This window comes from Glycomyces buryatensis, from assembly GCF_004912275.1.
Taxonomy (GTDB): Bacteria; Actinomycetota; Actinomycetes; order Mycobacteriales; family Micromonosporaceae; genus Glycomyces; species Glycomyces buryatensis.
Genome location: NZ_STGY01000009.1, coordinates 1 through 56,079, shown reverse-complemented (window position 1 = coordinate 56,079; position 56,079 = coordinate 1). Strand labels below are relative to the sequence as shown.

At 66.7% G+C, this 56,079-nt stretch carries 54 protein-coding genes (1 of these 54 only partly in view); 21 read left to right on the top strand and 33 right to left on the bottom strand.

Annotated features, from left to right (window positions below):
- The 3 genes in view from FAB82_RS03425 to FAB82_RS03415 are tightly spaced (at most 5 nt apart) and all read left to right on the top strand, a layout consistent with a single transcriptional unit that may run on beyond the window.
- Positions 1-487, top strand: partial view of a restriction endonuclease subunit S gene (locus FAB82_RS03425; protein ID WP_136533149.1) — the 3' end only. 713 nt of this gene lie to the left of the window's left edge; only the last 487 of its 1,200 coding nucleotides appear in the window; its start codon lies off the left edge, out of view; the stop codon is at positions 485-487.
- Entirely contained in the window at positions 484-3,636 is a 3,153-nt protein-coding gene (locus tag FAB82_RS03420) for a type I restriction endonuclease subunit R (protein ID WP_136533148.1), read from the top strand. Before FAB82_RS03425 ends, FAB82_RS03420 begins: the two co-directional genes overlap by 4 nt.
- A 5-nt stretch (positions 3,637-3,641) precedes the next feature.
- Positions 3,642-5,249, top strand: a complete 1,608-nt coding sequence (locus FAB82_RS03415) for a serine/threonine-protein kinase (protein ID WP_136533147.1) — start codon at positions 3,642-3,644, stop codon at positions 5,247-5,249.
- A gap of 114 nt (positions 5,250-5,363) precedes the next feature.
- Here FAB82_RS03415 and FAB82_RS26855 read toward each other — a convergent pair whose 3' ends face one another.
- A complete protein-coding gene (locus FAB82_RS26855; protein ID WP_168801397.1) occupies positions 5,364-5,528 on the bottom strand; it encodes a hypothetical protein in 165 nt (54 codons plus the stop codon).
- A gap of 322 nt (positions 5,529-5,850) precedes the next feature.
- Here FAB82_RS26855 and FAB82_RS03410 point away from each other — a divergent pair, with 322 nt between their 5' ends.
- A complete protein-coding gene (locus tag FAB82_RS03410) occupies positions 5,851-6,621 on the top strand; it encodes a restriction system modified-DNA reader domain-containing protein (RefSeq protein ID WP_246039431.1) in 771 nt (256 codons plus the stop codon).
- Between the two features lie 189 nt (positions 6,622-6,810).
- On the opposite strand, the gene FAB82_RS03405 is transcribed toward FAB82_RS03410, so the two are convergent.
- Entirely contained in the window at positions 6,811-8,895 is a 2,085-nt protein-coding gene (locus FAB82_RS03405; RefSeq protein ID WP_168801396.1) for an AIPR family protein, read from the bottom strand.
- Positions 8,896-9,102: 207 nt separating this feature from the next.
- On the opposite strand from FAB82_RS03405, the gene FAB82_RS03400 reads away from it, so the two are divergent.
- The gene (locus FAB82_RS03400; protein ID WP_136533144.1) at positions 9,103-9,696 is read left to right on the top strand and encodes a 3'-5' exonuclease; all 594 of its coding nucleotides are present in this window, start codon (positions 9,103-9,105) and stop codon (positions 9,694-9,696) included.
- A 148-nt stretch (positions 9,697-9,844) separates the two neighbouring features.
- Positions 9,845-10,786 (top strand): DUF6528 family protein, encoded by a 942-nt coding sequence (locus tag FAB82_RS03395; RefSeq protein ID WP_136533143.1) that lies wholly within the window; start codon positions 9,845-9,847, stop codon positions 10,784-10,786.
- A gap of 59 nt (positions 10,787-10,845) precedes the next feature.
- Here the strand turns inward: FAB82_RS03395 and FAB82_RS03390 are convergent, their stop codons facing one another.
- From FAB82_RS03390 to FAB82_RS03370, 5 genes are all read right to left on the bottom strand, one after another.
- The gene (locus FAB82_RS03390; RefSeq protein ID WP_136533142.1) at positions 10,846-11,868 is read right to left on the bottom strand and encodes a hypothetical protein; all 1,023 of its coding nucleotides are present in this window, start codon (positions 11,866-11,868) and stop codon (positions 10,846-10,848) included.
- Between the two features lie 9 nt (positions 11,869-11,877).
- Positions 11,878-12,660 carry a hypothetical protein gene (locus tag FAB82_RS03385; RefSeq protein ID WP_136533141.1) on the bottom strand — a complete coding sequence of 261 codons (783 nt, stop codon included), beginning with the start codon at positions 12,658-12,660 and terminating at the stop codon, positions 11,878-11,880.
- Between the two features lie 11 nt (positions 12,661-12,671).
- Positions 12,672-13,604 carry a hypothetical protein gene (locus FAB82_RS03380; protein ID WP_136533140.1) on the bottom strand — a complete coding sequence of 311 codons (933 nt, stop codon included), beginning with the start codon at positions 13,602-13,604 and terminating at the stop codon, positions 12,672-12,674.
- 123 nt (positions 13,605-13,727) lie between these two features.
- A complete protein-coding gene (locus tag FAB82_RS03375; RefSeq protein ID WP_136533139.1) occupies positions 13,728-14,891 on the bottom strand; it encodes a hypothetical protein in 1,164 nt (387 codons plus the stop codon).
- A 125-nt stretch (positions 14,892-15,016) separates the two neighbouring features.
- The gene (locus FAB82_RS03370) at positions 15,017-15,391 is read right to left on the bottom strand and encodes a nuclear transport factor 2 family protein (protein WP_136533138.1); all 375 of its coding nucleotides are present in this window, start codon (positions 15,389-15,391) and stop codon (positions 15,017-15,019) included.
- A 118-nt stretch (positions 15,392-15,509) separates the two neighbouring features.
- Here FAB82_RS03370 and FAB82_RS03365 point away from each other — a divergent pair, with 118 nt between their 5' ends.
- Positions 15,510-16,517, top strand: a complete 1,008-nt coding sequence (locus FAB82_RS03365; RefSeq protein ID WP_136533137.1) for an RNA polymerase subunit sigma-70 — start codon at positions 15,510-15,512, stop codon at positions 16,515-16,517.
- Between the two features lie 76 nt (positions 16,518-16,593).
- Here FAB82_RS03365 and FAB82_RS03360 read toward each other — a convergent pair whose 3' ends face one another.
- From FAB82_RS03360 to clpB, 4 genes are all read right to left on the bottom strand, one after another.
- Entirely contained in the window at positions 16,594-17,307 is a 714-nt protein-coding gene (locus FAB82_RS03360; protein WP_136533136.1) for an Rv1352/Rv1906c domain-containing protein, read from the bottom strand.
- 430 nt (positions 17,308-17,737) lie between these two features.
- Entirely contained in the window at positions 17,738-18,697 is a 960-nt protein-coding gene (locus tag FAB82_RS03355) for a bile acid:sodium symporter family protein (RefSeq protein ID WP_136533135.1), read from the bottom strand.
- A 243-nt stretch (positions 18,698-18,940) separates the two neighbouring features.
- Positions 18,941-19,585 (bottom strand): alpha/beta fold hydrolase, encoded by a 645-nt coding sequence (locus FAB82_RS03350; RefSeq protein ID WP_281276843.1) that lies wholly within the window; start codon positions 19,583-19,585, stop codon positions 18,941-18,943.
- The gene (gene clpB / locus FAB82_RS03345; RefSeq protein ID WP_136533133.1) at positions 19,554-22,154 is read right to left on the bottom strand and encodes an ATP-dependent chaperone ClpB; all 2,601 of its coding nucleotides are present in this window, start codon (positions 22,152-22,154) and stop codon (positions 19,554-19,556) included. Before clpB ends, FAB82_RS03350 begins: the two co-directional genes overlap by 32 nt.
- A gap of 262 nt (positions 22,155-22,416) precedes the next feature.
- On the opposite strand from clpB, the gene FAB82_RS03340 reads away from it, so the two are divergent.
- Positions 22,417-22,785, top strand: coding sequence for a hypothetical protein (locus FAB82_RS03340; protein ID WP_136533132.1), 369 nt, complete (start codon positions 22,417-22,419; stop codon positions 22,783-22,785).
- Here the strand turns inward: FAB82_RS03340 and FAB82_RS03335 are convergent.
- From FAB82_RS03335 to FAB82_RS03255, 16 genes are all read right to left on the bottom strand, one after another.
- Positions 22,772-23,680 (bottom strand): hypothetical protein, encoded by a 909-nt coding sequence (locus tag FAB82_RS03335; RefSeq protein WP_136533131.1) that lies wholly within the window; start codon positions 23,678-23,680, stop codon positions 22,772-22,774. The two genes, FAB82_RS03340 and FAB82_RS03335, sit on opposite strands and share 14 nt — an antisense overlap.
- Before the next feature lie 6 nt (positions 23,681-23,686).
- On the bottom strand, positions 23,687-23,995 hold the full coding sequence (locus FAB82_RS03330; protein ID WP_136533130.1) for a hypothetical protein: 309 nt from the start codon (positions 23,993-23,995) through the stop codon (positions 23,687-23,689).
- Positions 23,995-24,732: a hypothetical protein gene (locus FAB82_RS03325; RefSeq protein WP_136533129.1), complete on the bottom strand. Its 738-nt coding sequence runs from the start codon at positions 24,730-24,732 to the stop codon at positions 23,995-23,997. The genes FAB82_RS03330 and FAB82_RS03325 overlap by 1 nt, the downstream gene beginning before the upstream one ends.
- Positions 24,733-24,854: 122 nt before the next feature.
- Positions 24,855-25,415, bottom strand: a complete 561-nt coding sequence (locus FAB82_RS03320; RefSeq protein WP_136533128.1) for a hypothetical protein — start codon at positions 25,413-25,415, stop codon at positions 24,855-24,857.
- 120 nt (positions 25,416-25,535) lie between these two features.
- On the bottom strand, positions 25,536-25,775 hold the full coding sequence (locus FAB82_RS03315) for a hypothetical protein (protein WP_136533127.1): 240 nt from the start codon (positions 25,773-25,775) through the stop codon (positions 25,536-25,538).
- 380 nt (positions 25,776-26,155) lie between these two features.
- Positions 26,156-26,362 carry a hypothetical protein gene (locus FAB82_RS03310; protein WP_136533126.1) on the bottom strand — a complete coding sequence of 69 codons (207 nt, stop codon included), beginning with the start codon at positions 26,360-26,362 and terminating at the stop codon, positions 26,156-26,158.
- Between the two features lie 287 nt (positions 26,363-26,649).
- Entirely contained in the window at positions 26,650-27,369 is a 720-nt protein-coding gene (locus tag FAB82_RS26850; protein ID WP_168801395.1) for a hypothetical protein, read from the bottom strand.
- 275 nt (positions 27,370-27,644) lie between these two features.
- Complete coding sequence (locus tag FAB82_RS03295; RefSeq protein WP_136533124.1) at positions 27,645-32,558, bottom strand: DNA repair ATPase; 4,914 nt, start codon at positions 32,556-32,558, stop codon at positions 27,645-27,647.
- 102 nt (positions 32,559-32,660) lie between these two features.
- Positions 32,661-34,709, bottom strand: a complete 2,049-nt coding sequence (locus tag FAB82_RS03290; RefSeq protein ID WP_136533123.1) for a flotillin family protein — start codon at positions 34,707-34,709, stop codon at positions 32,661-32,663.
- A gap of 150 nt (positions 34,710-34,859) precedes the next feature.
- Positions 34,860-35,528 carry an OB-fold-containig protein gene (locus tag FAB82_RS03285; RefSeq protein WP_136533122.1) on the bottom strand — a complete coding sequence of 223 codons (669 nt, stop codon included), beginning with the start codon at positions 35,526-35,528 and terminating at the stop codon, positions 34,860-34,862.
- Positions 35,529-36,093: 565 nt separating this feature from the next.
- On the bottom strand, positions 36,094-36,492 hold the full coding sequence (locus tag FAB82_RS03280; protein WP_136533121.1) for an Imm10 family immunity protein: 399 nt from the start codon (positions 36,490-36,492) through the stop codon (positions 36,094-36,096).
- A gap of 12 nt (positions 36,493-36,504) precedes the next feature.
- On the bottom strand, positions 36,505-36,969 hold the full coding sequence (locus tag FAB82_RS03275) for a hypothetical protein (RefSeq protein WP_136533120.1): 465 nt from the start codon (positions 36,967-36,969) through the stop codon (positions 36,505-36,507).
- A 12-nt stretch (positions 36,970-36,981) separates the two neighbouring features.
- On the bottom strand, positions 36,982-37,503 hold the full coding sequence (locus FAB82_RS03270; protein ID WP_136533119.1) for a hypothetical protein: 522 nt from the start codon (positions 37,501-37,503) through the stop codon (positions 36,982-36,984).
- A 30-nt stretch (positions 37,504-37,533) separates the two neighbouring features.
- Entirely contained in the window at positions 37,534-38,139 is a 606-nt protein-coding gene (locus FAB82_RS03265; protein ID WP_136533118.1) for a hypothetical protein, read from the bottom strand.
- A gap of 5 nt (positions 38,140-38,144) precedes the next feature.
- On the bottom strand, positions 38,145-38,501 hold the full coding sequence (locus FAB82_RS03260; RefSeq protein WP_136533117.1) for a type VII secretion target: 357 nt from the start codon (positions 38,499-38,501) through the stop codon (positions 38,145-38,147).
- A gap of 71 nt (positions 38,502-38,572) precedes the next feature.
- Positions 38,573-40,048, bottom strand: coding sequence for a YbaB/EbfC family nucleoid-associated protein (locus FAB82_RS03255; RefSeq protein WP_136533116.1), 1,476 nt, complete (start codon positions 40,046-40,048; stop codon positions 38,573-38,575).
- A gap of 180 nt (positions 40,049-40,228) precedes the next feature.
- On the opposite strand from FAB82_RS03255, the gene FAB82_RS03250 reads away from it, so the two are divergent.
- From FAB82_RS03250 to FAB82_RS03235, 4 genes are all read left to right on the top strand, one after another.
- Positions 40,229-42,661 carry an FtsK/SpoIIIE domain-containing protein gene (locus tag FAB82_RS03250; protein ID WP_136533115.1) on the top strand — a complete coding sequence of 811 codons (2,433 nt, stop codon included), beginning with the start codon at positions 40,229-40,231 and terminating at the stop codon, positions 42,659-42,661.
- Positions 42,658-43,284, top strand: coding sequence for a hypothetical protein (locus tag FAB82_RS03245; RefSeq protein ID WP_136533114.1), 627 nt, complete (start codon positions 42,658-42,660; stop codon positions 43,282-43,284). Before FAB82_RS03250 ends, FAB82_RS03245 begins: the two co-directional genes overlap by 4 nt.
- Positions 43,285-43,446: 162 nt before the next feature.
- On the top strand, positions 43,447-45,021 hold the full coding sequence (locus FAB82_RS03240) for a hypothetical protein (RefSeq protein ID WP_136533113.1): 1,575 nt from the start codon (positions 43,447-43,449) through the stop codon (positions 45,019-45,021).
- A 15-nt stretch (positions 45,022-45,036) separates the two neighbouring features.
- The gene (locus FAB82_RS03235) at positions 45,037-45,369 is read left to right on the top strand and encodes a hypothetical protein (protein WP_136533112.1); all 333 of its coding nucleotides are present in this window, start codon (positions 45,037-45,039) and stop codon (positions 45,367-45,369) included.
- A 43-nt stretch (positions 45,370-45,412) separates the two neighbouring features.
- Here FAB82_RS03235 and FAB82_RS03230 read toward each other — a convergent pair whose 3' ends face one another.
- Both FAB82_RS03230 and FAB82_RS03225 read right to left on the bottom strand, forming a co-directional pair.
- The gene (locus FAB82_RS03230; RefSeq protein WP_136533111.1) at positions 45,413-45,835 is read right to left on the bottom strand and encodes a hypothetical protein; all 423 of its coding nucleotides are present in this window, start codon (positions 45,833-45,835) and stop codon (positions 45,413-45,415) included.
- Complete coding sequence (locus FAB82_RS03225; protein WP_136533110.1) at positions 45,822-46,193, bottom strand: hypothetical protein; 372 nt, start codon at positions 46,191-46,193, stop codon at positions 45,822-45,824. The genes FAB82_RS03230 and FAB82_RS03225 overlap by 14 nt, the downstream gene beginning before the upstream one ends.
- A 52-nt stretch (positions 46,194-46,245) precedes the next feature.
- On the opposite strand from FAB82_RS03225, the gene moaC reads away from it, so the two are divergent.
- Genes moaC through FAB82_RS03205 form a run of 4 tightly spaced genes read left to right on the top strand, consistent with a single transcriptional unit; the run spans position 46,246 to position 49,075 of the window.
- Entirely contained in the window at positions 46,246-47,022 is a 777-nt protein-coding gene (moaC, locus tag FAB82_RS03220; protein ID WP_136533109.1) for a cyclic pyranopterin monophosphate synthase MoaC, read from the top strand.
- The gene (locus tag FAB82_RS03215; protein WP_136533108.1) at positions 47,019-47,507 is read left to right on the top strand and encodes a MogA/MoaB family molybdenum cofactor biosynthesis protein; all 489 of its coding nucleotides are present in this window, start codon (positions 47,019-47,021) and stop codon (positions 47,505-47,507) included. Before moaC ends, FAB82_RS03215 begins: the two co-directional genes overlap by 4 nt.
- On the top strand, positions 47,508-48,665 hold the full coding sequence (locus tag FAB82_RS03210) for a molybdopterin molybdotransferase MoeA (RefSeq protein WP_136533107.1): 1,158 nt from the start codon (positions 47,508-47,510) through the stop codon (positions 48,663-48,665).
- Entirely contained in the window at positions 48,662-49,075 is a 414-nt protein-coding gene (locus FAB82_RS03205) for a molybdenum cofactor biosynthesis protein MoaE (RefSeq protein ID WP_136533106.1), read from the top strand. Before FAB82_RS03210 ends, FAB82_RS03205 begins: the two co-directional genes overlap by 4 nt.
- 91 nt (positions 49,076-49,166) lie before the next feature.
- On the opposite strand, the gene FAB82_RS03200 is transcribed toward FAB82_RS03205, so the two are convergent.
- The gene (locus FAB82_RS03200) at positions 49,167-49,811 is read right to left on the bottom strand and encodes a copper resistance CopC family protein (RefSeq protein WP_168801394.1); all 645 of its coding nucleotides are present in this window, start codon (positions 49,809-49,811) and stop codon (positions 49,167-49,169) included.
- 181 nt (positions 49,812-49,992) lie between these two features.
- Between FAB82_RS03200 and FAB82_RS03195 the strand changes: the two genes are divergently transcribed.
- Positions 49,993-50,991, top strand: coding sequence for a Gfo/Idh/MocA family protein (locus FAB82_RS03195; protein WP_136533104.1), 999 nt, complete (start codon positions 49,993-49,995; stop codon positions 50,989-50,991).
- Between the two features lie 67 nt (positions 50,992-51,058).
- Here FAB82_RS03195 and FAB82_RS03190 read toward each other — a convergent pair whose 3' ends face one another.
- From FAB82_RS03190 to FAB82_RS03180, 3 genes are all read right to left on the bottom strand, one after another.
- Complete coding sequence (locus FAB82_RS03190; protein WP_136533103.1) at positions 51,059-52,027, bottom strand: hypothetical protein; 969 nt, start codon at positions 52,025-52,027, stop codon at positions 51,059-51,061.
- 122 nt (positions 52,028-52,149) lie between these two features.
- A complete protein-coding gene (locus FAB82_RS03185; protein WP_136533102.1) occupies positions 52,150-52,485 on the bottom strand; it encodes a hypothetical protein in 336 nt (111 codons plus the stop codon).
- Positions 52,482-53,366, bottom strand: coding sequence for a hypothetical protein (locus FAB82_RS03180; RefSeq protein ID WP_136533101.1), 885 nt, complete (start codon positions 53,364-53,366; stop codon positions 52,482-52,484). The genes FAB82_RS03185 and FAB82_RS03180 overlap by 4 nt, the downstream gene beginning before the upstream one ends.
- A 414-nt stretch (positions 53,367-53,780) precedes the next feature.
- On the opposite strand from FAB82_RS03180, the gene FAB82_RS03175 reads away from it, so the two are divergent.
- From FAB82_RS03175 to FAB82_RS03160, 4 genes are all read left to right on the top strand, one after another.
- Positions 53,781-54,110, top strand: coding sequence for a type VII secretion target (locus FAB82_RS03175; RefSeq protein WP_136533100.1), 330 nt, complete (start codon positions 53,781-53,783; stop codon positions 54,108-54,110).
- 3 nt (positions 54,111-54,113) lie between these two features.
- Entirely contained in the window at positions 54,114-54,635 is a 522-nt protein-coding gene (locus tag FAB82_RS03170) for a hypothetical protein (RefSeq protein ID WP_136533099.1), read from the top strand.
- 13 nt (positions 54,636-54,648) lie between these two features.
- The gene (locus FAB82_RS03165) at positions 54,649-55,227 is read left to right on the top strand and encodes a GH-E family nuclease (RefSeq protein WP_136533098.1); all 579 of its coding nucleotides are present in this window, start codon (positions 54,649-54,651) and stop codon (positions 55,225-55,227) included.
- A gap of 63 nt (positions 55,228-55,290) precedes the next feature.
- Positions 55,291-55,875: a suppressor of fused domain protein gene (locus tag FAB82_RS03160; RefSeq protein ID WP_136533097.1), complete on the top strand. Its 585-nt coding sequence runs from the start codon at positions 55,291-55,293 to the stop codon at positions 55,873-55,875.
- Positions 55,876-56,079: the final 204 nt, after the last annotated feature.

Sequence of the window (56,079 nt, the reverse complement as noted above, 5' to 3'; positions counted from 1 at the left end):
AAAGGTTCCTGTGGTTACGACCGCAGGGATCAATGGGTACCACGATAAGAGCATTGTCCGCGGCCCGGGAGTTGTAGTTGGTAGATATGGGTCCGCTGGCTCGGTTCACTGGATCGAGACCGACTTCTGGCCCCATAACACAACGCTTTATGTAAAGCAATTTAACGGCAACCTACCCAAGTATTGCTATTACGTACTAAGAAGTATTCCATATGAAATGGAACAGGCAAGAGCCGCAGTACCCGGCATCAATAGGAACGATATCCATAAGCGACTGATGCCACTCCTCCCGCTTGACATGCAGCAAGATGTCGCCAGTCAGATTGATTCGTACACTGACCATACGAATACGGTGATTGCGGCAATCAGAAGGAGTATTGACCTTCTCGTTGAACAATGCCACGCACTCATAACTGCTGCCGTTACAGGGAAGATCGATGTCACTACAGCTCGCGGATTCTCCCCTACTGGAGGTGTTTCCGCATGAGCCCTGGTCCTCATACTGAACTGCCCTTCGAGGCGCGCGTCGAGTTCGAGATGGTTTCGCGCGGTTGGACTCGTGCCGAAGGCACTTTCGATGTCGAGCTGAGCATCGATACCGGTGCCATGTTCGAATTCATCAGTGCCACACAGCGGAAGCGCTGGGATCGGCTGGTCGGCTTCTATGGTGGTGACGCACCGACCGCCCAACGCCAATTCGCACAACGCGTGGCCTCCGAGATCGACGCGCGCGGCACCCTTGACGTACTGCGCCAGGGCGTCAAAGACCGCGGGGTGCAGATCGAGCTCGCCTACTTCCGGCCCGGCCACACGCTCGCCGTCAATGCCCTCGCTGAGTACGACGCGAACCTCCTCACCGTCGCTCGTCAGCTCCACTTCAGCTCGCGCGACCCGCAGAAGTCGGTCGACATGGCTCTCTTCCTGAACGGTCTTCCCGTCGCCACCGCCGAACTGAAGAACCCGAACACCGGTCAGAACGCCGACCACGCCGTCTTCCAGTACCGGAACAACCGGGACCCGAACGACGTGTTCTTCGCCAAGCGCACCCTCGTCCATTTCGCGGTCGACCCCGACCGGGCCTTCATCACCACCCGCCTCCACGGCGCAGACACGCAGTTCCTGCCATTCAACATCGGCTCCAACGGCCCCGGCATCTCCGGCGGGGCCGGGAACCCCGACGCCGCGCCCGGCTCCTACAGCGTCGCCTACCTGTGGGAGCAGATCTGGCAGAGCGACAACTGGCTCGAGATCCTGCACCGGTTCATCCACGTCAAGGTCCCCGACCGCAAGGGCGTCAAGGAGAACCCGCACACCTCGCCCAAGATCTTCCCCCGCTTCCACCAGTGGCACGCCGTGCAGCAGATGATCGACCACGCCCGCTCGAACGGCGCCGGGTCGAACTACCTCATCCAGCACTCAGCCGGCTCGGGCAAGTCGAACACCATCGCGTGGCTGTCGCACCGCCTGTCAAACCTGTTCGACGCCGACAACCGGCCGGTGTTCCACAAGACCATCGTCATTACCGACCGCGTGGTCCTCGATCGCCAATTGCAGCGGACCATCTACCAGTTCGACCACACCCCCGGCGTAGTCAAGAAGATCGACGAGGACTCCGCGCAGCTCGCCGCGGCCCTCGAGGACGCCACCTCGAAGATCATCATCTCGACCTTGCAGCTCTATCCGTTTGTGCTCGGCAAGATCGCGGAGAAGGGCTATACCGACCTGGCCGACAGGCGGTACGCGGTCATCATTGACGAAGCGCATTCCTCCCAAGGCGGCGAAACCCCGACCAAGATCAAGCAGGCCGTCGGAGCGAACGCCGTCCGCGAGGAGGACGAGGACGAGGCGACGTACCTGACCCGGGCCCGTGGCCCGCAGCCGAACCTGTCCTACTTCGCGTTCACCGCCACGCCCAAGTCGCCCACCTTGAAGCTGTTCGGGGGCTTCGACCCCGAGCGGATCCACCCACGCACCGGCGACAAAGGCATGCACGTGCCCTTCCATGTCTACTCGATGCGCCAGGCCATCGATGAGGGCTACATCCTCGACGTCCTGGCGAACTACATCACCTACGACACGAAGTGGCGGCTGCGCAACGCCGCAGTGGAACAAGCCGAGTCGCGCGCCGCCAACCCCGAGGTGGACGCCGCCAAGACCCGGAAGAAATTTGTCCGCTACGCCGAGCAGCACCCGACGTCAATGGAGCAGAAGGCGAAGCTGATCGTCGACGACATCCGGGAGGACCTTGTCGGCCGACTCGGGGGCCGCGCGAAGGCAATGGTCGTGACCAACGGCCGCGAGCACGCCTTGCACCTCTACCAGGCGATCCGAACCTATGTGAGCCAGTGCGGGTTCACCGACTGCGGCACCCTCGTCGCGTTCTCCGGGCAGTTGAAGGACGAGGCCGAGAACGAGTACACCGAGGCGAAGCTCAACGGGTTCCCCGAAAGCCAACTGCCCGACCGGTTCGGCTACACCAAGGCCGACGATCCGCAGGCGGTGGCGCGCGACCAGGACGAATACCGGCTGCTGGTCGTGGCTGAGAAGTACCAGACCGGGTTCGATCAACCCCTGTTGTGCGGCATGTACGTCGACAAGCCGCTGACCGGTGTCACCGCGGTGCAGACCCTGTCACGGCTCAACCGGACCCATCCGCTCAAACGGCAGGACGACGTTCACATTCTCGACTTTGTCAACGAGGCCTCCGACATCCAGGCGGCGTTCGAGGACTGGTTCGAGACCACGATCACCGAACCGAGCGACCCGAACCTGCTCTATACCAAGCAGTACGCGGTCATGGACTACGGGCTGCTCGCGGCGTCCGAAATGGAGGCGTTCATCAGGGTCCTCGGCGCGGCCGGGACGGCGCGGCTGCCCGACGCCGCAGAGCGCAAGCTCCACGCCGAGCTGCACGAGTACCTGAAACCGGCCCTAGACCGCTTCGCTGGCCTCGAGACCGAGGACGAGCGCGAAGGCTTCCGGGACGCCCTGAAGAGCTACGTGCGTGCCTACAGCCTCATCGCGCAGATCGTCGACTGGGGCGACCGGGACCTCGAACGGCTCTACCAGTACGGACGCATCCTGCTGATCCGCCTGCCAGGGCATCCCTCCACCTCGGTCGACATCGGCGATGCCGATCTGAGCCACTTCCGCCTCGAGTTCACCGGGCGGCACAACGCTTCGCTGTCGCCCGTGGGCGATCGGGACGTGCGCGGCCACGCGGCGGACGGCGGCGGATTCAAGGAACCGGAACTGGAGCCGTTGTCGGAGGTCATCGAAGACCTCAACAGCCGATTCGGCCTCGGCCTGGGCACCTCGGATCAGATCCTGGTCTTCCAGCAGGTCGCTGCCCTGGTCGAGGACACCGGGATGCAGCAGGTCGCGCTCATGAACGACGAGGCCCGGTTCGGACAGGTCGTCGACGGGCGGCTCGACGACATCGTCGCCGACCATGCCGAGCGCAACACCGACTTCATGAAGCTCTACTTCGACAACAACGAGTTCCGCAAGGCCATCAAGGAGGCCGCCCGGTCCAGGGCATACAAGATCATCACCGAGCCGGCCAGGGAGGAAGCCCTGGCGCGGCTGCGCGCGGAGATGTACCGTGAGACCGGTGACCACTCCGTAAAGGACTGAGGCCCATGGCAAACGGCACCGAGCCGGGCGACGAATGGCGACTCGCCAACCGGTACCGCGTGGGCGGCCTGCTCGGCCACGGCGGCATGAGCGAGGTCTTCCACGGCTACGACGAGCGCCTCGACCGTCGTGTGGCGATCAAGCTGATGCGGCCGGTGGCGACCCCGGCGGCCCCGGACAGCCCCGAAGCTGTCGAGATCCTCGACGCGATCGACCGCGACCGCCAGCGGTTCCTCCGCGAGATCCGCACGACTGCCCGGCTGGAGCATCCCGGCATACCGGCGGTCTACGACACCGACGTCGAGCTCGGCCCGGACGGCAGTACCAGGCTGTGGCTGGTCATGCAGTTGCTGCGCGGCTCGACGCTCGAGACCGTGCTCGACGGCGCCGATTACGAGACCGGCGCGCCTAGCGTGGTGTGGGCGGCCTCGATCACCGCTCAGATAGCAGCGGTCCTGGCCGACGTCCACCAGCTCGACATCGTCCACCGAGACATCAAGCCGGCCAACGTGATGATCGTCGACGGCGGCCTGGTGAAGGTCCTCGATTTCGGTATCGCGATCCTGCACGGCGCGGGAGCGCTGCCGCGGCTGACCCAGGTCGACCGGACCGTCGGCACGCCCGCGTACATGTCGCCCGAGCAGTGCCAGGGACGGGCGGTGACGGCCGCTTCGGACGTCTACTCGCTCGGCTGCCTCTTCTTCGAGCTCCTCACCGGCGATGTGCCGTTCCATCAGACCGGCGGGGTCGAGCTGCGCACGCACCACCTGCACGCGCCCGCTCCTTCAGCGCGGGCCGAACGCTCGGACGTTCCCGAGGCCGTCGACGAGCTGGTGTCCTCGATGCTGGAAAAGGAGCCGGGCGATCGCCCGAGCGCGGAGACCGTCTACGAGGCGCTGTTGCCGCTGATGACGACGGTCGACGTGGTCGACGCCGTCTGGACCGGTCCGGAGCGCCGCGACCCCACCCGCCCGTTCCGCCGTCCGCTCCTGACCACCGCCCGCACCCGCGAGACGGCGGAGGACAAGCCCGCGCTCACCGAGCTCGAGGCCGCGAAGCTGAACCGAGAGGTCGAGACGTTGCTCGAGGAAGGCGTCGTATCGGAGGCCATCGGCCTCCTCGAGGAGGCCGTCGAGCGCGGGGGGCCCGACCCGGCCGCGGCGCTGCTGCTGCGCCGCGCCTTGGGCGCAGCACTGTTCATCGACGGCAGGTACACCCGTGCGGCCTCGCTGTTCGAAAAGGTCGGACGCGAATTCCGCAAGTTCCTTCCTCCGACCGACACCTACGTCCTCGACTGCTCCTACCATGCGGGCCATGCCTTCGCAGAGACCGGCAAACCCGAGAAGGCGCTGCCGCATCTGCGGTTCTACGTGCAGAACGCCGACCCAGGAGGGAATGAGGAGGAGGCGGCCAAGTTCCGAGATTCGCGCTTTCTCGTCGCCCAGATGCTGGCGGCCACCGGACGCCCTGACGAGGCCCTGGCCGAGTTCGAGGCCGTCCGCCCGCTGCTCGCAGACGCCTTCGGTCCTGATTCAACGCAGATCAAGAACCTCGACAAGCACATCGAACGGCTGCAGGCAGCCGTCCGAGACGGATCGCGCTCGCAGTGGTGAGAGTCCGACCCCGGTCGGGCAGAACCGGCTGACGGTTTCGTTTCGCCGGCCCAACAAGGCTTGGTCACCGCCGGCCTGCGCATCCGCATGGCGGGCCGGCGGTGACCGAGACTGCTACCGCTCGGTGAGAGCCAGCAAGCCGATCAGCAGGACCGACGGGACCGCCGCAGCAGCAGCCGAAGCGCTGACGGTAATGACCGTGATCGCCACGATGGCGGTGGTGACGAGCTTGGCGCTGGTCAGGCGGGATGATGGATAATCGATGTGGGGTTCCGACACCGGGGCCTCCTAATATCTGCGCGAGATTGTCCCGCGTAGGTGTGCCGCCGCGCTGCCCCTGCGGTTCCAGCCTGAGGGCAGCGCGGCGTGTTTCGTTGGGCGACCAAAGATTCAGCCCGCTGGCCACTTCGACAGCTGGCCCAGCCACCCGACGGTGACATTATCACGTGCAGTCCACTCCATCGAAGCCTCCATCACTCGATTTTGCAGCGGTGCTGGAGATCTGCGCACCCAACAGGCATTCGATATTTTCTATCAACTACCGCCAACATGATAGTGTCGAACCAACAGAAACTACCGGAGGAGGTTGACGTTGAACACCATGATCCCGATCGAGATCTCCGAGCGACTTTATCGGTACATACAGCAGAGAGCTGTCCCTCTGGAGGATTCTGTCGACTCCGTTTTGACCCGCCTGCTCGGACTGGATGACGACACCAGCAGTACCACCCCATCCACCCCGAACACATCCTCAGCAACGAAAGGCGCGCTTGCTCCACTCATCAGGGCAGGGCTGCTACGCGAGGGGGATGATCTTCGGTGGAATCGCACCAAGAAGGGCGTGGCGTACTCAGCCAAGGTCGGCCCCGACGGAACCATCCGGCTGGAAAGCGGGCAACTTGCCGACTCTCCCTCAGGGGCGGCCGTCGCTGTTGCCAATGGCAACCACCCGGGTTGGAATGTTTGGGTTCATGTCGATAGTGGACTGTCGCTGGCAGAACTCCGTTCGCAGGTCGCACCCGTAGCAACTGAGCCCGTCCCTGAGAGGCCTACCTGGCAATCCCAACTCGGAGACGTGTTGGGGCGCTTGCCACATGGAACTTGGACCTCGTACGGCGATCTAGGCCGCCTACTTGGTCGCAATCCGCGGGAGCTGGGCAACTACCTCGGCACCACGAAGGTTCTCAATGCGCACCGGGTACTCCAGCACAACGGCAGGATCTCGCCGAGCTTCCGCTGGATCGAAGAGGACCGAGGCGACATCCGAGAGGTACTGCGCCGCGAGGGTGTTTTCACCACGTCCAGTGAGGTAGCCCCACCCGAATCACGACTGCACGTCGAAGACCTCCGGGAGCTCAAAGAGGGAGTGTAAGGAGCTTTGGGGGTGGAGGTGATCCAGAGAGTATGAAGTTGTCCGGACGGATTCAACTGGTCGTCGCAATACCTCCATCGTGGAGGTGTTGATAGGTAGGCCATCGGGCTGGTTGAAGGATCTGACGGTCGACGACATCGAGGACAGCCCAGAGCCGCAATAGATCTAATACCGGCCGACCTGCTTGAGTCAGAACAGGCCGGTCTCCGATTCCTCATCCTCTTCAGGATCTTCGAGACCTTCCCGCAACCGCATTCCGATGTCTTTGAGGGAACCGAGCCCGGGGATGTGCCAGCATTCGGGGCCGCGCACGGACTTGTACCGCTTGTCGCCGAGGCTGTTGATGAGCTCAAGGGCCAGACGGCTCGCCGCGTAGGTCTTGCCATCGACCTCCCATCGCAGTTGCCCGCCACCGGCGTTGACCCAAGTGGCTCGCGACCGGCTGGGGTTCTCGGTGTTCCAGCGCCCGAACAGCTGCCGCTGCTCTCTGGTGATAGGGCGGAACTCCAGGAGGGTGCCGTCCTCGATGGCTCTCTGTTTCGCGATGAGCGGCACCAGGTTCGGGGTGCGGCTCCGCCGTGCAGCGCGGCCTTTGACGTAGTCGTCTGGCAGCGGCGGCACAGTTGCGGAGGCGTCGATCTGAGCGGCTACGAAGGCCTCGATCTCGCGCGTCTTCTGCTCGTCCTTGAACAGCGAGGAGGGGTGGGTCTTGAAGTGTCCGTCTACGGCGGCGACGACTCGCTTGAGCGTGCTTCCCGAAGAGGCAGCGGCTTCCGGCAGGACCGCATCGTCCCAGTCATCGGCGTAAAGCCGGTCGGTTAGTTGGCGCGCGATGAGGTGCACGGTGAACAGGTCACCGTGGTCGGCGATCTGGGCAGCCCGGCCCTGGAATTTCTTTCGCGCGGTCGCTATGCCGCCCTTGACAGACCGCATCAGCCGCACATGCCGCCAGACCTCGTCGGCAGTGATCCCGGAGCGGAAGAGGTTCCGGTAGGCGCCGTTGCCACTGCGGTCCCAGAGCACGTCCGGGAGTGTCTTGGCCTGGACGGTATAGCGATGGTCGGCGTGGCCGCAGGCGAGTGCGATGAGCGCTTCTTCGCTGGTGCAGCCGTCCTTCTCGTCGGGCGCGGCCTCAGTGTGGCGGGTGGTGTATTCAAGACCCAAGCGGGCCTTGAACTCCATCTTCAGGTCGTCCTGCTGACCGTATAGCGAGGCGAGGTCCCGAATCTCCACGCGGTTCTGAGTGTTCGCCGCGCCGGTGATCTCCCGGATGAGGTCGTCGCCGGTCTCTCCGGTGACTGAGATCTTTACGAGGACTTTGGCGTTCCCAGCCTGTGGGTACTCCTTGACGGTGTCTGCGATCGACGACACCGTCTGCGCGCCGTTGACAATGGCGACGTCTTTGAGATTCCCACTGCGAGTCAGGCCCACAGATCCGGAACGGGCGACCATGGTGATGCCGTTGTTGTAGTCCCAGAAATGCTCGGGACTTTCGATGAGGGTAGTCCGGATCGCTTCGTTGACACTGGTTCGGCCCAGCGCTCCCCGGATATTGCGGCGGAAGAGCCGCTCTCCGAACTCGCGGTACCAGCGAGCGACCTCCTCTGCGGTGACCGTGCCGAAGAAGACGCGGTGCGGAACATCATCGGATTGGACTTGCGCGAAGCGTACTTCGAGGTCGATAGGGGGCTCACCCATGCCCGCGCGTGCGATCTTGACGAGCTTGTCGAGGGTCAGGATCTCGATGGAGGCGGACTTGCGGTACCACTTGCCAACCTCCGCGGCACACTCATCGAGGATCGCCCGGTGTCGGGTGTGAAGGTCATCGGGCGTGGCGAGAGCGAATACGAAACACACTTGAGGGTCGTTGTCCAGCAGCGATTCAATGGCGACCTCATGCGGACGGAACCGTTGATTAAACCGCTGGAACTCCCCTTTGAGCATGTAGCCCATGCCGACGGTGAAGGTCTTGACGTCTTTTTCCCTGAGCTTCGCCCTCCCGTCCTTACTCCATTTGGTCTGGATGAACCAGATCTTGTTCTGACGCTCGTCGTATGCGACCGCGTCGATGTCGTGGTCGTCCGCGCCATCGGTGACGAAGTCGGCCGCGCGCTTCGCGGGGCAGTCCGTGAGGTACCGGACCACCATGGCGGACAAGGCCCTGGTGTGGAACTGCTGATCGCGATCGGAGCGCTGCGTATCGTCCAGGAAGATCTTGCCGTTGAACTCGCTGAGGAGGGCATTCGAGAGCTGCTTCGCGAAACGGTCCTGCACGGGTGTTCCTCCAAGGGGTGAGGGCAGGGTGGGAACACTGGTCATCGTAGCGTGACCGGTCGCTCCTCCGCAGTAGTCAGTCTAGGACGGACCCGGCATGGACCAGATCGGCAGCGGGTGGGCCGTCGGGGACATGTCTGCGCCTCCGTGCCGGGGCCGAGTTCGGACCGGGATAATGGCGGATCCTAGAGCGATGGGAGATGGTCGATGGATTCTTGGGTGGCTTTGGACTTCGAGACTGCCAATGGGAGCCGGGCCAGTGCCTGTTCCGTGGCGTTGGTGCGGGTCGAGGGCGGGGTGGTCGCCGATTCGTTCTCCACGTTCATCCGGCCTCCTGCAGAGCACGGGTACTTCGCGCCGCGCAATACCCAGATCCACGGCATCCGGTCCGCCGATGTCGTTCACGCGCCGCGGTGGCCGCAGGTGTGGAAGGAGATGCACGACTTCATCGCGGGGGCTCCGGTCGTGGCGCACAATGCCGCTTTCGATCTGTCGGTGATCCGGGCGGCCAATGACGCCACGGGGATTCCCTGGCCGGTGCTGCGCTATGCGTGCACGGTCGTCCTGGCCAAGCGGACTTGGCAGGATCTTCCGAATTACCGGCTGCCTCGGGTGGCGCTGGCGGCGGGCATTGACTTTTCCGACCACCACCGCGCCGAGGCCGATGCCCTGGCCGCCGCCCAGATCCTGCTCGCCCAGCAGCGGGCCCACGGCGTCGACACCATCGATCGGCTCCTCGGCGCCGCCGGAGTCCAATGGGGGCGGCTCCACCCCGGCGGGTACACCACCTGCCGGAGTTGACGGCCTTTCTTCGTTGGCCGGCCGGGGCAACTCCAGTCAGGGTCGGGCGCGTACTCCTTGGGATTGGTTCTCGTGTCGCACACTGGATTCGGTGTGCGGCTCGATCACCGCTTCGAGCCGTTCCCTACCCAGCGAAGGAGCACCGCACATGAAGAGGCGCAACCTATTGCGGGCGGCCGCCATCACGGCACCCCTGGCCACCGTCGGCATCGCCGGCGGCGTCGGCGTCGCGCTGGCCGACACCGCGAACTTCAAGGTCATGCTCACCGAGCAGGTCCAGAACAAGGTGATGGTCTTCGACAAGAACTCGTCGTTCTCGGATGCGAACCGGTACAAGAGCTTCAGCCCGGGCGGCGGCGGTTGGTACAACCTGTCCGACTGCCGCATCAGGGACACCGCCGAATTCGGGGCGATCGGCCTGGCCGCGGCCTCGGGCGGCAAGGTCGGAATCTGGAACATCACCAGCGAGAAGGACCAGGAACTCAACGACGTGCTGTGGAGCGCCTCCCCCGGCGGCAACCCGCACGCCCTGGAGCGCATCCCGAACGTCGGCGCTTATGTCGCCGCCAGCTCCGACGGCTACCTCACCGTCTACGGCCCCACCGCCGTCTCCAAGCCCTCCACGCTCGCCCAGGTGCAGAAGGTGACGCTGGCCGGCGCGCACGGCGTCCTGTGGGACCCGAACAACAAGCTGCTGTGGGCCTGCGGCAACAAGGTCGTCAAGGCCTATTCGGTCTCGGGCACGTACCGCAATGTGCGGCTCAATGCCACCAGCAAGTCCGTTGCCCTCTCGGGCCTGGGCCACGACCTCCAGCCCGATTACGGCGACTCCGGGCGGATCCTCGTCACCGACACCTACGGGGTGTACGCGATCAACAAGTCGACGGCGTCGAAGACCCGCTTGCACGAGAACACCCGGATCAAGTCGTACTTCAGAACTTCCACCGGCGAATACATCTGGATCCGCGGCGACAATGCCGGTTCCCGCGACTGGGCCAGCCCCACGCTCCGGATGTCGGCCACGGCCGACCGAACCCGCTCGGGCGCCGAGTTCTACAAGGCCCGCCGGTACGCCACCGCCTACAACTAGGAACGGCCTCGGCGCAGAAATCCTATAGGATATATCCTATAGGGTTTCTGCGCCCGACATTACGACCCCGCCGGGTAGTAGAACAGGTTCGGCGCGTTGACGATCTCGTCCGGAAGGTCGGTCTCCCAGACGGCCTCGCCACCGTAGTCGACCAGGCGCACCGTCTCGTCCTCGCGCGAGAGATACCCGTCGGACTGCATCGATTCGCAGGAGGCGCCCTCCGGTCCCACCGCGTCGCCCGTCTCGAGGTCGACCACGGTCGTTCCCGCCTGTGGTCGGATCGCGAAGCCGCCCTCGAAACCGGAGTGCTCTGCATAGCCATCGGCCAGGCACACGTATCGGCCCGACGGGTCGACCCCGATCATTCCGGTCACGGCCCCCTGCGCCCCATCGAGATCGGCCACCGGCAGCGTCTCGGTCACCCGGCCCGCGGCGTCGACCCGGTACAGCTCCGTGACGTCGAGACTGTGGTAGATCCCCTCCGCCGAGCCGTCCTCGGCGGTATACCAGCGCAGTCGGCAACCTTCGCCGAGATCCACATTGGATTCCATTGATCCGGCCGCCGGCGAATACCATTCCGTCGGGCCGAACACCTGCTGCAGCATCGGAGTCGCATCGGTCTGCGCGTCATCGCCGGGCCCCTCGCCCCACACCGCCGCGCGGTGCACCAGCAGCGCGGAGCCGTCCGCCAGCCACGTCGGATCGAGGCATGCGTGATCGACCGGATAGGAGCTCGCACCGGTCGTCTCGCCGTCACGGAGGTCCCCGACCATGAGCTCCGCGTCCGTACCGCCGCCCGCGACCCACGCCGCGTACCGCTGCCCCGGGTCGATGCTCAGCGACGCATTGAGCACCGTGCCCACGTCGCCCTCCGCGTCCCAGACCCCGCTCAGATCCAGCACCGGTTCGGCCTCGCTCGAATCGACTTGCCACCGCCACAACCGGTGGTCGTCGCCGAGGCCGTAGACCACCCCCTGCGGTTCCGTGCCCTGTTCTCCCACGGCATCGGCGTCGCAACCGGCGAACCCGGCGGCGAGCGTGAGCGCCAGCACCCCCGCGGCGACGTGTCTGCGATCGGCCATCTCGCCCTCCTAACTGTCGGCGGTGTAGGTGCCGGCGGCCTTGTCGGCCATGCCGTGGCGCGCGATCAGGTCGAGCCACCGCCGCCCCAGCACCGGCGAGGCGGTCGGGTCGACGCCGTCGGCGCGGAACTTCGCGCGCAGCAGCCGCAGCCCTTCGAGAGACTGCGGCCCCCAGTCGCCATCGATGGACATGCCCTTGAATCCGGCGAGATCGCGTGCGGCCCACTGGATGACGGTGACGTCGGTGCCGTAGTCCCAGTCGAGCGCGACGGCCTGGCGACCCCGATCGGCGTGGATGTGGTTCCAGTGGGAGCCGTCGGGGTCGTTGTGGCAGTGCAGGACGGTGCCGAAGTACTTGCGGCAGATGGCAATGGCGGCGAGGTAGCGGCGGCGCAGGTGCAGCCGCTCGTCCTTGCCGTGAACGGCCAGGTCCACGAATTGCCCTGGCCCCCAGTTGAACTTGGTGAAGTCGATGGCGGCGCCGTAACGGTGGTAGCCGGGTTTGCACACCTTGGTGCCGGCGACCCCGGTCCAGCCGTAGCTCCAGGTCTCGCCGCGCGGGGCGTAGCGCTGGCCGAGTTCGTGAAGATCGCGGACGATCTTGCCGGCCTGGGTGTGGATCTCCTCGTGCATGGTGAAGGACGTGGAGGAGGGGTGGACGCCGTAGCCGTCGCCGTTGAAGGCGGTGCGGAAGCGGGTCTTCCATCGCTTGTCCGCCAGGTAGTTGCGGGTGACGTCGGGATAGCCACATTTAGAGCGGGCGAAGGCTTGGCTGCTGCTCGGGAATGGCATCGGTCTCCTCCTTACAGTCCTCTGGTGCGGACGGCGGTGTCGTCGTATTCGATCCAGGCGCCCGGCCTGCCTTGGACTGCGACGATCTCGCCGGCGCACCCGCAATCTGCGAGTGATTCGAGCGCGGCGCCGCCGGGGTGGAAGCGGGCTTCATGGACGGCGCCGGAACGTTCGGAGAAGACGCTGACGTAGGCGTCGGAGGAGACCACGGCCATCGGCCGGCCGGCGTCGGGAAGGGTAACGGCGGTGGTGAGCGGCGCTTCGGCGGCTCCGGTGTAGACGGTCTGGGCGCCATCGTAGGCGGCTACGACGGCGAAGAGCCCCGAGCCGGTGTCCGCGAGCGCGGTCCCGTAGCCCTCGCCGAGGCCGTCGGCCAGCGGCCGGTGGGTCCAGGTGCGGCCGTCGTCGGCGGAGACGGCGAGGTGGCTGCGGCTGATGAGCGCGAGGTGCTCGTCGGGGCTGCCCTCTACCGCGACGGCGATCGTTCCCTCGCCGGGGAGCGCGATCGCGGTGGCGGCTCCGGAGCGGATTTGCTCGGGGACGGGCAGGGCGACGTAGGCGGCGCGGCCTGAGAGGATGCGGACGAGTCCGGGCCGTGCTCGGTCCGCGGCGAGTTCGATGACGCCGGTGACCCATATGGTCGCGGCCCGGGCGGCGATCGAGTGCGGATGAAAATCGGCGGGCAGCGCCATCGGCAGCGCCGGTCCGAGCGCGGCCTGACCCTGTCCGTCCACAGTCAAGGTTTGCAGCGCGTAGTTGTCGTCGGTCGAGGCATCGGCGGTGAGCGCGATGAGTTCGCTGCCACGGGCGGCCACCGAACGAATCTGCGGCACGGTGCCAGCGGTTCCGGCGGCGCGCGGCGCGACGGCTCCTGCTGCGAGCATCGCCGCCGCACCGATCAACATGGTGCGTCGGGTCAGGCCCGAGGGTTCGAGTGCGGCCATAGGTGCACTATGGCCGGACAAGCCGCTTGTATCCGGAAAATCAGAAACTTTCACCCAGTGCGGTTGAACATTTCCGGAATGCCGAAACCTGATTGCATTCCCGCTAGGAGGTGTATTCGAATCCTAGGCGTCGACCAGTTCCTGGGCCTTGAGCAGCAGGTCGTTCATCGCCTCCTGATATGAGAACAGCTCCTGTTCGACGGACAGGTAGTAGTCCAGCTGGATGCCGTCCCAGGCGGCCTTCGCGGCTTCGCGGAAGCCGGTCGACTCGCCGCAGTCGGTGAAGCCGACGGCCGTTTCGATCTCGAAGGCCTTCCTGCCGTCGAAGTCCTCGGGCAGGTCCTCCGGGAGCGGGGGCGTCCCCAGCGACTCCCCGGTCTCCTCGGCGAACTGCGGGCTCTCGGCGTTGTAGACCCAGGTGAAGTAGTCCCAGATCGGCAACCTGCCGGATTCATCGAACTCCCACTCCCCCAGGTCATGCTCGAACAGGCAGTCGGAGAAGGACTGCTCTGGGTCTGCGGCCCGGGTCCGGTAGTCGTCGTACATGGCGTCCCAATCGGCCGCGTCCAAGGGGTTCTGCGGGCCCCACTGCCAGGTGGTCCCGCCCTGGCCGTCGTCGCCCTCGGTCCGTTCGACCTGCTCGGGCTCGCCGTAGAGCGCCTCGATCATCTCCAGTTGGCAGCCACCGGGTTTCGGAGGACTTCCAGCCGTCTCGCCCCCGAACGGATTCATTCCGTCCGCGCCTTCCTGGATCTGCTCGTAGGCGTCGCCGTAGTACGCCCGACTCCAATCCTGCTGCTCCTCAATGGGTAGTGCATCCCAAGCGGAGTTGTCGATCTCAGGTTCGGTGTTGTCCTCGCCGAGGACCGCGTCGTAGTACTCATCGGCCTCCGCACTCCCGTAGGCCTCATCGGTGCCGGCCCAGGCCCCGAAGCCCCATTCGGAGGCCGTGTCGGCGTCCGGCAGGAAGTCCGCGTACGGGTAGTCGACGACGAGCCGGCCCTGGTCGGTCGCCTCCCAGGTGAACAATTTGTACCGGTCGTGGACATGGAAGCCCTGGTCTTCAAGACAGTCCTGTTCGAGCCGCACCTCGACGTCATTGACCTCGGCGATGAGGCGGTTGTTCTCATTGATCAGCTCCGCCAGGCCGGCCTCGTCGGTGATCGCATCCTCCCCACCGGGGGCTGGGCTGTCGTCACCTTCGCCTCCGAACAGGGTGCAGGCACCGGTGGCGGCCAGTGCCCCGACTGCCACCAGTGCGCTCAGAGCTCGGTTCCAACGCGTCATCGTCGGTCTCCTCTCGGGTTCTTCCTGCCGCTGTGGAGGCGTCTTGGGTCGCCGATTCCGTTGCACGGCAAGGGCGCGGGTTCCCCAATGGAGAATCCGCGCCCGGGGCCGATGATCGGTGGCCGTTATTCGATTCCGGCGGCCTTTCTCGCCTCTACTCCGGGGAGCTGATCGAATACCAAGCGCGCGTGCGTGATCTTTCTGTCCTGGATGGACATGTACTCCGCGGCCGGGCCGTTGGGGACCAGCGGCGTCTTCGTGACGTACATGATCAGCGCGGTTTCGTCGTCGCCGAATCCGGCGAGCAGCGTGGAGCCGATGAGGCGCTGCGCGAACGGTTCGAGGAAGGCGCGGAACGCCTGGACGCCCTCGAATCGTCCGAGCGGGGTCTCGCAGACGACGTCGTCGGCGAGATAGGTCATGGCCTTGTCGAAGTCGCCCTCGGTCCACTCCTTGTGGTAGGCGAGGGCGGTGTCCAGTGCCGTGCTTGTCGCGGTCATGTGTGAGTCCTTTGCTTCGTTGCGGTTCATGGGTATAGACACCGGCGCCGCGGCGAACGGAACGGTCGGGGCTTCGCGATCTGCGCGGATTGTCGGTGGGGTGTGCCAGCCTGGAAGCATGACCGAGACCGCGCTCGATCGCGCCCGGGCCGGAGACGAACCGGCCTTTCGCGAGCTCACCGAACCGCATCGGAGCGAACTGCGACTGCACTGCTACCGGATCCTCGGGTCGCTTGACGACGCCGAAGACCTGGTGCAGGAGACGATGGCCGCCGCCTGGAAGGGCATCGCCGGTTTCGAAGGCCGCGCCTCGATGCGGACCTGGCTGTACCGCATCGCGACCAATCGCTGCCTGAACGCCAAGCGCGACGCCGCCCGGCGCGCACCCGTTGCGTCGCCGGCGCCGTACCGCGTGCCGGAGGCGAACGGCCGCAATGAGGTGACCTGGTTGCAGCCCTACCCGGACACACTGCTGCAGCGGATCGCGGACGGCGCCCCTGGCCCCGAGGCGAGGTACGTCGGCAGGGAGGCGGTGGAGCTCGCATTCATCACCGGCCTCCAGATGCTGCCGCCCCGGCAGGCCGCCGCCCTCGTCCTGCGCGACGTGCTGGGCTTCCCGTCCGCCGAGGTGGCCGACATGATCGGCACCGGCGAGACCGCGCTCAAGGGCGTCCTGCAGCGCGCCCGCGCCTCACTCGACAAGCACCGGGCAGGCGAAGCGCCTCCGCCGCCGGGCTCCGACATCGATCGGGACCTGAGTCGCCGGTTCGCGGCCGCGTTCTGCGCCGGCGACATCGACGGCGTCGTCGAGCTGCTGACCGACGACGCGTGGCTGTCCATGCCTCCCACGCCAGAGACCTACCGCGGCCTGGAGGCCATCGTGGAGTTCCTGCACGCCGGCGCCGCCTGGCGCGGCGGACACGTCGTGCGCCTGGTTCCCACCAGGGCGAACGGCCAGCCCGCGTTCGGGTACTACCTGGCCGAGAACAATCGGACTCCCGCGCATTCGGCGGGACTGGTCGTCCTCACCCTCTCCGGCGACAGGATTCGCGCCGTCGAACGCTTCCTCTCACCGGGCCCGTTGCACCACTACCGATTGGAGGAGACGCTCGACGCAGCCCACTGAGTGTTCGCCGGTGGCGGTCAGCGTTGCACCGATGAGGGGTTGTAGGAGCGGTTCGAGGTACCCAATTGTGGTAGCGCTAGTCCCTGCTCCAGGTGCAGCCGCCGGAGAACTTGACGCCGGCGTCCGAGTCCTCGATGGTGATCCGGCCCTGGGCACCAGCGTCGATATTGTTGTTGGCGATGATCTCATCGATATCCATGCTGAAACCCGAGAGTCGCGCCACGTAGCAGGAGTCCACTGCGCCTTCGCCCTCGGCCTGAGTCACATAGGTTCCGGGCTGGATCTCGGATCCGACCTCCCAGACGCCATCGCCCGCACTGTCGCCGAGTTCGACGGCATTACTCTCGGAGGCGGCCTCCCACTCGCATCCGCCCGTAAATTCCACTCCGGCATCGTTCTCGGAAATGGTGACCCGACCGCGTGCGCCTTCCGAAAGGTTGTCGTTGGCGATGAGCTCATCGAATTCGCCGCTGAAGCCGGAGAGCCGCGCTACATAGCAGCTGTTGACCACACCGGTGTCGGGCACCGTCGTGACATAGGTTCCCGGCTCGACCTCGGATCCGACCTCCCAGATGCCGTCGCCGACACCGGCGGATTCGTCCGCCGACTCGGCACCGTCCGCTTCTGCGGTGTCGTCCGCGTCCTCTTCGGAGTTCTCAGGCCCGGTCTCGGCCAGCGTGGTTTCGGTCCGCGGGTCCTCCCCCTCTATTGACGCCACCTCTAGCTCCAATGTCGCGGCCGCGATCACCCCGAGGACCAGGCCCGCGATGCCGAGGCCCAGACCGGCCATTGCCGCTCGATTGTTCGTGGCCCGTCCGCTGTTGGCCCTTGTGATGCCGATGACCCCGAACACTATGGCCAGAATGCAAGCCACCCACCCGAGGCATCCGAGGACGGGGACCCATCCCACGACCGCACCCGATATGCCCAAGACCAGCGCCGCCGTACCCAGACCGTTCGCAGTTCCGGTCGGCGGAGTCGGAAATCCGGGCCCCTGAGGCGGGAACGGCGGATACGTCGGGGGCGTGCCCGAAAGCTGAGGAGCCTGCTCCGTCCCCGATGGTTCCTGTTGGGTGATATAGGGGTCGTACTCGGTCTGCCCTGATTGGTCAGAGGAGGAGTCGTTCGAGGAGGGGTCGTTCATCGCAGGCGCTCTCAGCCGCTCGAAGAAATGAGGGAGCCTCAGCGTAACCGAACAGTAATGACCAGTCAGCGAAGCGTCACTCGGGCTCGCCTCCCGAAGGCTCGGTCTCCTTGACCGGGCGGCGGGACCAGAAGGTCGCCACCAGGGCACCGGAGACGTTGTGCCAGATCGAGAAGATCGCGGCAGGGAGGGCGGCGGCCGGGGAGAAGTGGGTGGTCGCCAGCGCGGCGGCCAGGCCGGAGTTCTGCATGCCGACCTCGATGCTGATGGCGCGGCGGCCGGATTCGTCGATGCCGATCAGGCGGGCGGCGGCGTAGCCGAGGAGGAGGCCGAGGCCGTTGTGGAGGATGACGGCGAGGAAGAGGAGGAGGCCGCTGGTCAGGATCGTGTCCTTGCTGCCGCCGACGACGGCGGTGACCACCAGCAGGATGCCCGCGACGGACACCAGCGGGAGGATCGGCAGGATGCGCTCGACCAGTTTGGAGAGGAAGCGGCGCACGACGAGGCCGAGCAGGACCGGGATGAGCACGACCTGGGCGATCGAGGTCATGAGTCCGGCGGTGTCGACGGGGAGTTCGGAGCCGGCCAGCCACAGCACCAGCAGCGGGGTGAGCAGCGGCGCCAGCAGCGTCGACACCGAGGTCATCGCGACCGAAAGGGCCACATCGCCTTTGGCGAGGTAGACGACCACGTTGGAGGCTGTGCCTCCGGGGGCGGATCCGACCAGGACCATGCCGGCCAGGAGGACGCCGGTGAGGCCGAAGACTTGGCCGATGCCCCAGCCGAGGAGGGGCATGAGCAGGAATTGGGCGATGACGCCGACGACGACGGCGAGGGGGTGGCGCGCGACCACCGCGAAGTCGACGGGGCGCAGGGTCAGGCCCATACCGAACATGATGATGCCGAGGGCGGGCGTGATGGCCGGGGCGAGCGAGGCGGCCTGCGACGGGGCGAGCAGGCCGATCGCGGCGCCCGCGAGCACGAAGACCGCGAGCCAGCGTCCGACGAAATCGGCGACTTTACGCACTTGTTCCACGAGCGCAGCCTATGGGACCGGATCGGCCGTCCCACGATGAGGTGAGTGGTTCTCAAATATCGGAAGGATGGTTTGGTGGTGATCGTGGGATGCCTTGGGCGCGAGGGTGAGTGTTGCTCACGTGCATCGCGTCCCCCGGTTTCAACGGTGCCCGGCGGGTACGACGCCCCGGTGATTTTCGCGAGGATGGCTTGCGTCAGGTGCGTCCCCCGGCTTCAACAGTGCCCTTCGGGTGTGACGTTTCTAGTGGACCGAGGTCAACCAGGTGTGCAGGGCCGTCGCGAGTTCGACCGGTGCGTCGAGTTGGATTAGGTGGCCCGCGTCCGGGATCAGGCGGAGGCTCGCCCCCGGGATCGCCGCGGCCAGGCGGTGCGCCCGGTCGACGGGAATCCAGGTGTCGTCCTCGCCCCACAGCACCGCGACCGGCAGATCGAGCTCGCCGTAGCGCGGCTCGACCTCGTCCGTGAACCGCTGGTCGGCCTGGGCGATCTGGCGGTAGAAGGCCGCCTGCCCTTCCGGGCTCAGCCATGGCGTGACCAGCATGTCCTCCTGGGCCGGGGTCAGGCCCCGGTGGGAGGCGCTGCCGACGTAGGCCCGGACCGCGGCCTCGTGGATATGCGCCGGCAGCCGGGTGAACACGTCGGCGTTCTCGGCGACCAGACGGAAGAACTCGGATCCCCACGGCGCCAGCGCGACCACGTCTACCAGCGCCAGCGAGGCGTAGGACGCTCCGTGCAGCAGGTGCGCCCGCAGCGAGACCGCGCCGCCGTAGTCGTGGGCGATCACGTGCGGGCGCTCGGCGATCGGTGCGATCGCGCTCCGATGGTGGTGGGCTTCTCCCTCGGACCGGTCGCGTTCAGCCGCGGGTGACGCTGAGCTTGTCGCCACGGTCGCCGTCGGTGACTCCGACGTGGACGGTGTCGCCGTCGATGATCTTGCCTTCCAGCAGATCTCGCGCCAGCGGATCGGAGATCGAGGTCTGGATGAGCCTCCGCAGGTGCCGGGCGCCGAAGGCGGGGTCGAATCCGCGTTCGGCCAGCCAGGACTTCGCCTCGGCGCTCGGGTCCAACCTGAGCCGGCGGTGCTCCATGCGCCGTTCCAGAAGGCCCAGCTGCACCTCCACGATCGATTTCAGATCGTCCAGTTCCAAGGAGCGGAAGGTGACGATGTCGTCGAGCCGGTTCAGGAACTCGGGCTTGAAGTGACCGCGAATCGCGCCCATGACCTCGGCCCGCTTGGACTCCTGGCTGAGGGTCGGGTTGATCAGGGCCTGCGCGCCGAGGTTCGAGGTCATGATCAGGATGACGTTGCGGAAGTCGACCGTCCGGCCCTGGCCGTCGGTCAGCCGTCCGTCGTCGAGCACCTGCAGCAGCGAGTCGAAGACCTGCGGGTGGGCCTTCTCGACCTCGTCGAGGAGCACCACGGAGTAGGGGCGGCGCCTGACCGGTTCGGTGAGCTGGCCGCCTTCCTCGTAGCCAACGTACCCGGGCGGCGCGCCGAAGAGGCGTGCCACCGAGTGATGCTCGGTGTACTCCCCCATGTCGATCCGGACCATCGCTCGCTCATCGTCGAACATGAACTCCGCCAAGGCCTTTGCGAGTTCGGTCTTGCCGACGCCCGTGGGGCCCGCGAAGATGAACGAGCCGGTGGGGCGGTTGGGGTCGGACAGTCCCGCGCGGGCGCGGCGCAGCGCGTCCGCCACGACCGTGACCGCCTCGTCCTGTCCGACCACTCGCTTCCGGAGCAGCTGCTCGGCGTTGAGGAGCTTCTGCGTCTCGGACTCCTGGAGGCGTCCGGCCGGAATGCCGGTCCATGCCGCGACCACGTCCGCGATCTCGTCGGCGTCGATCGCCTCCTTGAGCATGGCGCTCGCGGGCTCGATGTCGGCCAGCTGGGCTTCGGCCGTCGTGAGCTGCTGCTCCAGCTCGGGGATGCGGCCGTAGCGCAGCTGCGCGGCCTTTTCGAGGTCGTATTCGCGTTCGGCGCGTTCGGCCTGGGTGCGCAGGTCGTCCAGTTCCTCTTTGAGGTCGGAGACCTTCCCGATGCGGTTCTTCTCGGACTCCCATTGGCGGGAAAGTGATGCGAGTTTCTCGCGGTCGTCGGCGAGTTCGCGTTGGAGGGCCGCGAGGCGTTCGGCGGAGGCTGGGTCGCCGGTCTCGTTCTGGAGCGCGGTCTCCTCGATCTCCAAGCGGCGCACCGCGCGCTCGACCTGGTCGACCTCCTCGGGGCGCGAGTCGATCTCCATGCGCAACCGGCTGGTCGCCTCGTCGACCAGGTCGATGGCCTTGTCGGGAAGGCGCCGTTCGGGAATGTACCGGGCCGACAGCTGCGCGGCCGCGACGAGCGCGCCATCGGTGATTCGGACGCCGTGGTGGACCTCGTAGCGCTCCTTGAGTCCGCGCAGGATCGCGACGGAGTCCTCGATGGATGGCTCGCCGACGTAGACCTGCTGGAAGCGGCGGGCCAGCGCGGCGTCCTTCTCGATGTGCTCGCGGTACTCGTTGAGGGTGGTCGCGCCGATCATGTGAAGTTCACCGCGCGCGAGAGCGGGTTTGAGCATGTTGGAGGCGTCGAGCGAGCCTTCGCTCTTGCCGGCGCCGACCATGGTGTGCAGTTCGTCGATGAACGGGATGATCTCGCCGTCGGAGGACTTGATCTCCTCCAGGACGGCCTTGAAACGCTCCTCGAACTGGCCGCGGTACTGGGCTCCGGCGATCATGCTGGCGAGGTCGAGGAGCATGACGCGGCGGTCGCGCAGCGATTCGGGGACGTCGCCGGCGACGATGCGCTGCGCAAGTCCCTCCACAATGGCGGTCTTGCCGACGCCGGGTTCGCCGATGAGGACGGGGTTGTTCTTGGTGCGGCGGGACAGAACCTGAATGACGCGGCGGATCTCGGTGTCGCGGCCGATGACGGGGTCGACCTTGCCGGAGCGGGCGGTCTCGGTGAGGTCGACGCCGTATTTCTCCAGTGCCTTGTAGCCCTCTTCGGGGTCGGCCGAGGAGATCTTGCGGTCGCCGCCGCGCAGGGTGGGGAAGGCGCTGATGAGCTTCTTCTCGGTGGCGCCCTGTTCGGACAGGTAGGTGCCGGCCTCGCCGCCGGCCTGGACGAGTCCGGTGATGAGGTGCTCGGTGGAGACGTACTCGTCGCCGTATTCGGTGGCGATCTGGTCGGCGACGTTGATGGCGCGCAGCGATTCTCGGCCCATCGAGGGTTCGGTGACGGAGGCCCCGGAGGCGGACGGCAGCTCGTCGATCCGCCGCTCGGTCTCGGTCGACACGGTTCCGGGCGTGACTCCGACGAGCTGGAGCAGGCCGGGCGCGGTGGAGCCGTCGACGGTGAGGAGCGCGTCCAGCAGATGCCAGGGCTCGACTGACGGGTTGCCGCCTGCGGCGGCGGTCCTGGCCGCCTGGGAGATGACTTCGCGGCTCTTAGTGGTCAAGCGGTTGACGTCCACGGGTCTGTCTGCCTTCCTTGCACGGTCGCGAAGCCTGAGTCTACCCGACTCAACTTTGCTCCGGCGAGCCGTTGGGATTCGCCCATAGCGTAAGGCTTGCACCCGGGAAGCGCCGAACCTTCGATGCCCGCGCGCATGGCGTCACCCCGATCGGGCATTCGGTTCGTCAGTGCCCAAGGGGGGCAACCGGGACTGCTCGCGGCCCGGCTCCGACGTATAGCCTGGGGCCGGGTTCAGACCATGGACCCGAGGAAGGATCGCGATGCTGCCGGGAATCTTCGAGGACCCAGCGGGCGTGCCGCGCACCCTGTTCTGGGCAGCCTCCGGCCTCTACCTGCTGTTCCTGGTCGTCACCGCGCTCGCGCTGCGGAGCAACCTGCGCCGGGCGAAGCGGGACGAGGGCCTGGCGGTCCGAGTGCGGCGCTCCGTCAAGGCCGCCACCACGGCGGCCGCGATCGGAGCCGCGGTAGCGGTCGCCGGGTGGTTCCCGCTCCAGGCCGCGTTCGCCGCATGGAACTGGCCCTACGCGTTCAGCGCCTACCTGTGGTGGACGCTGCCGCTCGGCGCCGGCGCGGCGGCGGTCTGGGCGGTCATGATCCGCTCCAGGCCAAGGCCGGTCACGTCCAGCTGAGCTCCTCGTCGGTGGGATCGCGGTAGTCCTCCGGGATGTCCTCGTTCCCGTCGTAGTACTCCGAGGCGAGCGAGTCGACGATGCCGAAGCCGCCCTGGGAATTGACGCCGTGCTTGAACCCCTCCGCGGCTCCGGTCGTGGCATGACGCCCGCCGGGCGTCATGAGGAGCGCGCGCTCGGCGAAGGTACCGAGGCCGAGCAGCTGGTTCGTCAGGCTCCCCTTGGCGATCTCCTCGATGGTGACCGGGTTGCCCTTCGAGTCCTGGTAGGCGAAGGTGATGACCGAGATCAGCGCGGTCAGGGCGGCGCACCCGCTCGAGATCGAGAACATGACCGCCTCGAAGCTCTTGACGGTCGCCACCAGTGACGTGGCGACGACCAGGCAACTCGCGCGGATCGCCTCGGCGCCCACGGCGGTGATGACCCCGGCGTAGGCCGCGATGTACGCGACCAGGAAGGCGTCCATGACCAGGGTGACGGCCAGCAGGAACGCCCAGTACACCGTCAGCGCGATGCCGAGCGCGATGAGCTGCGCGGCGATCAGGAACGCGGCGATCGCGAGCTCCTTGAGCTGCGACTGGACGTTGTCGGAGTTTCCCTTGAACGCCTCGGCGTCGCTGCCCTTCCAGTTCTCGTCGGTGACCCGCTCGGTCTGCGCGGCCAGCGCCTCGGCGGCCTCGGTGTTCTTCTCGGAGAGGACGATCCAGGCCCCCGCGGCCTTGAACATGTCTCCGGGATTGCACTGGTTCAGGTAGATGCTGGTGGCCAGCGCCTGCACCGAGAGCCCGAAGGCGATGGCGGGCGGCATGATGGCGACGGCGCAGCTGGAGATGATGCCGTCGTAGTACGGCGACATGGCGTCGCCGGAGTCGAAGATGTCTTGTCCCATGGACATTGCGGTCTACCCCTCCCCGCCGAGGGCACTGGCGACCGTGCCGTCGATGTCCCGGTAGTCGGCCGCGCAGCCCGCGATGGCGTCGTTCATCTCCTTGAAGCACTCGGCGGCGCCGGCCATGGACTCGGTCACCGTCGTCACCGCCATCGTGTAGGAGGCGGCCATCGGGAGGGTGACGGCGGTGTAGAGGCCCCGGTCGAGGGAGCGCAGTTCGGGCAGCATGTCGCTGGCCTCTTCGAGGATCGGGGCGACCTCTCTCTCTATGTCGGGGCCGAGTTGCTCCACGAACTCGGTGTCGCACACGATCTGACCCATTAGTGGCCTGCCTTTCGTTTGAGGGATTCGGTCTTCTGGACGATGTCGTCGAGCATCGACTGGCCGAGACGGCCGGCGCGCTCGCCTTCGGCGGGAGCCTGGTCCATGGTCTCGGCGACGCCTTCGGGCAGGTCGGCCCTGAGGCTCTCGTCGGATTGCTTCCGCAGGTCCGAGCGGGCCTGCTTCAGCAGGGAAGTCAGTGCCTGCCCGAGTCCTTCGACGCCGCGCTGGCGTGCCGCGGCGTCGATCTGGAGGTTCGCGATGACGCGCTCGGAGGAGGTGACGATCCCCAGGTCGCCTTCGTCCGACCAGGCGACGGCTTCGAGGACCTGGTCGGGTTCGGGCGTCGCGGACTGGCTCTGCCGCATGCTGTCGACGGTCGATCCGAGCATGGCGGCCAAGGCCTTGTCGTGCTCGCCGGACCGGATCGGCGGAGTGTCGGGTTCGGCGATGCCGAGGCGGCGTCGCATCGCGGCATTGAAGGCCTCGAATCCGCCCGACGCCAGGGTCTGCTGGAAATCGGCGATGGAGTCGGCGGCCGACGCGATGGCATCGCGGCCCTCGGCAGTGGGATTCGGCAAATGGTCGGCGGTTTCAACGATGAGACGCGCGAGTTCCTTGGGCGACAGGCGGAACCCCGTCGGGGCCACTTCGATGGTGACTCCGCCGTCGTCCGCGAGCCGGAGCGTCACGTGCTCGTCATCATCAGTAAGCGTCTGATCTGCGATTTCGTCCACCCGCCACCTTCTTCCTCACTTGTGCGGCTGGACCCAAGTTAACTCGACGACACCAGTTTAGGAAGGGGCCCCCGTGAGGTAGGAACGCCCTTTGAGTCGGAAATGGGAGTGCGCCGGATCAATCACCGATCGGCCGCCAGCTCCTCCGCTGACACACCCGCATTCAACCGCTCTCTCCTCCACAGCTTGATCAGGATACGGAAGGACAACTCGGCGGCAGTGAAATCCCATCGGTGGTCGCGGATGCTGGTGCGTCTGCCGTCTTTCATCAGGAAGACCAGCCATCGCCCCTCCTCCTTGACAAGGCACCAGGCATTGTCCCTGACTTCACCGATACTGAAATGGGCCGTGCCCACACCCAGCGACCGGATCTGCTCCTCGACCGGGACTCGCTCCTCTGCAAAGTACTCAACCAGGGACGGGTTCCCTTTGCCGCCGTCCGCATCGGCTCGGAACAACTCATCGGTGAGCAAGCGGTGCACGTATTCACACGCCTCGTACTCATCGCTGAACCGGCCCACGGTCGTCATGTGGCCTTCATATTTAGGGCAGACCACCCACGAATCGCCAGCCTGCAAGACGCAGATGGAGTCCCGGCGCGCGACCCCGATCGAGTAGTGAGCGCTGCCGTACCCGCTTCTGGCCAAGCGAGCGGGCAGTTCAGAAATGGAAATGGCGGCCATATTCGGCACTCCCAGGGGTAGCGGTTCAGAACCGACGATGTTCGAATGTGGGGGTGCCCAGCATGGATTGTCGGTGCAAGTCCTCGAAGGGATCAGATCGAGCGACGGGACATCGGGCTGTTACCTGCCCATGACAGTGTCGTCATTCAGGACCCAATTGAGCAGTTCGCAGCACGCCTCATCCTCCGTATCGAACACCACCTCGTCGTTGCGGTTGCCCTTCTCCGAGTAGTACACGGCCCAACCGTTATCTCGCCGCTCCAGGGTGTAGGCCTCATTCGGCCGCCCACCTTCGAGCCAGTAGGCGTCCTCGTCCACTCCAGCGGACTCCAACGCGGCCTTGAGTTCCTGCTTGTTCATATAGCGAGCTCTGCCGATTTCCTTGGCGGACAGTGAGCGTGCAGTTCAGCGATGACGCGAGGGGTCATGTCTGTCTCCTTCCAGAACAGCAAAGCACCAACGACCGCCGTTTCGCAAAGAATTAGGTGGTCACGATGCGTTCGCTAGTGGTCTCGAGCGAGGTTGCTCAGGTTGAGGCCGAATCGCTCGTATTGTGCGCGTTGCGATTCGAAGCGTTGGACGATGTAGCGAGCCGCGTCTTCTTCGGAGATCGGCTTGTATGGTCTCGGAGTACTTCACCGTGTGGGACATGATCTCACCGGCCGTCGACATGACTTTGGTACCGAGCTGGGTGAACTTGGACGGGTCAGCATCGAGGCACTGCTGGAATGTCGGCATCGTCAGGCTCCGCCACTGATGCGCGGCACCTTGAAGGAGGACAGTTTCGTTCCGATGTCCTCGAATTTGGACTTGATGTCATTGTCCACGTCGTCCCAATCCTTGGCACAATCCTTGATCGCGTCGGCCTCGAAGTCGATGTACTCCTTGTAGTGCTTCATCGCTCCTTCGACTTCTTCGGCCAGGCTCTCGCCGGCCTCCCCGGTCATGAAGCCACGATTGGCCTGATCCGCCTGGCTCGCTTCGCGTTTGAGGTCGTTGGGAATCTGCGTCGCATCGGGCGCGTGCGAGCGCAGCTTCTACGAAGCCGACCGCAACGAATCAGGGTCGACATTGATCTGAGGGGGCACTCATTACCTCCAGGGGGAAGGCCAAGAATGTATTTCCCATCGTAATGGAAAGGTGCTACGGCCTCAATCATCGACCGAGCGTTACCCATGGAACAGAAAGGGGTCCCCGTGCCAGTTGACACGGGGACCCCTTCTTGGTACTGGTGTTACTTTCTGGCTCCGGTCATTCCGAAGAGCGACTTGAGCTTGTCCAGGAAGGTGGGCTTGGACGAATTCTTGGACTTGCCGTCGGATTCGATCTCCGGGGCCTCGGCTTGGGAGGGGACCGCCTTCTCGGGGTCGTCCGCTTCTGCCTCGGGCTCGTCGATCGCTTCGGCGACGGGGGCCGGCTCGGTGTCGGCGGCGGGTTCGTCGTCGGCGGTGACGTCGGCGTGGCCGTCGTACTCCGCTTCGGCCTCAACAACGGGCTCGAGTTCGGGCTCGGTCACCGGATCCACGGCGTCCTCGGGCTCGGCCGCTTCGGCAACCGGCTCGACTTCAACTTCGGGCTCGGCCGGGGCTTCGGGCTCGGCCTCCGCGACCGGTTCCGGGTCGGCTTCCGGCTCGGCTTCCGGTTCCAGGGCCTCGGCGACCGTCTCGGGCTCCGCCTCGACCGCGGCTTCCTCGGTCTCGTCCTCTGCACCGGCGGCCAGCAGGGCCTGGAACTCCGCGACGGTCAGCACCGGGACCCCGGCTTCCTCGGCCTTCTTCACGCGGGCCTCGGTGGGCTTGACGGTGTCGTCGGCGACCAGGTGCGTCACGGTCTTGGTGAACTTCGCGGCCAGAGCGACGTCGGCGTCGGACTGGGCGACAGCCCGGACCAACTCGGCGTCCGGACCGGTGCCCAACACGATGATCCGGATCTTTTCTCCCGTCTTAGTCGGCACGGGGACCTCCCTATTCGATGGTTAGCGGCTTCAGGGGCAAGGCGGTCAGGGGGTGGCTGGTGGTGCCGGGCGAGACTGGATCCGAGTCCATTTGTTCGCTCGCAAGGCGGAAGGGCTTCCAGATCCCGGTGTTGGATCTGGAAGCCCGACAACGCAGCGAGCGGGCAAATGGGCCGGATCCAGACCGTCCGGCACCACCAGCCACCCCCTGAACCGCGACAAGCTTTCCTGAGAGCGTACAAGGTGGTCAGCCGGGCTTTGTCTAGCGGAGCAGATTAATTCGGGCTCCTTTGTTGCAGGGCGGTTTCGATCCCACCCACGCGGTCGGACAGCAAGGTGATGGCCCCGACGGCTCTCGACATTGGATCGTCGTTGCCCCCGCCGAGCGTCTGCTCGCGCCGGAAGGCGTCCTTGACCGCCTGCCACCGGGCCGCCTGCGTCTCGTTCAGGCGCCCCCGAAGCTCGGCGAGTTTCAGCAGATTCGCCTCCGCGCCGGAGGCGAGCGTCTGCGCCTCGCCCGCGTAGTGGTCGTCGATGACCGCTTCGAGCTCCGCGTCATTCATCACCGGAACCACCCGTTCGGTGAGCCGGTTCATGTTCCGGTAGGAGCCCTGGAGCAGGAACGGAGGCTCGACGCGCGCGGCATTGTCGGTCGCGGCCGACGCGATGTAGGCGAGGTTGTTGCCCAACACGGTCTTCTGGACGTGGATGAGCTTGCGCAGCACCGACAGGATCTGCTCGAGATCCCCGCCCGCGTAGGCGTGTCGCAGGTTCTCCGGGTTCGCGGTCGGGTCGCCGGCGGCGAGCCGGATGAGCAGCGCGACGTCGGCCCGCTCACGCCCGGCCAGCGGCGCGGTCACCTTGTTCGAGGTCAGGGCGTTCTCGATGTAGGACAGGGCGAAGACCTCGTCCCGTCCGGACAGGACGTCACCGAGGTTCCACACGTCGGCGCGGTTCGCGAGCATGTCGGGGATGCGGAACTTCTGGCCCGCCTCGGTGTACGGGTTGCCCGCCATGCACACCGCGAAGCGCTTCCCGCGCAGGTCGTAGGTGCGGGTGCGCCCGTTCCACACGCCCTCCATCTTGCGCTGCGCGTCGCACAACGAGATGAACTTCTGGAGCAGCTCGGGGTTGGTGTGCTGGATGTCGTCCAGGTAGAGCAGGACGTTATTGCCGCATTCGAGCGCGAAGTTGATCTTCTCGACCTCTTGGCGCGCCGTGGCGTTGGGCGCGTCGTCCGGGTCGACCGACACCGTCTCGTGTCCCAGCGCCGGCCCGTTGACCTTGACCAGGAGCATCCCGAGCCGCTCGGCGACGTATTCCATGAGCGTGGTCTTGCCGTAGCCGGGCGGGGAGATGAGCATGAGCATCCCCGACTGGTCGGTACGCCGCGCGTCGCCCGAGCCGGCGCCGATCTGCTTGGCCAGGTTCGATCCGATGAGCGGCAGGTAGACCTCGTCGATGAGCTGGTTGCGGACGAAGCCGCTCATCACCTTGGGCCGGAACTCGTCCACGCGCAGGCGGGACCGGTGCGCGGCGATGATCTCGGCCCGCCGCGCCTGGTAGGCCCGGTAGCCCGGGACGGTGACGCGGCGGAAGCGGGTGGTGCGGGCCAGGAACTCGTCGAGTCGCAGGGGCAGCACGCGGCTCTCGACCCGCTTGTGCGTGCCGAGCAGGCCGGTGATCTCGGTCGTGAGGTCGGCGGTGACGTCGTAGGTGGGGACGTCGGCGAGCAGCAGCGCCAGGGCCTCGGGCAGGTCGGCGGCCTCGAACTTCTCCGAATCCGCCTGGGCGAGGTACGACTCGACCCAGACGCCGGCGAGTGCCCACTGCCCGGCCAGGTCGCCCTCGATCGAGCGCAGGTCGTCGTCGAAGGCCTGCTTGGAGCCGGGCCCGATGTGCCGGTCGAATCCGGCGACGAGGTCGCGGGCGCGCAGCGACGCGGCGAAGCCGTCGGTGGAGGTGGCGAGCTCCTCGACCAGGTACTCCCCGGCCAGGGCCGAGTCGACTTCCAATGCGGGGCAGGCGGATTCGAGCCACTGGCCCAACTTGTCGGCTGCCTCGGCCGCGAGCCGTTCGAGCGCATCGGCCCGGCCGAAGGTCGTGCGGACCCGGTGCAGCGAGCGCGCCTGCGAGGCGAAAGCGGCCTGCTCGTCCTTTGGTGAGCCGTGTCCCCAGTAGAGCTGGGCGGCGGCGCGCTCGGCGGCTCGGTAGCGGAGCGTCCCGGCGGCGGCGGCGAGCCGCAACACCTCGGCGAGGATCGCGGCGGCGTCGGTGTCGTGGACGCCGCGCTCGTAACCCTCGTCGTAGCGTTCGGCCGCGGCGGCCGAGATGAACTTCGGCAGGTCCTCGGCCAGGAGCTTCGCGGCGCCGTGCTCGGCGAGCAGCGAGGCGGCCAGGTGCTCGGAGCGGTAGATGTCGGGGCTCTCGGACGCGAGGAACTGGGTCCAGTACGGCTTGGTGTCGGTGAAGGCCGGGTCGTCCACGATGTGGCGGTAGTCGGTACCCGTCAAGGAGAACGCGAGCGCGTCACCGGAGGGCACCAGCGTCAGATCGAGCGGCTGGGTGTTGACCGGGATGCGGTGCTCGCCGAACTTGATGGCGTCGCCGTCGAACAGGTCGAGCTGGTCGCGCAGGGCACGTCCGGCCTCGGAACGGGCCGCGGCGATGCGGCCCTCGATCTCCTCGGCGCGGACGGTGTCGTCCAGGCCGCGGAGTTCGGCAATGACCTTGCGCAGCCGCTCGACCATCGGGTCGGTCGCGAAGTACGTATTGACCTCGTCCAGCGAGGACAGCGCGGCGGTGCGGCGGGCGACGGCCTCCAGGATGCGGTCGGCCGACGCGGCCAGCTGCTCCGCCCGGCGCGCCGCCTCGTCGAGGAGGTTCTGCTTGCGGGAGGAGAAGGCCTCGTAGACGTCGGTCCGCTTGTCGGCCAGCTGAGTCAGGAAGTCGTCGAAGTCGGCGAAGCGGGTTTCGAGGTTCTCGACATTGAGCAGCAGGCGGCCCAGCTGCTCGTCGCAGGCGGCGGGCGTCGCGGCGGCGGCGAGCGCGGCGGTGACGGCCTGCCCGAGCAGCGCGAACTCGGCGGCGAACTCGGCGCGGCCCTCCCCGATGGAGAGTTCGCGGCGCCGCGCGGCGAGCGTGGCGCGGGTGCGGTTGACGGCGGCCAGGACCTCGGAGACGCGCCCGAGGATCGCGGTGCGGACGGTCGCGTCGCCGATCTCCAGCGTGGCGACGACCTCGGTGAGGGTCTCCAGTCCGTGCTGGCGCGCGTCGAGGTTCTCGACCAGGGGCGTCGAATCGGCGACGGTCTCGATCCGTTCGGCCTTGCCTTCGAGCGCTTCGACTTCGGCGAAGTAGGGCGCGAAGGCGTCGTCGCGCTCCAGGAAGGCGACGGCGCGGCGGCCGGTGGCGTCGAGGATCTCGGACAGGTCGGCGTCGAGTGAGTCGATGCGCTCGGTGTCGATGTAGCGGACGTCGCGCAACGTGACCAGGTGGCCCTGGGCGCCGCGCAGGTCGGTGAGGAGGACGACCCATTCCTCGGCGGACTTGGGGGCCTCGCCGCGGGCGCGCCGCAGCAGCTTGACGGTGTCGGTCTCGGCCTGCGCCAAGGACTTCCCGGCCTCGGCGGTGAGCTCGGAGACCGTGGCGTACTCATCCAGGACGGACTCTGCGGTCTGCTTGACCGAGCGCAGCGTCTCGTCGAGCGAGTACAGGCCCTCGTCGCCGAGCCAGGGGAAGTCGTCCAGGCAGCGGGTCGCGGAGGCGATGAGCGCCTCGAACACGGCCTGCGCGGGTTCCATCTCGCGGACCAGTCGCGCCACCGACAGGGCGTCGGAGACGGCGCGGACGGCCTCGGCGTTGCCGATGCGGTGGACGGGCGTGTCGCCGGTTTCAGTGGCGGCGGCGTGCGCCTCGGACACGAACGGCGTGGCCCACACCTGCATCGGGTGGACGCGAGTGGCCTCCTCGCCGCTGAAGCGGAAAGCCACCAGCGTGCCGTCGTCGAACAGCGAGTAGCCGTGGACGCTCATCGGCGCCGCGACTTCCTTGCGAATGACGTTGTAGGGCAACAAGAGTGAGCGTCCGTCGACCTCGTGGTAGAAGACGAAGAGGACGTCCTCGCCATTGGGCGAGCGGACGGTCCGCAGGAACTTCAGGTCGGCGATGTCCTGGTCGAAGGTCTTGAGCCTGCCCTCGTTGAGGTAGTAGCCGCCGGGGAAGATCAGGCCGTGGTCCTCGGGCAGGCGCCGGCACGCCGCGCCGATCGCGTCGGCGCGCACCACGTCGCCGGTCCGCGTGTTGTAGATCAGGTGGCGGGTCTGAGTCTCCTTGTAGGGCAGGATCCTCAGCACGATGAGCGGCCCGACGCGGGCATAGGCGATGTCGGCGTCGGCGAGCGACTGGAGGGGCTCCGCGACGGGCTCGGAGAAGATGCCCTCGCCGGACTCGGTGTTGTCCTCGACCTTGACGGTGAGGTTGCCGCCGGTGCACTCCACGAAGATCTCGTCCTCGATGGACACGTGCGGGTGGCGGCCGGTGACGTGCTGGTCGCGGGTGGTCTCGGTCCACTCGAAGTCGTGCGGGGCCGGCCAGACGTGGTCGGTGTCGCCGCGCGCGTCCAGGTACTCGGCGGTGCCGTCGGGACGGACCTGCCAGCGCATGACCCGCTGGTCGGCGAGGTTCTCGCCGATGCGGAAGACCGCCAGCAGGCGGGTGTCGACCTGCCGCATCTGGAGCAGCTCGGTCGACTTGTAGTAGCGGTACATCTCGGTGAAGTCGGCGACGAAGCGCCCGTCGCCGATCAGCGTGTCGGCGGCCTCGACCTCATTGAGCTCGAAATTCGCTCCGTCCCTCTCGAACCGGTGGACGGCGAAGACGTCGCCGGGGTCGGTCTGGGACTTGAGTCCCATATGGACGTTGTAGCCGAAGAGGAGGTGCCCGCCGACGTGCACCATGTCGCGCGGCACGCAGTTGTTGGCGGTGCGGATACGGGTCGAACCGAGCAGGCTCAGCTCGGTGGAGCCGAAGGCGTCGGTGCGGGCGCGGTTGAGCGCCTCGGCCCGCTCGGTGAGCTCGGTGGCGAAGTCGGCGAGGCGCTTGGACAGGACCTCGTAAGTGCCGGCGTCCAGGGCGGTCTCGGTGGCGGCCTCGGCGGCGGCGGTGGTCTCGGCTTGCTCTGCGGCCATGGTGATCCTCTTACAGCGACGGCGTGGGGGGTGTTCGGCAGCCCCCGGGGGGCGGAACGGACGCCGGGGAGCGGGACAGGTGTCCCGCTCCCCGGCCCGGTACTACCTGGTGGTCATCTCGACGGCCGGGCGCTCGGCGACGCCGAGCTCCTTGGCCTTGTCGAGCAGACCGGAGAGCATGTCGTGGTCGCCGCCGCGCTGCATGAGGCTCATGAGAGCGGCCGAGACGGTGAGGTTCTTGACCTCGTCGGACCCGACGGTGCCGAGCACGCTCTTGAGGTCGTCGGCGAACGACGTGGAGCCGTTCGTCCAGGACGCCGCGATCCCTTGGGCCACTTCGGAGTGCTCCATGAAACCGTCAACGGCCTTGCCGTAGCCGATCGCGCCGACGACCCGGTCGAAGAACTGGGTGTCGCCGCCGACCAGGGAGATGTCGGCCTTCGCCAGCCCGGCGGAGAGGATGCCCGCCTGCTGCTCGGCGATGGAGCGTCGCGCCTCGATCTCGGCGCCGCGCAGTTCCTTCTCCATCTCCAGACGGAGGCGGTACTCCTCGTGGGCCTTGGAGGCCTCGGAGAGCGCGTCCATCGCGGCGGCCTTGTCGGTCAGACCGATGGACTCGGCGACGAGCCGCTCGCGCAGCGCGTCGGCCTCGGCCGTGCCCTTCGCGGCGGTCGCGGACGCCTCGGCCTTGCCGATCGCGCTCTGCGCGTTGGCTTCGGCCAGTCCCTTGGCCTCGGCGGCCTTGGCCTCGGCCAGTCCGCCCTTCTCGATCGCGTCGGCCTCGGCCTCGCGGACCTGGACCTCGGCGAGGCCCGGGGCGGCGGCCAGGGCCTGCTTGCCTTCGGCCTGGCGGATATTGGCGCGGGCTTCGAGCTCGGCGGCCTGCTGGTCGGCCTCGGCCTCGGTCAGGCGCTGACGGGCGAGGTGCTTCGCGGCCTGCTCGCCGGCCTCGGCGGCCTTGATGTCCTTGACCAGGCTCTCCTGGGCTTCGGCCTCGGCGCGGATGATGATCTGCTGGCGCTCGCGCTCGGCCTCTTCGGTGGCGCGCAGGCGCTTGATGCCCTCTTCCTGCTCGGCGACGGTCTTCTCCACGGCGATGCGCTCGCGGATGACGTCGGCGATGTCGCGCTTCTCGGCTTCGAGCTCCTTGTTGGCGGAGATGCGGGCCAGTTCCTCTTCGCGTTCGCGGGCGACGACTTCGAGGATGCGGTCCTTCTCGATGCGCTCGGTCTCGACTGCGATGACGCGCTCGCGGTTCTTCTCGGCGACGGCGATCTCACGCAGGCGGTTCTCGTGCTGGATGCCGGTGGCCTCTTCGGTCTTGATCCGGGCGGTCTCGGACTTGAGACGCTCCTCGGCCTGGACCTTCTGGACCTCGGCGCCTTCGCGGGCGCGGAGGGTCTCGACCTCGCGCTGCTGGCGGATCACGGCTTCTTCTTCGCGCCGTTCGAGTTCGAGCACGGCCTCTTTGGCCTCGACGTTCTGGCGCTTGATTTCCTTCTCTTCGTGGCGCCGGTGCTCGTTGGTGGTGATGGCCTCGAGCGCGGTGAGCTCGGTGATCTTCCGGATGCCCTGCGCGTCGAGAATGTTCTGCGGGTCGAGCGACGACATCGGGGTCTGCTCGAGGTAGTCGATCGCGGCATCTTCGAGCGAGTAACCGTTGAGGTCGGTGCCGATGATGTGGATGATGCGGTCGCGGAACTCGTCGCGGTTGGTGTACAGGCTGGTGAATTCCAGCTGCTTGCCGACGGTCTTGACGGCCTCGGAGAACTTGGCGTTGAACAGCTCCTGGAGCGTGTCCTGGTCCGAGGCGCGCTTGGTGCCGATGGCGCCGGCGACGTTGATCACGTCGTTGACGGTGGCGTTGACTCGCACGAAGAACGTGATCGAGATGTCGGCGCGGATATTGTCCTCGCAGATCAGCCCGTCCTTGCCGGCCCGGTTGATCTCGATGGTCTTGACCGAGATGTCCATGTACTCGGCGCGGTGAATGATCGGGAGGACCAGTGCCGACGTGAAAGACACCTTGCGGGAGCGAAGTTTCGTGACGACCAGGGCCTGTCCGGGCGCGACCTTCCGGTAGAGCCGGATGATCATGCTGATCAGTCCCAAGAAGACGATCGCCCCGACTACCAAGCCGACAATTGTCATCGTTGAGTTGGATGAGTCCATGAACGGGTCCTTTGCTGGGGATTCGGGGGGAGATTGGTTCGGGCTTGCGCTCACCATACTCAGAGACGTCAAGTCACGGGGTACACGCGTTGGGTTCCAGAGGCTGGTGAGGTGCCGGGCCGGGTCGGTCTATGACTCGGGAATGGCGATGTCGCCCGGCAGAGCGACGGGAACCACCAGGAAGGTCCTGGCGGATTCGTCGTAGTCGAAGATGACGAGTTTGGAATGGCGGTCAAAGAGTTCGTCGTCGATGCCGTCGGGTTCGTGGACGGAGCGGCGGACGTTGATGATGTGGACGGTACCGTCTTCCTCGACCAATTCGGCCTGGCCCTGACCGGTGGTGACGGTGCCGCTGCGAACCAGGCACACCTTGCCGATCAGGTCGGCGTGCGCGGTGGCCGGGGCGTCGGCGAAGATTCTCGACAGGGGCCTGGACAGCAGCTTCGCCCCGAGCATGCCGACCCCTATCCCGGCCACGAGCGTCGCGATGCCACTGGCCGCGGCGGGTATGAACACTCCATCGGCGCTGCGCACCCAGGTGGTGCCCAGCACGGTCACTATCCAGCCCAAGGTGATCCACAGTGACAGCACCACGGTGAAGGGGACCGCCCCGAACCCGAACGCCGACCAGAACCCGCCCCCCGCTTCGACTTCGGCATTGCCGTCGGTGCCGAAGTCGACAATGTCGACGTCCAGGGCGCCGATGATGACAGTGAGCCAGTACAGGACCACGACGATGAGTCCGAAGGTGAAGACGATCGGAGGGAAGGATAGGGCTATATCCAGAAACTCACGCATGGGTCATGGGTCCTTCTTGGTGATGCTTGCGAGCCAAAGAGCGGCTCAGCATCCGCTCGCGTGGGCGAGAACGCGGGCGGGGCGCTGCGGGCGGGCGGCACAGTCCGGATCGTGAAATCGGGCCTGCATCTAGGATAATGCACGCGGGCACTCAACGGAAGGTTGCACAAATCGGCACAAGCTGTGATCGGACGAACAACCCTCGTCGCCATGCCCCTCACCGGACCCGTTGGACTCGCACGTACCCCGCCGCGAAATCCCCGGGAGGCTCCTCGGTCCGGAACCCCGCAGCCGCCAGGGCGGACTCGGCCTCGTTCAGCAACTGGGTCCGCAGCTCCCGCTCACGAAGAAACTCAGGCACCCCCGGATCCCCGCGCAGCACGGACTGGATGGCCGCATCCATGATATCCCTGGAAGGGTTGCACCGTAGGTAGACGCCGGCCTCGATCCCCGCACCGGAATCGATCATAATGTTCGCGCCGGGGCCACTTCCTTCCCGCGAAGCACTGATTCCAGCCGAGACAAGAGCTGACTCCACATCCCGCGCCGCTGCCCGCAGGTCCACCTACTCGATCCCGGAAATCAATAGTTCGGGGTGTTCGGACGCTCGGCCCGACAACAGAATCATTCTGAGATACCGCGCCGCCTCGGAAAGCTCTGCATCGGTGAGTTCCAACGCGAGCGACAACTCGGAGGTATCCAGTGCATCAGCGGCTTCAGGGGAGAACTCGATGCGAAGCGATTCGCGGTCCATCACGCACCGCACGATACCGCCGTAGTTCGTCTCCTCATCATCGATGTTCACGTGATAGGTGTCCCAACCCATCGCACGTTCGGACTCATCGATTTCTTCAAGGTCGCCTTGAAAAATAAAGAAATGGCCCTCGTCACCGGCTTCCCGCATGCCGAGACCTGCAACTCGACCTTCAATGTATCCACCTGCTTGCGCTACAGTGAATTCCAACTCCGCCTCCGCTCATGGAAGCCAATCGAACCTGGAAACGCGTACGTCCGGTGCCCCGCTGATCGGTTCGCTTGCACTCACGATAGTCAATATTCCGTCGGCTAGATCGCTGCCGTCAAGCACCACCTTGCCATGGCTGCCATCGGCCGCAATCAAAGTCCACCTGTATTCTTCGGCGGATTCCGGAGCGATCAGCGCCCGCTTCTTCAGCCGCTGCACCAAACGAAGGGCGACCTCCAAGCGGCTTGCAGACCCTATGTGATCGATGAAGCCTTGGAATCCGACGAATTCGGCGAATGCCCCCTCCTGTTCGCCAGCGGCAACCTGAGCTATCCCTGGTTCAGCACTAGGATCGGCAAAATCGTCGCCGTCCCAGATTTCAATCCGTGCAGGGGCAACCACGAACACGTCGCTGACAGCCCGTGCCAGCTCTCGCAGATCCACCTCCTCCACGAAGATGACTGTGTATGTTTCCATAAGAGTCCTTGCCTAACGTTGATCGTACACACCCTGAGCGACGTTCCAATCTTCGTCAGTCGTGTGGAACTTATACCTACTGAACCTCTTGTCTTTTGCCATTGCGTCTCGATCGCCTTCATGGGTGATCAGCCCTTTGAGTGCTTCGTATTGCAGCTTGTTCATCTCGACCAGGCCGTCACCTCTAACAGGATAGATAGCCCCGGAGCCCTCGAGTCCCCAAATCCGTCCATTCACCTCATACTTGTTGCCACCGAGCCATTTCCCTTGATTATTCTTGATTGCAGCGAGGTCGGCCTCGGCATCGACATGGGGAAGAATGACCGTGTTCTTCACGTCAGAAGGAGTGCCGCGTTTGATCTTACTAAGGATATGTCGCTTACTGATCTCGGTGGGAGTGATCGACTTCAACGGCCCTTCGACCTTGCCCGGGGCCACCGGTGGCGATGGCGATGGCGGCTGAGCCGAAGCTCCCCCTGTGCCTGTGAAACCCGATGTCACGAATGACTTCCCTGCATCGTCACCGGCACCCATGTCCCCTGATGATGTCATCGCGTGCTCCGCTCAGGCGTTTTGCCAGGCGTCAGCAGCCTGGGTTGCGGTGTTGACCACTGGGGTGGCGGCGCTTGCGACCGACCCGACTGCTCTTGCTGTGTTAATGGCGGCATGCAAGCCGCCCGCGGCGGCCACGTCCGTGGCGTTGAGGATCGCGAATTGCGCCATCAGAAAGCCGTTGAACGCCAACGCCCCCGCCTGGTATGCGGCGAGTACCGCCGGTGCGGCAGGGCCGGCCGATGAGACCTGCTGCCACTGCCTTGGACCCAGGATCACCATCGGTGCGTCCAACACCTTGTAGCCCGCCGACTCCGCGGCCTGCTTGGTGCTCTTCAAAACCTGCACCGTCGCCTGCATGACCGAACCGGTCGCCTGCAGCGTCGCCGCACCCAGCTTGATCGCTCCCTGCGTGGTCATGTTGAACGCCTTTACGCTCGGCAACCAGCTGGCGGCAGAGTCGTAGTCTGACCCGGCCCATTTGTCCGCCAATCCTTCCATGCAGTCGGCGTAGTCGTCCACAAACCGGTCCATATCGGATCCGGCTCTGTTCCATTCGGCGGTGACACCAGAGAACTTCGCCGGATCGGCGTCGAGGCACTGCCTGAAGGTCGGCATCGGACTCACGCCTTCTGGACCTGGATGGCGGCGACCTTGCTCCCGGCTTCACCGACGTCGCCGTCGAACTTGCTGATCTTCGACTTCGCTTCGCCGTCGGCGTCGTCCCATGCCTGCGCCGACTCGGCGATCGGCGGTGCCATAGCGCCCACATGGGTCGCTAGCGCCTTGGCCGCATTCAAGGCGCAGTCGGCGAAGGCCTCGGCCGCATCGGCCGAGAGGAACCCGCGGTTGGCGTTCGCCGCCTGCTTCGTCTCCTGCTCGACCTGATTCGGGACGTTTTGGATCGTCGAGGGCAGCCTGCTCAATCGTTGCGAGACGCTGCGCAGCGCCTCCGCGTCCACCTTGATCGCCGGGGGCATGCGTCCACTCTCCTTGATAGCGAGGAAATCTCCCGTATCAAGGTATCAACTTGTCACCGTCCGTGGGGGTCTCAGCCGTTGGCGCCCAGGATCTCCATCGTCATGGCGCTGATCGCGCCGTTCGCCTTGCTGCGGGCGGCCGTGATGGTGCGGATGACGTCCGCGGAGACTTCCTCGCGCTCGCTCGTCTTCAACACGTTGGCGGTCAAGAAGACCAGGTCCACCAGGAAGCCGCGTTGGTTCACGGCGGCCCGGCACATGTCGGTGTCCGAAGTGCTCGAGAAGCGGTCGTTCTCGTGCTTCTCCACGAACTCCTCGATCTTGCGGAGCATGGCGGTCTCTTCGCTCTCCTGTTGGGCGCCGGCCGCATCGGACGACGAGCCCGTGCGTCCGCCCAGCGACTTGCCGCGTTCGAGGATCTTCGCGTCGTTCTCCGACCGCTGCTCCTCCGCCTCGGCGAGCGCCGCCCCGATGGCTGCCGCGAGTTCCCGGTTCCCCAGGCGAGCGGCCGTGGGATCCAGTTCCAGCTTCCGGATCTCGCCGGTGGCGTCGACCACGACCCTGACCGCTCCGTCGGCGGCCCGGCCCTCGAAACGGGACTCCTGGATGCTCGCGAGCAGCGCCCGGCCCTCGGCCGCGCGGGCCTGGAGCTTCTCGATGTCCTCTCGGCTCGGGGCCGTGGCCAAGACCTTCTCGGCCATGTCCTTGTTCGGGCCGTCCGGGATCTTCACGAGGAAGTCCTTGCCCTCCTTGAGTTGGTCCTCATAGGAATCCGGGACTTTGAAGTCAGAGGGGTCGCTCTCCTTCTTCTCCTCGTCCTGCTTCGGCTCGGCCTTCGGCTTGGGCACCACTGCGGGCTCCGGCCGGCGAACCGGGGCCGCCGGTTCGGCCGCCGCCACCGCGGGTGCGGCCGGGGACGGCTTGGCCGCTTTCGGAGCCGTCGTCTTCGGTTTGGGCGCTGCCGGTTCGGTTGTCTGCGGTACGGACGGCGGTGCCGAGACGGGTGGCGCCGACACCGGTGGCGCCGAGACCGGCTGCGGCGCCGCGGTCGCGACGGGAGCTGCGGGAACCGCTGGGGACACGGGAACCGACGCCGTGGCGCGGATCGCGGGAGTCTCGGGGGGCGCCTCCAGCATCCACCGCAGGTCGCGCGCAACGTCATCGACCAGCTGCTCCGCGTTCTGCTGCAACTCCAGGTGACGCTCGGACACCGCCTGGATGACCAGGTGCTGCGCCGTCAGCAGTTGCAGCGGCGCCAACTCGCGCCTGCGCTCCTCGCCTTCGACCAGGGAGCGCAGCAGCCGCTTGACGCTCCCGCCGTATTCGGGATGGCGCCTGGCGATCCGCACAATCAGCCGGTCGACCCGGCCCTTGTCCAGGTTCTTCGCGAAGTAGCGGTCGATCGCCCGCTCGTACACGCGGTCGACGAGCTCGCCGTAGACCGCTCGCTCCTTGTCGGGCAGGTTCCGGTAGGCAATCCTGTCCTCCCGGTTGCCGGTTCGGATGTAGGACGCCAGCGCCGCCGCGCCGGGGAAGGGTGCGTTCATGGTCAGTTTCTTCCTTGCACATCCGGGCAATCGACGCGGGGTTGCGCCGCTTTACTTTCCGCAATTCTGCCAGAAAGTCTGAAGCGGCGAAGGGCGCGAGGCGACCGGGTGACCGGTTCCGGAATAATCTGGGCTGGTTGATCGACCACCGTCATCATCGGCGACCCTTGAGGAGGTCCGGTGCCCGGTTTCCGAACTGCATTGGCAAATGCGGCCGCTGGCTGCGACGTTGCCGCGGCCCGGCTGGAGGCCGCCGGGAGGCGGCTCGGTGAGGCGGCGTTCCAGACCCCGGTGGACCCGGCGCTGCTGGCCGCCGAACGTCAGATATCCGACGCGGCAGCTGCTTCGGCCGCGCAGCTGCGGACCGACCCCGAGCTGCTGCACGCCGGCCAAGTCGTGCTCCACGAAGGACTCAGGTTCCCGCTGCTGGTGCCGTTCGGCGCCTCGGGGCACCTGGCCACCAGCGTCGACGCCCGCGAGGAGGGCGTGGCCGCACTCGTGCGCGGCGCGGTCCTGCACCTGTTGGCGCACCGCGAACCGGGACGGCTGCGGGTCGTCGGCGTCGACATCACCACCCTCGGCGCGACGTTCGCGCCCCTGCGGCCGCTCGCCGACGCCGGGGTCATCGAGGCGGTCGCGACGGACGCGCGCGGTGCGGCCGATGCGGTGACCGCCGCCGAAACCCAAGTGGCCGAGCACATCGCGGGACGGCGCGACGACCGGCTCCTGCTCGCCATCGCCTCGCTGGGGCAGGCCCCGAAGAGCCTGATCGACCGCGTCGACGCGCTCGCCCGCTCCGGGCTGGCGCACGGCGTCACCGTCCTGGCCTGCGGGCTCCCCGACCTGCCGCAGGCGACGGTCATGCACGCCGTCGCCGGGCATGTCGAGGTGTCGAATCCGCCCTCGGCTCCGATCTCTCGGGGCGAGCGGCTGGCCGCGCCGGTGGCCTGGCCGGAGGCGTCCGACCCGTCCTACCTGGCCGGAGAGGCGCAGCGGCTGGCGGAGCGTGCCCGGGCCGCGGCGACGCTCACGTTCGCCGACCTCATTCCCGCCGCTCCCGAATCGGGCGACCCGTCGGACGGCCTGGAAGTCCTCATCGGACGTGACGCGGCCGGTCCGGTGCGGCTGCGGTTCGACGACGCGACCCCGCACTGGCTGATCGGCGGCCGCACCGGCGGCGGCAAGACCGTGTTCCTCCTCGACGTGCTCTACGGCCTCGCCTCCCGTTACGCCCCTTCGGATCTGGCGCTGTTCCTGCTGGATTTCAAGGAGGGCGTCTCCTTCACCGAGTTCATCCCCACCGAGCGCGACACCACCTACATCCCGCACGCCCGCGCCGTCGGCGTCGAGTCCGACCGCGAATACGGGCTGGCGGTGCTGCGGACCCTGAACGAGGAGATGACGCGCCGTTCCACGGTCATGAAGCGCTACGGCGTCGCCTCGTTCGCCGCGCTGCGACGCCACGAGTCGTTCCCCAGAATCGTGTGCGTCGCCGACGAGTTCCAGGTCCTCCTTGCCGGCAATGACCGGGTCGCCTCCGAAGCGGTGGCACTGCTTGAGAACCTGGCGCGCAAGGGCCGCTCCTACGGCGTCCACCTGGTCCTGGCCTCGCAGACGATCTCCGGCATCGAGGCGCTGTGGGCGAAGAAGGACTCGATCTTCGGCCAGTTCCCGCTCCGCGTCGCCCTGCCGGGCGCGCGGACCGTGCTGGAGCACAACAATGACGCGGCCGGGCGGATCTCCCTGGGGCAGGTGGTCATCAACCCCGAGGGCGGCGCCGCCGGGGCCGACCGGGTGGCGCGGTTCCCCAACAGCGACACCGAGATCATGCTGCGCCTGCGCGAGCAGCTGCGGGTCTCGCACGCCGACTCCGGGCCGCCGCGCGTCTTCTTCGGCTACCTGCCCGTCCACTTCGAGCAGACGCTGCCGGGCGAGCGGCAGGCGAGCCGGGCGCTGCTGGGACGCGAGGTGTCGCTGCGCCTCGACGCCGCCGGTGTCGACCTCGACCGCAGGCCCGGCCGCCACCTGGCGATCCTCGGCTCCGACCACGTCGGCGGGGAGACGCTGGAAGCGGCCGCGGCGTCGCTCGCCGCGAAGGCGCCGCCGGGGCAGTCGCTGTGGGGCGTCGACTTCACCGGCCACGCGAACCTACAGGATATATCCTATAGGATCCGGCCCGAGGAGTTCGCCGCGAAGCTCGCCGAAGTCCCCGACGACACCCTCATCCTCGGCTGGGGCCTGGATGCGGCCAGCCTGGACATGAAGGGGCAGAAGGCACTTCGCGACCTGCTGCGCACCGGCCCGGCCCGCGGCGTCCACTTCCTCGGCTGGTGGCGGATCTACCGCCGCTTCCTGGACGACATCGGCGGCACCTCCGGCCGCGAGGACGTCGCCTGCGCGCTCGTCCTCAACCTCCCCGGCGGCGAACTCACCAGCCACTTCGGCCAGCAGTTCCAGCATTGGAGCCCCCGTTCCGGGCGCGCGCTGCTCATCGACCGGCACGCCGACACCGGCGGCGGCAAACTCATCGTCCCGTTCTCGCGGCCGGATACCGACGGCGACCTGCCCGGTCAGACTCCGCGCAGCGGTGCCACTGAAAGGGAGTTCTCGTGAGCGCCTTCGACGATTACCTCGCCCAGCTGCGCCGCGTCGACGAGGCCCGCCGCTCGGCCGAGGAGGCCGCCGCCCGCACCGCCACCGTCACCGAGTCGCTAGGACAGCGGGTCACCCGGCTCACCGAACAGGCACTGTCCCAACGCGGAGCGATCGATGAACTGGCCCGATCGGCCCGCGTCGAATCGCCGCCGCGCGGCGGCGCCGTTCCCCCGCTGGGCGATCCGACCGTCGAAATCGGCGCGGCCGAGGCCGACCTGAACGCGGCCGGCGCCGAATACCAGGAGGCCCGCTTCCTCGCCCACCGCCCGCCGTGGCTGCCGCGCTGGAGGGGCGACGAACGAAACGGCCTCGTCTACGGCCTCTATGCCGCCGTTGCCCTGGTCGTCCAGCTGCTGATCCTGCGGTGGTTCAAGGCCGACAGCGTCACCGAAGCCATCCTCTTGGCAGCCGTGCTCATCGCCAGCCCGCTGGCCGCGTTCGGCGCCGCCTGGCTCACCATCGGCGTCGGCGGAAGGCCCCGCATCTTCGACGACGAACGCCGGCTCGAACGCAACTTCCGGCTCGGCCTGGTCGTCTCAGGCTCGACCCTCATCGTCGCCTGCCTCGGCTTCTTCAGCTGAATCCGGCTGCGGCTCATAGACTGTCGCACTCCTGACAATGTCCGCCCACACCGTCTGTGTGGTCCCGGCCCGGTCGTCGAACGGTGAGCGGGGACTCCGAAACCGGCACCGGGCCGTTACGCTGAGGGAAATTCAGGCTCCGTCACGTCGAGGTGCGTATCCATGAGCGACAGTCAGTTCGAGTCGGAATCCTATGGGGGCCTGGACTCCGCCGCCCCGTCCGCGGCGGCCCCGGCGTTCGGCGACGTCACCACGCAGCCCGGCGAGGTCCCCCAGACCGGCGACGATCCCATCGTCTGCCTGCCGGTCGAGCGAATGGGCTGCTCAAACGCCGAATGCGGCAATCCCGTCGAGCACCCCTCCGAGACCCCCTGGCAGGAACTCCTCTCCGCCGTCCCCGTCGAGGACCAGCTCTACCGGCTCAAGCCCCGCGCCAGCGACATGTCCTACCCGACCGAGGAGGACTTCCGCGCCGCCGTCGCCGCCGTGCGTCCCGAGCACGCCGACGAGCACTCCGTCGCGCGGCTGCGCACCGGCTGGAACGACGAGGTCGCCGAGAAGCTCGGCCCCTGGTCCGATCGCCTCCGCTCCCAGCTGACCGACCTGTCCGAAGGCTGGGCGGGCACCGACTTCGAGGCCTTCCAAGAGGTCTGCGACCAGACGCGAGTCCTCGTCGACGACGTCATCGAGGACATCGACGCCACCGTCGCCGGACTCCAGTCCACCGAGGAGTACATCTTCTCCCTCCAAGGCGGCGACTCCGGCGAGGTGCCCTATCCCGCGCCGCAGTTCTGGATCGACGGCGAATGGCACAGCTGGGTGGCCGTCCACGTCCGGCCGGCCTGGTGGCACGGCGACTGCATCGAGTACACCTGCCAGGACGCCGAGCACGTGATGGCGCTGGCCGGGGCCGCCCCCGAGGTCGCCACCGAGATCATCGAATACATCGACGATCGCGTCGAGCACTACATCCAGTACTACGAGAGCCCCGTCAACATCGAGCGCGACGGCTTGGACCCCAAGGGGATCACGCTCGACGTGGCCAAGGAGCTGGCCGTCGCCGACGCGATGGAGAACTTCGGTGGGATCGTCGAGCAGAACTGGAGCGAATACGACTCCCGGCACTCGGGGATCGACGAGGACATCGCCCAGCGCAGCGCCGATAACGACGCCGAGCAGCAGTCCATGCGGACCACCCAGAGCGACAAGCCCTACCCGGACAGCGCCGACGAGGCCTATATGGACCTCGAATCGCCGTCGATGGAGCAGCCGACCGGGAGGTCCTCACCGGAGACGACGCAGAATCCGTCGTTGGACCCGCCTTCGGGCGACGTCCAGGACGATTCATCCCGGGAATCCGACGACAGTGGCGCCGGCAGCGTCGGTGACGGCGGCAGCGAGGACGGCGCCGGCGGCGGACTCGCCAGCGGCGGAAGCGGAACCGGCATGGGATCCGGCCCCGGTGGCGGCGCCTCCGTTGCGGCGCCCGATGCGAAGAGCGGACCGACCGGCGGTCCTGGCGGCGGATCGTTTCCGCCCGTGTCCTCCGCGGCGGCCACGGGCGCCGGAGCGGCGGCCGGGACCGGCAACCGCGGGGCGAGCGGCATGATGGGCGGCGGCGGCAGAGGTGCCGGTAACGGTCCGAGCGACAACGCCGAACGCGACCCCGACGTGGACCTGATCGAGGACGAGAACATATGGGGCTACGTCAACGAAGACGAAGACCCTTACGCCTGAAGGGAATAGCACGAGATGGCGACATCGCGCACGTTCGACCCGGCCGCTCTCGAGCGCTACCAGCAGTTCCTGGGTGAGCTGCTCGAAGAGTTGGAGGGCGAGATCATCCCGTCGCTGCGGGACGGCACCCTCAAGAAAGCACCCGCGTTCGGTTCGGCACCCGGGGCCTATCAGAACGCGTCCGAGCAGTACGCGGAGTTCCACGCCACCACCTGGCGCAACCTCCAGTACCTGCGCGGCACCCTCCACGGGATGATCGCCGGCCTGCAGTCCGCGATCGAGGACGGCGGCGAGGTGGAGGCGTGGGTCTCCAGTCAGATGTCGATCCTGCCCCAAGGCGACCTCTGAGCCTGATCGAGGCCTCGGCCGAACGCCGATCGCTGCAGCCCGGTCACCCTGCCGGGCTCTCCTCTGACCTGCGACGGCGGAGCAGGTAGACCAGGCCCACCGCAGGAAGGACCAGCGGCACGTAGCCGTAGCCCGAACCGAAGTGCGACCACACCGACGCCTCGGGGAACCAGCCTGAGACGGCGAAACTCACCGCGCCCACCCCGACGACACCGGCGAGCTCGACACTCACCGCCGCCAGCGCCAGGCGTCCGTTCCCCCGAATGATCGCGATCGCCGCGACCAGGTAGATGAGCGCCGCGATCGCGCTCAGCGAGTAGCTGATCGGCGCGTGCGAGAACTTCGTCGCCACCTGGAAGCCCGCCCGCACCCCGGCCGAAAGGGCGAAGACGACGTAGACCAGCACGATGAGCCGTCCGAACCCGGAGGAGAGGGTGCGCGGCGCGGTCTGTTCAGGAGCCGACATTGACCTGGAACTCCCAGATCTGGTGGACGCGCATCATCAGCGCGGCCACGATCAGCCCGGAGGCCGCGACCGTGCCGATGCCCCACCGGCTGCGGTCGATCGAGCCCCAGAACGCCGCGATGACCGGCACCAGCAGCGCGGTCACCATATAAGAGAACAGCAGGGCCTTGCCCCCGCCCGGTGCTCCCGACACCAGGACGACGGCGACGACGACTTGGGCCAGCAGGAGCACTTCGAGCGCCCCCACGCCCACCGCGTGCCGCCTGGAGACCTGCACGGAACGGTAGGTGTCGACGAAGAACCAGGCGCTCATCGCCAGCGCGGCGGCCTGCACCCCGAGGTAGAGCCATTCGATCACGTCCCAAACGCTAGCCCAGGCGTTGTCGGCCTCCGCAGCTAGACTTCGAGGCATGGCTGACCTCACGCACGTCGACTCCTCGGGCGCGGCCCGCATGGTCGACGTCTCGGAAAAGGACGTCTCGAAGCGGGTCGCGGTGGCGACCGGACGGCTGCGCACCACGCCCCAGGTGGTGACCGCGCTGCGCGAGAACTCGCTGGCGAAGGGCGATGCGCTGGCCACGGCCCGGATCGCGGGCATCATGGCGGCGAAGCGGACGCCCGACCTGGTGCCGCTGTGCCATCCGATCGCGATCAGTGGCGTGAAGGTCGAGCTGGAGGTCACCGACGACGGCGTGGACATCGCCGCCCAGGTCAAGACGGCCGACCGCACCGGCGTGGAGATGGAGGCGCTGACGGCCGTGTCGGTCGCCGGGCTGACGCTGGTGGACATGGTCAAGGCCCTCGATCCGGCCGCGCAGATCACCGATATCCAGGTGGTCGAGAAGCTGGGCGGCAAGACGGGCGCCTGGCACCGCGACGAGGAGTCCGCCGGTCACGATGACGAGTCGTCCGAGACGGCGAGCGCTTCCGGGTCGCGCACCGATCGTTCGAGCAAGGTGACCGGGGAGTGGCAGCGCGCGGCGCCGGTCCGCAGCAATGGGCGGCTCGGCAAGCCGAACGTGGCGGGCGATGCCCTCAACGACGAGACCGTGCCGAATGTCGACCCATCCCCTCCCAAGACGCCCAGCCCGCCCAAGGCGCCGAAGCACTCCGATCCTCCCGAGCCGGACTTGTCCGACACGGTGATCATCTCGCGTCCCAAGCCGAACGGCGAGGGTCCGCGATGACGGTCCGTGCAGTCGTGGTGGTCGCGTCGAACCGCGCCGCCGACGGAGTCTACGAGGACACCTCCGGGCCGATCCTCACCGCCGGACTCGCCGCGCACGGCTTCGACGTGTCCGGCCCGGTGGTCGTCCACGACGGCCCCGAGGTCGAGGATGCTCTTCTCAAGGCGGTCGAGGACGGCGCCGACCTCGTCGTCACCTCCGGCGGCACCGGCCTCACCTCCCAGGACCTCACCCCCGAGATGACCAACCAGGTCATCGACTTCGAGGTTCCCGGCATCGCCGAGGCGATCCGCGCCGCCGGGCTGGCCAAGACCCCGCACGCCGCGCTCTCCCGCGGACTGTGCGGCGTCGCCGGCAAGACCCTCATCGTCAATCTCGCCGGTTCGACCGGCGCCGCCAGGGACGGCCTCGCCGTCCTCACCCCGCAACTGATCGTTCACGCGGTCGCGCAGCTGCACGACGGCGACCACGAGAGGACGGCTTAGATGGCGATCGATTGGGTGGAGGCCCGCGAGACCGCTTGGCGCGCAGGCTTTGAGAGCCGCCCCGCCCACGGCCACGCCTCCTTCGGCGAGGCGATCGGCTCGGCGCTGGCCGCGCCGCTGCGGTCCGCCTCCGACCTTCCCGCGTTCCCGACCTCCGCGGTCGACGGCTGGGCCGTCGCCGGTCCGGGCCCGTGGACCATCGACGGCGAGATCCTGGCCGGTTCGGTTCCCGGCCCGATCGATGCCGGTCAGGCGGTCAAGATCGCCACCGGCGCCCAGGTCCCCGCGGGCTGCGAGGGCATCATCCGGCTCGAGAACGCGCACGTCGATGGCACCGCCGTCTCGGGCGAGACGGCCCGCGAGTGGCGCGAGGCCGGCGAGGAGGCGAGGGCGGGCGAGGAACTGCTCGCCGAGGGAACGCCGATCACCGCCCCGGTGGTCGGCCTGGCCGCCGCCGCCGGATACTCGTCGCTCGACGCCTACCGCCGCCCGTTGACCAGCCTCGTCATCTTCGGCGACGAACTGCTGACCTCCGGCGTCAGTCGCGAAGGGCGCGTTCGGGATTCGCTGGGACCGATGGTCCCGCACCTGCTCGACGCGGCCGGGGGCATGGCCACCGGCACCATCGGTCCGGTCGCCGACACCCTGGACGACCACGTCGAGGCGCTGCGCTCCGCGCTCGATTCCGCCGACGTCGTCTGCACGACCGGCGGCACCATGGTCGGCCCGGTCGACCACCTGCACGCCGCCCTCAAGGCCGTCGACGCGTCGTACGTGCTCAATACGGTGTCCGTGCGCCCCGGCTTCCCGATGCTGTTGGCGCGCACACCGAACGGCCGGTTCATCGCCGGGCTCCCCGGCAACCCGCAGTCGGCGGTCATTGCCGTCGTCACGATCGTGGCGCCGCTGCTGGCGGGCCTGCGCGGCCTGCCGCTGCCGCCATTGCGCGAGACCGTCCTGGCCGAGGACGTGCCGGGACGCGGCGAATCCACGCACCTCGCGCTGGTCGACCCCACCGGGCGTCGAATCGCCCACCACGGCTCGGCGATGCTGCGCGGCCTGGCCTCGGCGGCCGGGTTCGCCCTCATCGCTCCGGGCACCGCAGCCAAGGCGGGACAGCGCGTCCCGCTCGTACCCGTACCGGGGGTGAGCGCATGATCCGCGCGCAGATTTCAGAGACGAACCTCGATGTGGCCGAACACGAACGGGCTGTCACGCTCGACGCCGCCGGCGCGATCGTGACCTTCTCGGGGAACGTCCGCGACCATGACCACGGCCGCAGCGTCACCAAGCTCTCCTACGAGGGGCATCCCTCGGCCGAGCCGCTCCTGCGCGAGATCGCCGAGGAGATCGCGCAGCGTCCCGGTGTGCACGGCGTGGCCGTGTCCCACCGCATCGGCGACCTCGCGATCGGCGACGCGGCCCTGGTGGCGGCCGTCGCCGCCGAGCACCGCAAGGAGGCCTTCGACGCCTGCGCCGACCTGGTCGACGAGGTCAAGGCCCGGCTGCCGATCTGGAAGCACCAGTTCTTCACCGACGGCACCGAGGAATGGGTCAACTGCCCCTGACTCATTCCGGACCTCTTAAAAAAATCGAATGACTTTGTCAACCAATTCGATTGACAAAATCAATCAATTTTCAATCGACACCATTGACCTGCTAGGACTCGTCGGTCGGCTTCGCGTCGTCGCCGGTCTTCGGCTTGCGCCCGAGCAGCTTGACCAGCAGTACCCCGCCGCCCACAATGATCAACAGGCCCAGCAGGATCGCGGCCAGCGCCGTCCCGGTGTTCGACTCCTCGTCGTCCGCGGCGGCGGTCGTGGCCTCGGAGGTCGCCGGCTCGGTGGCCTCCTCGGATGCTGCCTCGGAGGACTCGGCCGAGTCCTCGGGCGCGGCGCCCTCGGCGTACAGGTCGGCCGGGATCTCGGCGACGGTGAACTTCAGCGAGTCGTCCACCCGGTGGCCGTCCTCGGAGATCACCCGGAACGCCACCGTGTATTCGCCGGGAGTCGTGTACAGCATCGGCTGCGAGAACGTGTCGCCGTCGAAGGTCGGGTCGGCCAGGTCGAGCGCGCCGTCGGGACCGGTCACCGCGATCTCGGTGGAGGGGCCGTCGAGCGGCTCCGAGAACGTCGCCGAGACCGAAGCGGGGGCCTCGTCGATGCTCGCCCCGTCTTCGGGGTCGGTGGAGACGAGGGCGGCGTGCGCGCCGGCCGGGGCCGCGAGGCCGAGGGCCAGGACGGTGCCGCCGACGGCGGCGGCCAGGAGGCCTCCCAATGCGCGGATGCGGGAACGTTGTGGCATGGGGCCATAGTGCCACGGCTCGGATGGTTCTTCTCTGAGCGAAAAGGAACATGGCATCGCAGGTCACAGCGATCCGATTACGGTGCGTGCGCGATAGTTCGGCTATTTTGTCTGTTTAGCGTAGTTAGTACCGCTCACCCTCCTGTTGACGATAGCCAGAAGTTGTGATGTGCTTACGGGCATGGTTGAACCGATCCGATGGGGAATCCTGGCGACCGGCGGAATTGCATCGACCTTTGTAGAAGACCTTGCCCTGCTCGATGATTGCCGCGTTACCGCCGTGGCCTCCCGCTCGGCACAGCGGGCCGCCGACTTCGCCAAGAAGTACGACATTCCCCATGCCTGGGACTCGGTCCAGGCACTTGCCCAGGATGACGACGTCGACATCGTCTACGTCGCCACCCCACACTCTCATCACTACATTCCGACGATCCGGTTCCTGGAGGCCGGCAAGCACGTCCTGTGCGAGAAGGCCTTCGCGTACAACGCCGACCAGACGCGCACCATGTTCAACGTGGCGCGCGAGCATCAGCGGTTCCTCATGGAGGCCATGTGGACCCGCTGCAATCCGGCGGTCCGCGAGATGCGCAGGGCCATCAAGGAAGGCATGATCGGCGATGTGCTCGCCGTGCACGGGAACTTCGCCATCACCGGCGATTTCGCTCCCTCGCACCGGCTCCGCAATCCCGAGCTCGCCGGCGGAGCCCTGCTGGATCTCGGCGTCTACCCGATCACGATGGCGCACTTGGTCCTCGGTGCCCCCGAGGAGGTGCACGCCGAAGCCCTCATGACGCCCGAAGGGGTGGACGCGTACACGGCGATCACGCTGCGGTACCCGAACGCGATCGCGCAGCTGACCTGCTCGTTCATCGGCGGTCCTTCTAACGCGGTCACCATCTCCGGCACGGATGGTCGCATCGAGCTTCCCGACTTCGCCTACCGGCCAAGCGGTTACACGCTCATCCGAAATGGCGAGGCGCCCCGAGAGTTCGAGGCGCCCTACGTCGGCCACGGCTACGTCCATGAGGCCCTTGAGGTCCACCGGGCGCTGCGTCAGGGACGGCTGGAGTCCACTCTGGTGCCTCCGCAGGGGACGGTCGAGGTCATGGAGATCCTGGACTCGGTCCGATCCGCCATCGGTCTGCGCTACCCGGGCGAGACTCACCCGAAGCAGCAGTGAGATGCGTGATCGCTCTAGGGCGATCACGCATCCAGCATTCGATCTGTCGGCGGGGCGAACTTCGCGATTAGTACTCGATCTGCTTGCGGGCCTGCTCGCGACGGTCCAGGATGGCCGCCTGCTTCTCACGGAGCCAGGCGGCACGCCGCTCGGCGCTCTCGACGGAGGTCTGCTCGGCCGCTTCGATGGTGACGCCATTGCGCGCGGCCTCGGCCCTGAACAAGTCGTCCAGTCCGGGCACCAGGGCCATGCAAGGCCCGGTGAACAGGCCGGTCGCGGCCTCCTTCGTGCGGATCCAGCCCTTGTACTCGATCTCGCACACGTATTGGCGCCGTGCGGATTCGGGATTGCGCAGGGCAAGCTCGGACGTCAACGCGTACAGCGTGAAGATCGCCTCGGTGGCTTTTCCTGCGACCCAGCCGGAACCGGGCAGGGGCGGCAGGAAGTTCCCCACGGATTCGGCGACGGTGTCGGCCGCGAGCATCTCGACGATCCCGTCCAGCGTGCGGGTCCGGATCACCTTCACCTTGGGCCACTTCGCGGTCGTGTCGTCGAACCCGACCTCCTTGGGGCCGATGTCAATGGAGCCGATCCGGTCCAGCTGCTTGAGGAGGAGACCGGTTCCCTTCGGGGGCTTCTCCCCGGCGGTGACCAGCTTGGACAGGCTGAACCGCCACTCCTGCGCCACCGGCGAATCGGGGACCGGGATTCGCTCGATCAACTTGGCGAAATCGGCCGCATCGAGCCCGGACGAGAGTTCCCCGATCAGGCTGGTGGCCTTCTCCCTGGACGCGGCGGCGCGGTCGACCACGGCGCCCGCCCTGGTCGCGGCCGTGTCCTTCACGCTCTCAACCCGCGAGGTGGCGGAGTCCTTGACCGCGGTGGCTCTGGCGTTCGCGGACTGTTTGGTGGCGTCGACCTTGGCATTGGCGGTGGCGACCGCGTCGGCCTTGGCCCCGGCCGCTTCTTCCTTTACTTGGGCACCAACATCTTTGGCTCGCTGCGTCACACGCCCGAGCCGGTCCTTCATACTCATGCGAGCGATATTAGCTACCCGAGGCCACCGGGCGATCACCCGCGGTGGACCACGAATCGCGAAGCCGCCACCCGCACCGACGCTCAAACTCAACAACACTGGATCTCATCGGTGTCGATCGATCAACCTTCGCATTCGCGGGTGATGACGCCCCAGATGCGGGCGGCTTCGATCAGGATCTGGTCGCGGTGCTCGGTGGCCCACTCGACGTGGAGCGGGGCCGAGACGGTCAGTTTCGGTGTGGGCGTGTCGAGTCCGGTGACCGAGCCGAGGACTTCGGGTTTCGGGCCGGTCCCGGTGGAGCTGTCGGTGGGCGTCCCGGTGATGACGATGCGCAGGCGCACTTGCCCGGGGACCGGTTCGAACCGGAGGCGGCGACCTGAGATCCAAGCGGCGGCGAGGAAGTGCAGCCGGATCGCCCGCTTGACGCGGCCTTCGGCGTGGACGGTGCGCTTCATGCGGTGGCACCTCCGAAGCCGCGCTGGGAGTCGAAGGCGCGTTCCCAGGTATCGATGAACAACGAAGCCGAGCCGGCAAGCTGAATGCTCCGCCGCTCAACTTGCCTTTGGTCTTGTTCCCTCCGGGCTCGCCGGGCCCCGCCCACGGCTCGCGCGAAGCGTTCGGACCGGGCCTGGTGCTCGGGATGCTCCCCTTCGATGTCCTTCCCTTCCACGGGTTCGGGTTCGGCCGTGACGCAGAGCGGGAAGTTGAGGTACTGGGTGCCGTCGGGTGCGGTGTGGAAGCCGGGCGCATACGGGTCGCGCTCGGTCTCGGCGGGCGTGTGGACGATCTTGGACGGATCGAGCCCCGCCGCCTGAGGCGGCGAAACCGGGGGCGTCTGGTCGGGCAGTGCCGGCCCGGAGAGCCAGCCGCCACTACCGCGCAGACGACCTCGGGGTTCATCAGCATCAGTGGTGGCGTCGGCGGTCATGAGTTTGGCGACGGGCACATGGGTCCGCCTGCGGCTCAACCCAAATGCCCTGCTCAGTGCCTGAGCGATCCGGCCCTGCCTGAGGTTCGTCCAGACTCGCTCCCAGCGGCCGGGGTTCATCTCCGTGTCATGGGCGCGGGCGAGGACTTCGGAGCCTGCCAAGAACCGGCCGAACGCCTCCTCCTGGAGACGCCCGAGGCTCGGCAGGTCGTAGTCGCGCGGCTGCGGTTCAACCTTCGATCGCGGGACCGGGCTGGGTTTGGTTTGGAGCGAGTGGAGTTTGGCGAGAAAGGCGGTCTTGTCGCGGGCCGGGTAGCGCCAGGCTGGGACGATGGCGTCCCACCGGAGGCCGGAGGCGATTCCGTCTACCGTCTGAGCCGGGATTTCGCGTAGGCTGATATATGCCACGGGAGGTTACCTCTCTGGTTGATAGGTGGGCGAGCCGCTTCTCGGATTGGCGTTTGATGGGCGGCTCGCCCTGGCTGTCTATTCAGTTGTCGGAACGCACCGATGCGGTGCTTTGCCAATTTTTCCACACCTGAGCGACGAAATCGAGAATGCTTCGGCGTGTCCGCCCGAAGTGTCTAGACCGCCTCGACCGCGGTCGCTAGGGCCCGGGCCCGTCCCCACTGGAAGCCAAAGCGGCTGAAGCAACTCCAGCGCCAACGCTTCAGATCCAACCTGCATCACCCTCCCCTGCAACAACACTGGATGACTCCAGTACTACGTCGCGAAGCGTGAACAAAGCACGCGTTTTGTATACTCACCGGTGTCGCACGCTCACAATCGATCCGGGAGGTGCCCGTGGGTTTCCGTGTGCAAGTGGAAAGTGCGCAGCTCCGGACCGGTGCGGGGAAGATGAAGGAGCTCGCGAACGAGGCGAAGCAGATCCCAGATAAGGCCGTGCGGGACGCGAAGACCACCGACTCCGCAAACCGGGGCTTCATGACCGGCGAGGCGTGCGAGGCCTTGGCCGATGACCTCAAGCAGGACATGCAGGAACTCTCCCGCCACCTCGATGACACCTCGAAGGGTCTGAAGGACACGGCGAAGGATTGGGATGACGTCGACGAGGCCATGGGCAAGGACTTCGACAGCATCGGCTCCGACCTCTCCGGCTTCAAGACCCCCACCATTCCCGGAGGGGCATAAGGAATGCCGACGTTCCAGCAGGCGATCGACGCCGACCCCTCCAAGTTCATGACCTACGGCGCCACCCTGCTCCAAACCGCCGCTGAGGTGGGATCGTTGCAGGTCAAATACGCCCAGCAGGTGGTCGATCTGGGTACCTCCTGGCAGGGCGATGACTATCAGGGGCTGGTGGGTTGGGCCGGGCAGGTCGCGACGTTCACCGGGCAGGTGGATGCGGTGCTGGCGATGGCCGCGGCGACTTTGGAGTCGATGGGCGCCACCATGATGGCGAACGTGATGACCCTCAAGGCCACCAAGCAGGCCGCCGAAGGGGTCGGCTACAAGGTCCTGCCCACCCCGATGGTGATCCTGGGCCCGAGCCAGTGGTCCCAAGTCTCCTCAGCAGGACCCGGCGCCCCTGCCGTCCTCGCGGCCTACCAGGCCGGAGCGATCGCCTTCACGACCGCACTGATGGCGCAGTACGCCGCGATCGTCGCCCAAGACCTCGCCTGCAACGCCGCCATCCGCGCCGCCATCGCCCTCTAACCCGGAGCACCCCATGACAAGACCACCCCTACCTACCCTTAACGGCAAAGGCACTGGACCGGCGATCGACCGTCTCGACGCCGATGCGGTCAGACGGGTCTTCGACCAGAAAGACCCACAGACTGGGAGAATTCCCACCAGCAAGCTGCCGAAGGGATGGGGGTACCGCACGGACAAGTCGGTCCACGATGAAAAGGGATATCCGGTCTCGGACCCAAACATCGACCGGTCCAAGCCCTCGGTCGCGGAGGACCCATACCAGCGGCCAGGGCTCAACGGCTCTACACGAGATGAAATCTGGGCCAACGCCGATAGGGACGACAACGGTGATGTCAAAGATCCTTTGACCGATGAAGTAATCGAAGAAGGGAGCAACTGGCAAGCGGGGCATGAATATGGATATGAGTTCCGGAAGCACCGGGCGGTTGCCGAGGAGCTCGGAATCGAGAGACAGGAATTCGTAGACGACTACAACAACCCCGAGCACTACAGGCCCGAAACCAAGGCTACCAACGAGAGTCATAAAGGCGAGGCCCCGGATCACATCAACCATTGGTATGACTACTACAAGAACAAGCGATCCGGCGGGTAATCCTAGCCGGCTGGACCACGTCTCGGGTGATAGAATAGGACTTCCCCGCCGAAAGGACCGTTTATGGCACTTAATGAGTCGATGCGGCAAGTCGCTGATCGCGCCGCCGCCCTCTTCGGGCGCGGCGACCCTCCCTCAGATATCAAGCGGCTGACGGCCCCGGACAACAACAACTTCATCGATATCGCGGTCTTCGAGAATTCCCCCAGCGCTGGCCTCACTGCTTACACGACAATGGGATTGTCAGCCGCCCCCATGATGAACGATGGCCGGGAGTTTCCTGCGCGAATCGAAATATGTGGCGCTGCCGACAGTCGATTCGACCGCTTTGGCAATGCCATTGCCACTTGCGGGCTCGATGTACTCGGGGGAGAGTTCGTCTATCCGAACCGGATCCTGGTCGATGTCGTCGCCACTTATTATCCGGATGTCGCGGTCCGCCACGTTCTCTTCGTGGAGCAAGCTTTCTGGGATCCGGCTCTAACAAAACTCGATTCCTCTGGCAGGACCATAATCTGGCTCCAGGCCGTACCCGTAACTGATGCGGAGGTGGCCTACGCCCGTTCCAACGGATCGGCGGCATTGGTCGACCTTCTCACCGAACGCGACGCCAAACCTTCTGATCTGCTTCGCGAGTCGGTCGTCTAGCTCGACTTCAGCGGTATCGGTTCAGGCTCCGAATACCCCGCTCATAACCCGAACATCGTTAGTGGCAGGCAACGGTGAATCATGAAGAGTTCATGACAGAAATAGAAGCAATCACAGACAGATTTATGTCGCGTGTACCTCGAAATACGGTTAGAACCCTTGAGGCGGCACTCGCTGGAGGTGAGTTTTCCATGGCTGTAAGAG

Bases quoted from the DNA above. Each gene is read 5' to 3' on its own strand.
- FAB82_RS03160 (WP_136533097.1), top strand. From the start codon at position 55,291: ATGGCACTTAATGAGTCGATGCGGCAAGTCGCTGATCGCGCCGCCGCC.
- FAB82_RS03335 (WP_136533131.1), bottom strand. From the start codon at position 23,680: ATGTCCATGGGACAAGACATCTTCGACTCCGGCGACGCCATGTCGCCG.
- FAB82_RS03265 (WP_136533118.1), bottom strand. From the start codon at position 38,139: ATGCCGACCTTCAGGCAGTGCCTCGACGCCGATCCGGCGAAGTTCTCT.
- FAB82_RS03315 (WP_136533127.1), bottom strand. From the start codon at position 25,775: ATGAACAAGCAGGAACTCAAGGCCGCGTTGGAGTCCGCTGGAGTGGAC.
- FAB82_RS03360 (WP_136533136.1), bottom strand. From the start codon at position 17,307: ATGGCCGGTCTGGGCCTCGGCATCGCGGGCCTGGTCCTCGGGGTGATC.
- FAB82_RS03410 (WP_246039431.1), top strand. From the start codon at position 5,851: ATGATCCCGATCGAGATCTCCGAGCGACTTTATCGGTACATACAGCAG.
- moaC (WP_136533109.1), top strand. From the start codon at position 46,246: ATGGCTGACCTCACGCACGTCGACTCCTCGGGCGCGGCCCGCATGGTC.
- FAB82_RS03285 (WP_136533122.1), bottom strand. From the start codon at position 35,528: ATGCGTGAGTTTCTGGATATAGCCCTATCCTTCCCTCCGATCGTCTTC.
- FAB82_RS03190 (WP_136533103.1), bottom strand. From the start codon at position 52,027: ATGAGTATGAAGGACCGGCTCGGGCGTGTGACGCAGCGAGCCAAAGAT.
- FAB82_RS03185 (WP_136533102.1), bottom strand. From the start codon at position 52,485: ATGAAGCGCACCGTCCACGCCGAAGGCCGCGTCAAGCGGGCGATCCGG.
- FAB82_RS03195 (WP_136533104.1), top strand. From the start codon at position 49,993: ATGGTTGAACCGATCCGATGGGGAATCCTGGCGACCGGCGGAATTGCA.
- FAB82_RS03365 (WP_136533137.1), top strand. From the start codon at position 15,510: ATGACCGAGACCGCGCTCGATCGCGCCCGGGCCGGAGACGAACCGGCC.
- FAB82_RS03320 (WP_136533128.1), bottom strand. From the start codon at position 25,415: ATGGCCGCCATTTCCATTTCTGAACTGCCCGCTCGCTTGGCCAGAAGC.
- FAB82_RS03370 (WP_136533138.1), bottom strand. From the start codon at position 15,391: ATGACCGCGACAAGCACGGCACTGGACACCGCCCTCGCCTACCACAAG.
- FAB82_RS03260 (WP_136533117.1), bottom strand. From the start codon at position 38,501: ATGCCCCCGGCGATCAAGGTGGACGCGGAGGCGCTGCGCAGCGTCTCG.
- FAB82_RS03310 (WP_136533126.1), bottom strand. From the start codon at position 26,362: ATGACCGGGGAGGCCGGCGAGAGCCTGGCCGAAGAAGTCGAAGGAGCG.
- FAB82_RS03240 (WP_136533113.1), top strand. From the start codon at position 43,447: ATGAGCGACAGTCAGTTCGAGTCGGAATCCTATGGGGGCCTGGACTCC.
- FAB82_RS03215 (WP_136533108.1), top strand. From the start codon at position 47,019: ATGACGGTCCGTGCAGTCGTGGTGGTCGCGTCGAACCGCGCCGCCGAC.
- FAB82_RS03395 (WP_136533143.1), top strand. From the start codon at position 9,845: ATGAAGAGGCGCAACCTATTGCGGGCGGCCGCCATCACGGCACCCCTG.
- FAB82_RS03385 (WP_136533141.1), bottom strand. From the start codon at position 12,660: ATGCCATTCCCGAGCAGCAGCCAAGCCTTCGCCCGCTCTAAATGTGGC.
- FAB82_RS03420 (WP_136533148.1), top strand. From the start codon at position 484: ATGAGCCCTGGTCCTCATACTGAACTGCCCTTCGAGGCGCGCGTCGAG.
- FAB82_RS03275 (WP_136533120.1), bottom strand. From the start codon at position 36,969: ATGGAAACATACACAGTCATCTTCGTGGAGGAGGTGGATCTGCGAGAG.
- FAB82_RS03200 (WP_168801394.1), bottom strand. From the start codon at position 49,811: ATGCCACAACGTTCCCGCATCCGCGCATTGGGAGGCCTCCTGGCCGCC.
- FAB82_RS03390 (WP_136533142.1), bottom strand. From the start codon at position 11,868: ATGGCCGATCGCAGACACGTCGCCGCGGGGGTGCTGGCGCTCACGCTC.
- FAB82_RS03210 (WP_136533107.1), top strand. From the start codon at position 47,508: ATGGCGATCGATTGGGTGGAGGCCCGCGAGACCGCTTGGCGCGCAGGC.
- FAB82_RS03290 (WP_136533123.1), bottom strand. From the start codon at position 34,709: ATGACAATTGTCGGCTTGGTAGTCGGGGCGATCGTCTTCTTGGGACTG.
- FAB82_RS03205 (WP_136533106.1), top strand. From the start codon at position 48,662: ATGATCCGCGCGCAGATTTCAGAGACGAACCTCGATGTGGCCGAACAC.
- FAB82_RS03415 (WP_136533147.1), top strand. From the start codon at position 3,642: ATGGCAAACGGCACCGAGCCGGGCGACGAATGGCGACTCGCCAACCGG.
- FAB82_RS03295 (WP_136533124.1), bottom strand. From the start codon at position 32,558: ATGGCCGCAGAGCAAGCCGAGACCACCGCCGCCGCCGAGGCCGCCACC.
- FAB82_RS03340 (WP_136533132.1), top strand. From the start codon at position 22,417: ATGCTGCCGGGAATCTTCGAGGACCCAGCGGGCGTGCCGCGCACCCTG.
- FAB82_RS03255 (WP_136533116.1), bottom strand. From the start codon at position 40,048: ATGAACGCACCCTTCCCCGGCGCGGCGGCGCTGGCGTCCTACATCCGA.
- FAB82_RS03235 (WP_136533112.1), top strand. From the start codon at position 45,037: ATGGCGACATCGCGCACGTTCGACCCGGCCGCTCTCGAGCGCTACCAG.
- FAB82_RS03375 (WP_136533139.1), bottom strand. From the start codon at position 14,891: ATGACGCGTTGGAACCGAGCTCTGAGCGCACTGGTGGCAGTCGGGGCA.
- FAB82_RS03380 (WP_136533140.1), bottom strand. From the start codon at position 13,604: ATGGCCGCACTCGAACCCTCGGGCCTGACCCGACGCACCATGTTGATC.
- FAB82_RS03330 (WP_136533130.1), bottom strand. From the start codon at position 23,995: ATGGGTCAGATCGTGTGCGACACCGAGTTCGTGGAGCAACTCGGCCCC.
- FAB82_RS03165 (WP_136533098.1), top strand. From the start codon at position 54,649: ATGACAAGACCACCCCTACCTACCCTTAACGGCAAAGGCACTGGACCG.
- FAB82_RS03230 (WP_136533111.1), bottom strand. From the start codon at position 45,835: ATGTCGGCTCCTGAACAGACCGCGCCGCGCACCCTCTCCTCCGGGTTC.
- FAB82_RS03170 (WP_136533099.1), top strand. From the start codon at position 54,114: ATGCCGACGTTCCAGCAGGCGATCGACGCCGACCCCTCCAAGTTCATG.
- FAB82_RS03400 (WP_136533144.1), top strand. From the start codon at position 9,103: ATGGATTCTTGGGTGGCTTTGGACTTCGAGACTGCCAATGGGAGCCGG.
- FAB82_RS03270 (WP_136533119.1), bottom strand. From the start codon at position 37,503: ATGGGTGCCGGTGACGATGCAGGGAAGTCATTCGTGACATCGGGTTTC.